Origin of the sequence: Tatumella sp. UBA2305 (assembly GCF_002345795.1) — a bacterium.
Taxonomy (GTDB): domain Bacteria; phylum Pseudomonadota; class Gammaproteobacteria; order Enterobacterales; family Enterobacteriaceae; genus Tatumella; species Tatumella morbirosei.
Genome location: NZ_DDVT01000017.1, coordinates 1 through 57,671, shown reverse-complemented (window position 1 = coordinate 57,671; position 57,671 = coordinate 1). Strand labels below are relative to the sequence as shown.

General features: G+C 51.8%; 53 protein-coding genes and 4 pseudogenes (1 of these 57 running past the window's edge). 29 read left to right on the top strand and 28 right to left on the bottom strand.

Features of this window, described 5'->3' with window-relative positions; genetic code table 11:
• Positions 1-979: the final stretch of a 4-alpha-glucanotransferase gene (gene malQ, locus B3Z23_RS10585; protein WP_294908005.1), read on the top strand. 1,109 nt of this gene lie to the left of the window's left edge; only the last 979 of its 2,088 coding nucleotides appear in the window; its start codon lies beyond the left edge, outside the window; it ends in the stop codon at positions 977-979.
• Positions 980-1,073: 94 nt separating this feature from the next.
• On the opposite strand, the gene B3Z23_RS10580 is transcribed toward malQ, so the two are convergent.
• The 5 genes from B3Z23_RS10580 to malE form a co-directional block, all read right to left on the bottom strand.
• The gene (locus B3Z23_RS10580; RefSeq protein ID WP_294908002.1) at positions 1,074-1,841 is read right to left on the bottom strand and encodes a DUF4037 domain-containing protein; all 768 of its coding nucleotides are present in this window, start codon (positions 1,839-1,841) and stop codon (positions 1,074-1,076) included.
• Positions 1,842-2,694: 853 nt separating this feature from the next.
• Complete coding sequence (locus tag B3Z23_RS10575; RefSeq protein ID WP_294907999.1) at positions 2,695-2,841, bottom strand: hypothetical protein; 147 nt, start codon at positions 2,839-2,841, stop codon at positions 2,695-2,697.
• A 900-nt stretch (positions 2,842-3,741) separates the two neighbouring features.
• Positions 3,742-4,632, bottom strand: a complete 891-nt coding sequence (gene malG / locus B3Z23_RS10570; RefSeq protein WP_294907995.1) for a maltose ABC transporter permease MalG — start codon at positions 4,630-4,632, stop codon at positions 3,742-3,744.
• Between the two features lie 13 nt (positions 4,633-4,645).
• Positions 4,646-6,190, bottom strand: coding sequence for a maltose ABC transporter permease MalF (gene malF / locus B3Z23_RS10565; protein WP_294907992.1), 1,545 nt, complete (start codon positions 6,188-6,190; stop codon positions 4,646-4,648).
• Positions 6,191-6,275: 85 nt separating this feature from the next.
• Entirely contained in the window at positions 6,276-7,472 is a 1,197-nt protein-coding gene (malE, locus tag B3Z23_RS10560) for a maltose/maltodextrin ABC transporter substrate-binding protein MalE (RefSeq protein ID WP_294907989.1), read from the bottom strand.
• A gap of 387 nt (positions 7,473-7,859) precedes the next feature.
• Between malE and malK the strand changes: the two genes are divergently transcribed.
• The 3 genes from malK (at position 7,860) to malM (ending at position 11,315) form a co-directional block, all read left to right on the top strand.
• On the top strand, positions 7,860-8,969 hold the full coding sequence (gene malK / locus B3Z23_RS10555) for a maltose/maltodextrin ABC transporter ATP-binding protein MalK (protein ID WP_294907984.1): 1,110 nt from the start codon (positions 7,860-7,862) through the stop codon (positions 8,967-8,969).
• A 26-nt stretch (positions 8,970-8,995) separates the two neighbouring features.
• Entirely contained in the window at positions 8,996-10,294 is a 1,299-nt protein-coding gene (locus B3Z23_RS10550; protein ID WP_414716480.1) for a maltoporin, read from the top strand.
• A 121-nt stretch (positions 10,295-10,415) separates the two neighbouring features.
• Complete coding sequence (gene malM / locus B3Z23_RS10545) at positions 10,416-11,315, top strand: maltose operon protein MalM (protein WP_294907981.1); 900 nt, start codon at positions 10,416-10,418, stop codon at positions 11,313-11,315.
• Positions 11,316-11,352: 37 nt separating this feature from the next.
• Here the strand turns inward: malM and B3Z23_RS10540 are convergent, their stop codons facing one another.
• The 5 genes from B3Z23_RS10540 to B3Z23_RS10520 form a co-directional block, all read right to left on the bottom strand.
• On the bottom strand, positions 11,353-12,024 hold the full coding sequence (locus B3Z23_RS10540) for a YecA family protein (protein WP_294907978.1): 672 nt from the start codon (positions 12,022-12,024) through the stop codon (positions 11,353-11,355).
• 216 nt (positions 12,025-12,240) lie between these two features.
• Complete coding sequence (locus tag B3Z23_RS10535; RefSeq protein WP_294907975.1) at positions 12,241-13,716, bottom strand: MdtP family multidrug efflux transporter outer membrane subunit; 1,476 nt, start codon at positions 13,714-13,716, stop codon at positions 12,241-12,243.
• Positions 13,713-15,683 (bottom strand): FUSC family protein, encoded by a 1,971-nt coding sequence (locus tag B3Z23_RS10530; RefSeq protein WP_294907971.1) that lies wholly within the window; start codon positions 15,681-15,683, stop codon positions 13,713-13,715. The genes B3Z23_RS10535 and B3Z23_RS10530 overlap by 4 nt, the downstream gene beginning before the upstream one ends.
• Positions 15,684-15,693: 10 nt before the next feature.
• Positions 15,694-16,740: a multidrug transporter subunit MdtN gene (gene mdtN / locus B3Z23_RS10525; protein ID WP_294907968.1), complete on the bottom strand. Its 1,047-nt coding sequence runs from the start codon at positions 16,738-16,740 to the stop codon at positions 15,694-15,696.
• A gap of 4 nt (positions 16,741-16,744) precedes the next feature.
• Positions 16,745-16,987, bottom strand: coding sequence for a YtcA family lipoprotein (locus B3Z23_RS10520; RefSeq protein ID WP_294907965.1), 243 nt, complete (start codon positions 16,985-16,987; stop codon positions 16,745-16,747).
• A 703-nt stretch (positions 16,988-17,690) separates the two neighbouring features.
• Here B3Z23_RS10520 and B3Z23_RS10515 point away from each other — a divergent pair.
• From B3Z23_RS10515 to B3Z23_RS10480, 8 genes are all read left to right on the top strand, one after another.
• Complete coding sequence (locus B3Z23_RS10515; protein WP_294907962.1) at positions 17,691-19,322, top strand: APC family permease; 1,632 nt, start codon at positions 17,691-17,693, stop codon at positions 19,320-19,322.
• A 77-nt stretch (positions 19,323-19,399) separates the two neighbouring features.
• The gene (locus B3Z23_RS10510) at positions 19,400-20,329 is read left to right on the top strand and encodes a 4-hydroxyproline epimerase (protein WP_294907959.1); all 930 of its coding nucleotides are present in this window, start codon (positions 19,400-19,402) and stop codon (positions 20,327-20,329) included.
• Positions 20,329-21,453 (top strand): NAD(P)/FAD-dependent oxidoreductase, encoded by a 1,125-nt coding sequence (locus tag B3Z23_RS10505; RefSeq protein WP_294907956.1) that lies wholly within the window; start codon positions 20,329-20,331, stop codon positions 21,451-21,453. Before B3Z23_RS10510 ends, B3Z23_RS10505 begins: the two co-directional genes overlap by 1 nt.
• Entirely contained in the window at positions 21,434-21,670 is a 237-nt protein-coding gene (locus B3Z23_RS10500) for a (2Fe-2S)-binding protein (protein WP_294907953.1), read from the top strand. The genes B3Z23_RS10505 and B3Z23_RS10500 overlap by 20 nt, the downstream gene beginning before the upstream one ends.
• Positions 21,663-22,931: an NAD(P)/FAD-dependent oxidoreductase gene (locus B3Z23_RS10495; protein WP_294907949.1), complete on the top strand. Its 1,269-nt coding sequence runs from the start codon at positions 21,663-21,665 to the stop codon at positions 22,929-22,931. Before B3Z23_RS10500 ends, B3Z23_RS10495 begins: the two co-directional genes overlap by 8 nt.
• Positions 22,932-22,948: 17 nt before the next feature.
• The gene (locus B3Z23_RS10490) at positions 22,949-24,523 is read left to right on the top strand and encodes an aldehyde dehydrogenase (NADP(+)) (protein WP_294907946.1); all 1,575 of its coding nucleotides are present in this window, start codon (positions 22,949-22,951) and stop codon (positions 24,521-24,523) included.
• Positions 24,524-24,537: 14 nt separating this feature from the next.
• Positions 24,538-25,548: an Ldh family oxidoreductase gene (locus B3Z23_RS10485; protein ID WP_294907943.1), complete on the top strand. Its 1,011-nt coding sequence runs from the start codon at positions 24,538-24,540 to the stop codon at positions 25,546-25,548.
• 143 nt (positions 25,549-25,691) lie between these two features.
• Positions 25,692-26,093: a (R)-mandelonitrile lyase gene (locus tag B3Z23_RS10480; RefSeq protein ID WP_294909422.1), complete on the top strand. Its 402-nt coding sequence runs from the start codon at positions 25,692-25,694 to the stop codon at positions 26,091-26,093.
• Positions 26,094-26,211: 118 nt separating this feature from the next.
• Here B3Z23_RS10480 and B3Z23_RS10475 read toward each other — a convergent pair whose 3' ends face one another.
• Both B3Z23_RS10475 and B3Z23_RS10470 read right to left on the bottom strand, forming a co-directional pair.
• A complete protein-coding gene (locus B3Z23_RS10475) occupies positions 26,212-26,502 on the bottom strand; it encodes a chorismate mutase (protein ID WP_294907940.1) in 291 nt (96 codons plus the stop codon).
• A 54-nt stretch (positions 26,503-26,556) separates the two neighbouring features.
• On the bottom strand, positions 26,557-27,684 hold the full coding sequence (locus B3Z23_RS10470; RefSeq protein ID WP_294907937.1) for a lipase family protein: 1,128 nt from the start codon (positions 27,682-27,684) through the stop codon (positions 26,557-26,559).
• Positions 27,685-28,221: 537 nt separating this feature from the next.
• Here B3Z23_RS10470 and B3Z23_RS10465 point away from each other — a divergent pair.
• Positions 28,222-29,358, top strand: coding sequence for a lactonase family protein (locus tag B3Z23_RS10465; protein WP_294907934.1), 1,137 nt, complete (start codon positions 28,222-28,224; stop codon positions 29,356-29,358).
• A gap of 55 nt (positions 29,359-29,413) precedes the next feature.
• On the opposite strand, the gene B3Z23_RS10460 is transcribed toward B3Z23_RS10465, so the two are convergent.
• The 6 genes from B3Z23_RS10460 to hutU form a co-directional block, all read right to left on the bottom strand.
• Positions 29,414-30,733, bottom strand: a complete 1,320-nt coding sequence (locus tag B3Z23_RS10460; RefSeq protein ID WP_038019239.1) for a gluconate:H+ symporter — start codon at positions 30,731-30,733, stop codon at positions 29,414-29,416.
• 140 nt (positions 30,734-30,873) lie between these two features.
• Positions 30,874-31,905 (bottom strand): L-idonate 5-dehydrogenase, encoded by a 1,032-nt coding sequence (gene idnD / locus B3Z23_RS10455; protein ID WP_294907927.1) that lies wholly within the window; start codon positions 31,903-31,905, stop codon positions 30,874-30,876.
• A 380-nt stretch (positions 31,906-32,285) separates the two neighbouring features.
• Positions 32,286-33,098 (bottom strand): N-formylglutamate deformylase, encoded by an 813-nt coding sequence (gene hutG / locus B3Z23_RS10450; RefSeq protein ID WP_294907924.1) that lies wholly within the window; start codon positions 33,096-33,098, stop codon positions 32,286-32,288.
• Positions 33,091-34,299, bottom strand: a complete 1,209-nt coding sequence (hutI, locus tag B3Z23_RS10445) for an imidazolonepropionase (protein ID WP_294907922.1) — start codon at positions 34,297-34,299, stop codon at positions 33,091-33,093. The genes hutG and hutI overlap by 8 nt, the downstream gene beginning before the upstream one ends.
• An 11-nt stretch (positions 34,300-34,310) precedes the next feature.
• On the bottom strand, positions 34,311-35,678 hold the full coding sequence (locus B3Z23_RS10440; protein WP_294907920.1) for a purine-cytosine permease family protein: 1,368 nt from the start codon (positions 35,676-35,678) through the stop codon (positions 34,311-34,313).
• Between the two features lie 84 nt (positions 35,679-35,762).
• Positions 35,763-37,439 (bottom strand): urocanate hydratase, encoded by a 1,677-nt coding sequence (gene hutU, locus B3Z23_RS10435; protein WP_294907917.1) that lies wholly within the window; start codon positions 37,437-37,439, stop codon positions 35,763-35,765.
• A gap of 496 nt (positions 37,440-37,935) precedes the next feature.
• Between hutU and B3Z23_RS10430 the strand changes: the two genes are divergently transcribed.
• The 5 genes from B3Z23_RS10430 to B3Z23_RS10410 are packed head-to-tail and all read left to right on the top strand — an operon-like array spanning position 37,936 to position 42,803.
• Entirely contained in the window at positions 37,936-39,033 is a 1,098-nt protein-coding gene (locus tag B3Z23_RS10430) for an ABC transporter ATP-binding protein (RefSeq protein WP_294907914.1), read from the top strand.
• Positions 39,030-39,674 carry an ABC transporter permease gene (locus B3Z23_RS10425; RefSeq protein ID WP_038017538.1) on the top strand — a complete coding sequence of 215 codons (645 nt, stop codon included), beginning with the start codon at positions 39,030-39,032 and terminating at the stop codon, positions 39,672-39,674. Before B3Z23_RS10430 ends, B3Z23_RS10425 begins: the two co-directional genes overlap by 4 nt.
• A gap of 2 nt (positions 39,675-39,676) precedes the next feature.
• Positions 39,677-40,357: an ABC transporter permease gene (locus tag B3Z23_RS10420; protein WP_294907910.1), complete on the top strand. Its 681-nt coding sequence runs from the start codon at positions 39,677-39,679 to the stop codon at positions 40,355-40,357.
• 28 nt (positions 40,358-40,385) lie between these two features.
• Positions 40,386-41,261, top strand: a complete 876-nt coding sequence (locus B3Z23_RS10415; RefSeq protein WP_294907909.1) for an ABC transporter substrate-binding protein — start codon at positions 40,386-40,388, stop codon at positions 41,259-41,261.
• A 12-nt stretch (positions 41,262-41,273) separates the two neighbouring features.
• Entirely contained in the window at positions 41,274-42,803 is a 1,530-nt protein-coding gene (locus B3Z23_RS10410; protein WP_294907907.1) for an HAL/PAL/TAL family ammonia-lyase, read from the top strand.
• A 7-nt stretch (positions 42,804-42,810) separates the two neighbouring features.
• On the opposite strand, the gene B3Z23_RS10405 is transcribed toward B3Z23_RS10410, so the two are convergent.
• Together B3Z23_RS10405 and hutC are read right to left on the bottom strand one after the other, a co-directional pair.
• Positions 42,811-43,383: a HutD family protein gene (locus B3Z23_RS10405; RefSeq protein WP_294907905.1), complete on the bottom strand. Its 573-nt coding sequence runs from the start codon at positions 43,381-43,383 to the stop codon at positions 42,811-42,813.
• A complete protein-coding gene (gene hutC / locus B3Z23_RS10400) occupies positions 43,380-44,141 on the bottom strand; it encodes a histidine utilization repressor (RefSeq protein WP_294907903.1) in 762 nt (253 codons plus the stop codon). Before hutC ends, B3Z23_RS10405 begins: the two co-directional genes overlap by 4 nt.
• A gap of 100 nt (positions 44,142-44,241) precedes the next feature.
• On the opposite strand from hutC, the gene B3Z23_RS10395 reads away from it, so the two are divergent.
• Positions 44,242-45,603 (top strand): formimidoylglutamate deiminase, encoded by a 1,362-nt coding sequence (locus B3Z23_RS10395; protein ID WP_294907901.1) that lies wholly within the window; start codon positions 44,242-44,244, stop codon positions 45,601-45,603.
• A 49-nt stretch (positions 45,604-45,652) separates the two neighbouring features.
• On the opposite strand, the gene B3Z23_RS10390 is transcribed toward B3Z23_RS10395, so the two are convergent.
• On the bottom strand, positions 45,653-46,198 hold the full coding sequence (locus B3Z23_RS10390; RefSeq protein ID WP_294907899.1) for a C40 family peptidase: 546 nt from the start codon (positions 46,196-46,198) through the stop codon (positions 45,653-45,655).
• 569 nt (positions 46,199-46,767) lie between these two features.
• Between B3Z23_RS10390 and kefF the strand changes: the two genes are divergently transcribed.
• Positions 46,768-47,298, top strand: a complete 531-nt coding sequence (gene kefF, locus B3Z23_RS10385; RefSeq protein WP_294907897.1) for a glutathione-regulated potassium-efflux system oxidoreductase KefF — start codon at positions 46,768-46,770, stop codon at positions 47,296-47,298.
• Positions 47,291-49,141, top strand: a complete 1,851-nt coding sequence (kefC, locus tag B3Z23_RS10380) for a glutathione-regulated potassium-efflux system protein KefC (RefSeq protein WP_294907895.1) — start codon at positions 47,291-47,293, stop codon at positions 49,139-49,141. Before kefF ends, kefC begins: the two co-directional genes overlap by 8 nt.
• 203 nt (positions 49,142-49,344) lie before the next feature.
• Here kefC and B3Z23_RS10375 read toward each other — a convergent pair whose 3' ends face one another.
• The 3 genes from B3Z23_RS10375 to B3Z23_RS10365 are packed head-to-tail and all read right to left on the bottom strand — an operon-like array spanning position 49,345 to position 52,071.
• Positions 49,345-50,340, bottom strand: a complete 996-nt coding sequence (locus B3Z23_RS10375) for a DUF2891 domain-containing protein (RefSeq protein ID WP_294907892.1) — start codon at positions 50,338-50,340, stop codon at positions 49,345-49,347.
• A 25-nt stretch (positions 50,341-50,365) separates the two neighbouring features.
• The gene (locus tag B3Z23_RS10370) at positions 50,366-51,352 is read right to left on the bottom strand and encodes a DUF979 domain-containing protein (RefSeq protein ID WP_294907889.1); all 987 of its coding nucleotides are present in this window, start codon (positions 51,350-51,352) and stop codon (positions 50,366-50,368) included.
• Positions 51,349-52,071, bottom strand: a complete 723-nt coding sequence (locus B3Z23_RS10365; RefSeq protein ID WP_294907886.1) for a DUF969 domain-containing protein — start codon at positions 52,069-52,071, stop codon at positions 51,349-51,351. Before B3Z23_RS10365 ends, B3Z23_RS10370 begins: the two co-directional genes overlap by 4 nt.
• A gap of 694 nt (positions 52,072-52,765) precedes the next feature.
• Between B3Z23_RS10365 and B3Z23_RS18695 the strand changes: the two are divergent.
• The 3 genes and pseudogenes from B3Z23_RS18695 to B3Z23_RS10355 all read left to right on the top strand — a co-directional run bounded on the left by B3Z23_RS18695 (position 52,766) and on the right by B3Z23_RS10355 (position 53,908).
• Positions 52,766-53,206 (top strand): annotated as a pseudogene (locus tag B3Z23_RS18695) (STM2901 family protein).
• Positions 53,203-53,526 (top strand): DUF1493 family protein, encoded by a 324-nt coding sequence (locus tag B3Z23_RS10360; protein ID WP_294907883.1) that lies wholly within the window; start codon positions 53,203-53,205, stop codon positions 53,524-53,526. Before B3Z23_RS18695 ends, B3Z23_RS10360 begins: the two are co-directional and overlap by 4 nt.
• A 43-nt stretch (positions 53,527-53,569) precedes the next feature.
• On the top strand, positions 53,570-53,908 hold the full coding sequence (locus tag B3Z23_RS10355; protein WP_294907880.1) for a contact-dependent growth inhibition system immunity protein: 339 nt from the start codon (positions 53,570-53,572) through the stop codon (positions 53,906-53,908).
• 56 nt (positions 53,909-53,964) lie between these two features.
• Here B3Z23_RS10355 and B3Z23_RS10350 read toward each other — a convergent pair whose 3' ends face one another.
• From B3Z23_RS10350 to B3Z23_RS10335, 4 genes are all read right to left on the bottom strand, one after another.
• Positions 53,965-54,279, bottom strand: coding sequence for a DUF1493 family protein (locus B3Z23_RS10350; protein WP_294909421.1), 315 nt, complete (start codon positions 54,277-54,279; stop codon positions 53,965-53,967).
• Between the two features lie 361 nt (positions 54,280-54,640).
• Positions 54,641-55,081, bottom strand: coding sequence for a WapI family immunity protein (locus B3Z23_RS10345; RefSeq protein WP_294907877.1), 441 nt, complete (start codon positions 55,079-55,081; stop codon positions 54,641-54,643).
• A gap of 17 nt (positions 55,082-55,098) precedes the next feature.
• Complete coding sequence (locus B3Z23_RS10340) at positions 55,099-55,347, bottom strand: hypothetical protein (protein ID WP_294907874.1); 249 nt, start codon at positions 55,345-55,347, stop codon at positions 55,099-55,101.
• Positions 55,348-55,864: 517 nt separating this feature from the next.
• Positions 55,865-56,146 (bottom strand): winged helix-turn-helix transcriptional regulator, encoded by a 282-nt coding sequence (locus B3Z23_RS10335; protein ID WP_294907872.1) that lies wholly within the window; start codon positions 56,144-56,146, stop codon positions 55,865-55,867.
• A gap of 40 nt (positions 56,147-56,186) precedes the next feature.
• Between B3Z23_RS10335 and B3Z23_RS10330 the strand changes: the two are divergent.
• From B3Z23_RS10330 to B3Z23_RS10310, 5 genes and pseudogenes are all read left to right on the top strand, one after another.
• Positions 56,187-56,353, top strand: a pseudogene (locus tag B3Z23_RS10330) (IS3 family transposase); the annotation flags it as partial.
• Between the two features lie 35 nt (positions 56,354-56,388).
• Positions 56,389-56,505, top strand: a pseudogene (locus B3Z23_RS10325) (tail fiber assembly protein); the annotation flags it as partial.
• 87 nt (positions 56,506-56,592) lie between these two features.
• On the top strand, positions 56,593-57,048 hold the full coding sequence (locus B3Z23_RS10320; RefSeq protein ID WP_294907869.1) for an STM2901 family protein: 456 nt from the start codon (positions 56,593-56,595) through the stop codon (positions 57,046-57,048).
• Positions 57,045-57,368, top strand: coding sequence for a DUF1493 family protein (locus B3Z23_RS10315; protein WP_294907866.1), 324 nt, complete (start codon positions 57,045-57,047; stop codon positions 57,366-57,368). The genes B3Z23_RS10320 and B3Z23_RS10315 overlap by 4 nt, the downstream gene beginning before the upstream one ends.
• A 60-nt stretch (positions 57,369-57,428) precedes the next feature.
• Positions 57,429-57,671, top strand: a pseudogene (locus B3Z23_RS10310) (hypothetical protein); the annotation flags it as partial.

The window sequence follows — 57,671 nt, the reverse complement described above, 5'->3', positions numbered from 1 at the left end:
GATCGGTCTGTACCGCGATCTGGCGGTCGGGATCGTTCGCGGCGGATCGGAAACCTGGGATGATGGTGAACTATTTTGCCTGGATGTATCGGTCGGGGCACCACCAGACATTCTCGGACCGCAGGGTCAGAACTGGGATCTGCGCCCGATGGATCCCTGGGTCATGGCCCGGCGAGGCTATCAGCCGTTTATCGATATGCTGCGGGCGAATATGACCCACTGCGGGGCATTACGTATCGATCATGTGATGAACCTGCTGCGTTTATGGTGGATACCCTCCGGAGAAACCGCCGATAAAGGGGCTTATGTCCGTTATCCGGTGGATGATCTGCTGGCGATCCTCGCTTTAGAGAGCCACCGCCTCCAGTGCATGGTGATTGGTGAAGATCTTGGGACAGTCCCGGTGGAGATTGTCAGCAAGCTACGGGAATCCGGGGTGTACTCCTACAAAGTGCTGTATTTTGAACAGGATGAAGAAAACCATTTTCGTGCACCGCAGTCCTATCCTCAGCAGGCGATGGCGACTCTCACCACACACGATCTGCCAACGCTGCGTGGCTACTGGCAGGCCGATGACCTAACCCAAGGGAAAACCCTGGGCCTGTACCGTGATCAGGAAGTACTGGAGGAACTCTACGCGGACCGCGCTCGCGCCCGACAGGGCCTGCTCGATGCGCTGCATCACTATGACTGTATTCCAAAGAAAACCGGCCACCGTGCAGCATTAATGGAAATGACTCCGATACTGAACCGTGGGTTACAGCGTTATGTCGCCGACAGTGCCTGCGCCTTACTGGGGCTGCAACCGGAAGACTGGCTGGATATGGCGACCCCGGTCAATATTCCAGGCACCAATACCGAGTATCCAAACTGGCGACGTAAACTGAGTCACACGCTTGAAGAAATATTCGCCGATGAGCATATCAATAAGCTGATTAAAGACCTGGATAAACGAAGGAAAAAAGTATCGGTTGGCTAATCACCCCGGAAGAACCTGCTCTCGCGCTGTGCAGATGCGGGTTCTTCCGACGGCTTCCCGCATGCTGTTTTAACCTGCCGGATAATGGCCTGTCTTAATATATCGGAGTTTTGTAAATCACCGACAACGCCTGACAGTAATCCGGCACCGCCAGAATCTGGTTACTGCTAATAAACTGATCTACTGCACCGAAGGTGGGTAACTGCTTTAATTCATGATCCGTGATCGCCGCGGCGATTGACCGTTCGATTTTCAGCGAATCCACAAAGGTAAATTCCCTGCGATGAATGGTGGTAATTTCCGGAGCAATCGCGCCGGGAACCTGATGTTCTACCTGCAGATTAGCGACAAAACTGCAGGCATTATTAATACTCTGTTCCCTGGCATGTTTATCTTTTGCAGCAATGATGAGTTCTAACAGTGGAGTTAACTGAGGTGCGCATTTCAGTGTTGAGAAACAGGTTCCAAACCATTTGGAATAAGGGGCATAGACTTTTTCTGTCAGCATGGCTAAGCGCATAATATTTTCGGCCATCCGAACCGCAATTATGCTGGCACCTATCGGATCGTTCACACTGTCCGCCCTGCCAACATAGGCTCGTTCTTCTGCGATTTTACCCCACTGGGCAGCAATCTTATACAACCACACCTGTTGTGGAAACCAGGCGAATTTCTCCCTGAACGCGGTTAATTCACCCAAATCATCCCGGAAGACTTTTCCGGCGGTAATCAAAAGAAAAAACTGTTCGGAATATCTCAGCCATTGCAGACTATCCATGCTCCGGGTGAGGTCTGCTTGCAGGTACATCCTGCTCCACATTCTGAGGGTATAGAGTTCAACACCATGCCAGGAACCAAGCATTTCCGGATACGAATCAGGTAAATTCAGAGGCCGGCACCCACTGGGGTACTTTACTGAAAACCCCTGAAATAATTCCGGTAAATGAGCATCCATAACCGACATAATTTCAGCGGCGATAGTTTTAAAATTATCCTCCTGTAAAAAAATCTGCACACAGGGACCAAAATCATGATCAGTAGAAACAGAGTCATCATATCCTGATACCTCAGACCCTCGTCCCATCCTGGCACAGGCATATTTTATTTCAGGAAAGAACCTGAGCATTATGAGTTTTACCACCTGATGGTAAAACAGTTCTGACAAATTCAGGCCTCTGATATGATTCATGAGCATCCTTAATAATGTTAATCTCCCCGCAGGCTGTGGCATCACTGGTGACTCATTCAGACAGTTAACACGAGTTCGTCTCAGTATATTCCATCAGCGCTGGCGGCCATAACCCGCCTTATATTCCAGTCAGATGGGTGGCATTTACCTGTTCCGGTTAAGGTGCGTTAAGGTGGCTTAAAACCATTGGAAGCCAGTATGTTCGTGCAGCCTGTGGCAGTTAAAATAGAGAAGCTTTTACCTAAATTTGTTCTGTTAAATGAACACGGAATTGGGAATATATCAGGAGTGGACCTGTTATGCTGATCACCATCCCGGGGAAAGATGGCCGTTCGTCCTGTAAACGTACTCATCTGCTGGCCAGACATCACAACAAAATTCACCTTATGCTTACGATTATATCGGGATGGTGATCGCCGGTAAAAACTGTTGGCCGGTATGATTTTCGGGTTGCGTGAGTATAACTGGCATAAGTGATATAACGACAAAGGGGCCTGTTGGCCCCCTTTTAATCATAATAACCCGATCACTGTGCCTCAGAAGTCACCTTCTCTTTCCTTCTGTTCCTGAAGAATTCGTGAGTTTCACGCATTCTTTCAGCCTTGAGCCGGATAGCTTCTTCAAGTGACAGTGGCTGTTTACGGGTCTTCTTAGGTTTAGAATTCAATAACATAACCTCTTCCCTCTGGTTCCAGATTACTGTGAATCTGTTTAATTTTGTATTTGAATCTTTGCCTGAGTCGCATCATCGCTATCTTGTAAAGTCTGGATAATTCAGGCGAGTATGCAAGAAACATATAACAGTATGGCTTGTGTTTAGTGTAATGCCGCACAATAGCCTGGTCAATTATTGTACTCAGCTTATGAGCATTGTTCGAGTCCGGAGGTGCAAAACTACGACCACTCTCTATGTTGCTCACCAGATCAAACGCAATTTCGTAACATCCACCCATGCGATTGACAAATGTAGGACGAATGCCGGTCAAAATGCCTTCGGGAATGTCTATAAACGAATCGACGTATTCTACAACTTCATTAAAATGAATTTCGTACTCATACGGGTACACTTCCACCAAATATATCATCCTGTGCCGACCATCATGCATACCTGCCTGAACTTTATCGAAAATAGTCATAGAATTAAGATCGTCCCTGTTCGAAACTATCATCCTGATTGTCAGAATTGGTTATCTAAGTAGGCTGGTACCACGCTTTCCATAACGTCACACCATGCTCCGACAAAATCGACGAATACCGGGGTTGATTATATTCTTCACAACCGCCGAAAGGCGAAACAACGGCATTTTTGCGTTTTGGTTCACAACATTATTAGCTCACCGCTGTCGGGTTGCCTGCCGGAACCACTGCCCTGCCACTGCTGCGTCCGAAGACACGATATAGAGTAATCCCCTGGCCGGGGGTAAAGGCAAAGGTTGCCGTCCGGTAGCCTGTGAGCGGTTCTCTGAACCAGGCAAACATTGATAAAAAAAGCGACCGTTGCCGGTCGCCGAAGTGGAGGAAATTCACAAGTCATACACCCATTGCTGAGATTAAGCGCAATTCATTTTACCGGTCAGCCTTTAATACCTCCGGCCGTCAGACCGCCCACCAGCCAACGCTGAGCTATCAGGAACACCGCCGTAATCGGAATGGCCGATAATATAGCCGCTGCGGCAAAATCACCCCACAGATAGTTCTGTGGATTCAGGTATTGCTGCATGCCAACCGCCAGCGTATAGCTGTTGACATCCCGTAGCAGCAACGATGCCACCGGTACCTCGGTAATCGCCCCGATAAACGACAGAATAAATACCACCGCCAGAATCGGCACGGATAAGGGTAACAATACCAGCCGGAATGCCTGCCACGGAGTAGCACCATCCAGTGCCGCCGCTTCTTCCAGCGAACCGTCAATGGTTTCGAAATACCCCTTAATGGTCCAGACATGCAGGGCAATGCCCCCCATATAGGCGAAGATCACGCCACCATGGGTATTCAGCCCGAGGAACGGAATATAATTTCCCAGCCGGTCAAACAACGCGTACAGAGCAACCAGTGACAAGACTGCCGGGAACATCTGAAAAATCAGCATCGCTTTCAGCACCGGGCTTTTGCCACGAAATTTCATCCGGGCAAATGCATAAGCCGCCGTAGTGGAAAGTGCCACGATCCCAACCGCAGTAATCCCCGCGATCCTGACTGAATTCCACAGCCAGAGCAGTACCGGAAACGGTGGTGGCGTCACCGAACCATCACTGTTCGTCACGGCGATCCCCAGAGCCAGCTTCCAGTGATCCCAGGAGATATGCTCCGGGATCAGGCTACCGGTGGCGAAATTACCAGGCCGCAGTGAGATAGCAAACACCATCAGCAACGGAAACAGGATCAGCGCCAGAAAGCACAACAACAGCAGATGAGTCACCAGCAGCCTGACTTTCTGTGATTTGGGTTTAACCATAGGCATAACCGGCCCCTCCTTAATCAAATTTCATACGTGTGGCTTTCAGATTCACCAGTGCCAGCACACCCACCAGCAGGAAAATCAGCGTAGCCACCGCCGCAGCCAGCCCGAAGTCCTGACCACCGCCCCCTTCAAAAGCAATACGGTAGGTGTAGCTGACCAGCAGATCGGTATGCCCTGCCGGGGTGGTGGTACCCAGCATATCCGGTCCCCCATTAGTCAGCAGTTGGATCAGGACAAAGTTATTAAAGTTAAATGCAAAACTGGCGATCATCAGTGGTGTCAAAGGTTTGATCAACAGTGGAAATGTGATCCGCAGGAAATTTTGTAGCGGTGTTGCCCCGTCCATCGCTGAGGCCTCATACAGATCCTCCGGGATCGCCTTCAGCAGCCCCATACACAGGATCATCATATAAGGGTAACCCAGCCAGGTATTGACGATGACTATCATGGTTTTTGCTGTCAGCGGATCGCTGAACCATGAAGGTTTAATGCCGAACAGCGCATTGAGCATCAGGTTAATTTCACCAAAGCTCTGATTAAACAACCCTTTGAAAATCAGTATGGAAATAAACGCCGGTACCGCATAAGGCAGGATCAGCAACATGCGATACAGTGCTTTACCCTTCAGCTCTTCCCATTGCACCACGCAGGCCAGCACCATACCCACGGCCACGGTAAATACCACCGTCAGCAATGAAAACACCACCGTCCAGATAAAAATGGAGACAAAAGGCTGACGAATCCCTTCATCTTCAAACACCCGCAGGAAATTACCCCAACCAATGCCAACGGTATACCCGGGGCTGAGTTTTTCCGCCTGCCATTGCCCCTGACTATCCACGGCCTGATAAAAACCGGTTTTCGGGTTAGGCCGGTAGACTGTGCCGGTCTGGACATTGGTCAGTTGTTGGTTTTCATCATTCAGCCGGTACAACGGCTGAGTGCCGGAGAACTGGCGTAGCGAGCTCATACGCAGGGTTTCACCGTCCGGTAATTGCACGACCAGTTTACCCAGCGCCAGCCGGTTTTGGGTGATCACCCGCAATCCGGCTTTCTCCCCGGCCGGCAATGCCTGCGCCGTCACGGTAACATTCCGGGCTTCAGAGCCCTTCAGACTAAACGGAGCCGACAACAGCACCTGCGGGTTATCGTCAGAAGTCAGTGCGATCTGCCACTGTTCTCCCGCCGGATATAAACCAAAAGTAAATGTCTTCCCACCCTGAAATTCGCGGCTCAGTAATACCGACTGAGCACGTTCAAAGGTTAACTGGTTTGTGCTGCTGTAATTAGTGAAAGCTATAGCGATAGTACAGACCAACGGGAACAGGACAAACAGAGACATCCCTGCCAGCCCCGGATAGAGATAGCGCCATGAATAGGCATGGCGGTTAGCATAAATATACAGCCCGGCACCGGAGATAATCAGTGTCACTATGGCAAACAGATACTCACCCTGCGCATACATCAGCACGATCAGATAGCCGGTGATGCAGGCGAGAATGGCAAGAATCAGCCATTTCAGCACAACACCTGACGGGCTTTTTTTGGCTACTGGCATAAGAGCATCCTTGTGGAAGCACTGCACACCCCTGAGACTGTGCAGCGTATTTCTTTATCTGAAACTCACCGTTCAGTGCGGTGTATTATTTAACGATACGAGCCTGTGCATCTTTCAGCGCCTGATCGACCGTCTGACGACCATTGATCGCATTGAGGATCGCGCTGCGTTCTGCATACCAGAAGTTACTCATCTGCGGAATGTTGGGCATAATTTCACCGTTTTTCGCATTCGCCATGGTGGCAGAAATCCGCGGATCTTTTTCCAGTTGCTGCTGATAAGATTTCAGTGCGACAGCGCCCAGCGGCTTATCTTTATTCATCGTCGCCAGACCGTCATCGGTGATCAGATAGTTTTCAATAAACTCTTTAGCCAGCTCTTTGTTCGGACTTGCAGCATTGATACCCGCCGTCAGGACACCGACGAAAGGTTTTGAAGGTTTCCCCCCAAAAGTGGGCAGCACGGTGACGGCATAGTTAATTTTGCTCTTATCCAGGTTCGACCATGACCACGGACCATCAATGGTCATGGCTGTCTGGCCTTTATTAAAGGCGGCTTCGGCAATCGAATAGTCGGTATCCGCATTGATATGTTTGTTTTTGACCATATCGAGGATAAATTGCAGGCCCGCTTTAGATCCCGCGTTATCAACCCCGGTATCTTTGACATTATATTTGCCGTTCTCGAATTTAAAGGCATAGCCACCATCAGCCGCAATAATTGGCCAGGTGAAGAACGGTTCCTGCAGGTTCCACATAATGGCGCTTTTGCCCTTGGCCCTTAGCTGAGTATCCAGTGCCGGAATTTCTTCCCAGGTTTTAGGGGCCTGTTTAATAATGTCTTTGTTATAAATCAGCGACAGCGCTTCCACAGCGATAGGGTAGCCAATCAGCTTGCCGTTATAGGTCACCGCATCCCAGGTGAACGGAAACAGTTTATCTTTGAACTTCTGATCCGGGGTGATTTCTGCCAGTAAACCGGACTGGGCATAGCCACCGAACCGGTCATGCGCCCAGAAAATAATGTCGGGTCCATTGCCGGTGGCCGCTACCTGCGGATATTTCTCTTCCAGCTGATCCGGGTGCTCTACGGTGACACTGATACCGGTGTCTTTTTCGAATTTTTTCCCGACCTCGGCCAGGCCGTTATACGCTTTATCGCCATTAATCCAGATAACCAGTTTCCCTTCTTCTATTTTGGCGAAAGCAGAAGATGACAGCACCAGTGTAGCCAGCGCTGAAAGAGCCAGAGAGTGTTTAATTGTCCTGATGCTGAGGGCCATAATCCAATCCTTCTGTTACCTGAGTGAAGTCAAAGGTTGCGTCATACCCGGGTATGACAGGTTCTGAATCCAGTGTGAATTTATCCCATCGGCGGTTCATCATCCCCCGACCTACGCCCCCACCACTCAGAATGTGATCCGGGCTGCATTCTCTGAGGTTCTGTGCTGTGACACACAAAAACACACCGTTCTTTTTGCAGGTCTGATCACGAATTTGCTTTGCACAAGGAACTTTCGGACTGCTGCGCGATTCCCTCATCCTCCCTTCTCCTCCCCCCTGAAAAATTTTGTTACGGATGATTACGCCTGGTCTTGAATGCTGCACTGTTCATTACATAACGTTCCAGGCTGTCTGCGAATTGCTGCCAGCGAAATCAGGAGATTAGGATGGCGAGTGTTTCCTTAGACGGCGTGTACAAATCCTACGGAGAAACCGTCATCTCCAGAGATATCACTCTGGAGATTGAAGAGGGGGAATTTGTCGTTCTGGTAGGACCTTCAGGCTGTGGAAAATCGACCATCCTGCGGATGATTGCCGGTCTGGAAGATATCACTGCCGGTGAACTGAAAATTGCCGGCCAGCGGATGAATGAAACCCCTCCAGCCGAGCGGGGGATTGGCATGGTGTTTCAGTCTTATGCACTCTACCCGCACCTGACGGTGGCAGAGAATATGTCATTTGGTCTGAAGCTGGCCGGTACCAAAAAATCAGAAATAGCACAGCGGGTAAATCAGGTGGCAGAAGTGTTGCAACTGGCCCATCTGCTGGACAGACGTCCGAAAGCGCTCTCTGGCGGGCAACGTCAGCGGGTCGCCATAGGCCGTACCCTGGTCGCTGAACCTTCGGTATTTCTGCTGGATGAACCTTTGTCGAACCTGGATGCAGCACTGCGGGTGCAAATGCGTATCGAGATTTCACGTCTGCATAAGCGTCTGAAACGCACCATGATTTACGTCACCCATGATCAGGTAGAAGCCATGACACTGGCCGACAAAATCGTGGTACTGGATGCCGGGCAAATAGCGCAGACGGGTAAACCCCTGGCCCTGTATCACTATCCGGCCAACCGCTTTGTCGCCGGGTTTATTGGCTCACCAAAAATGAATTTCCTGCCCGTGAAAGCGACCGCTGCGGAAGCCCTGCGGGTCGAGGTCGAGCTGCCAAACCGGCAACGAATCTGGCTGATGGTGGAAGGCCATGATATTACCCCCGGCAGTAATCTTTCGCTGGGTATTCGCCCTGAACATCTGCTACCCGGCGATGCGGCGGAAGTCACCCTCTCCGGCGAAGTCCAGGTCGCAGAACGGCTCGGTAACGAAACACAAATCCACATCCAAATTCCGGCAATTCGTCAAAACCTGGTCTATCGCCAGAATGACGTGGTGCTGGCAGAAGAAGGTGCAACATTCACTATCGGTCTACCGCCACACCGCTGCCATTTGTTCCGTGAAGACGGAACAGCCTGTCGGCGGTTACACCCGGAACCCGGTGTATGAAAGCACGCGATCCCTACAGGAGATTAATGATGATAACAATGCGTAGTTCTTCCCTGGCTCTGGCAGTGGCCGCCGGTATCCTTTCTACACAGGCAATGGCCGTAGATTTTAGTGGTTATGCCCGTTCCGGAATTGGTTTTAGCAGCAAAGGAGGTGATCAACAATGTTTCCAGACCACTGGTGCCGGCAGTAAATATCGTCTGGGTAACGAATGTGAAACCTATGCTGAATTAAAGCTGGGCCAGGAGATGTGGAAACAGGGCGATAAAAGCTTCTATTTTGATACCAACGTCGCCTATTCCGTATCACAGGACAATGACTGGGAATCCACTGACCCTGCGTTCCGTGAAGCCAATATTAAAGGTAAAAACCTGATCGACTGGTTACCGGGCTCCACCCTGTGGGCCGGTAAGCGTTTCTACCAACGTCATGATGTTCATATGATCGACTTCTACTACTGGGATATTTCAGGTCCTGGTGCTGGTCTGGAAGATGTCGATCTGGGCTTTGGTAAACTCTCTTTGGCAGTCACCCGTAGCACCGAAAGCGGCGGTTCTTATGGCTATATCGCCAATCAGCGTGACGAGGTCGCCACCACCAATAACACCTTTGACGTACGTCTGGCCGGCCTGGAAACTAACCCGGGGGGCGTTCTGGAGCTGGGGGTCGATTACGGTCGTGCCGATGCCCGTAAAGGCTATCACCTGGCGGATGGTGCCACCAAAGACGGTGTCATGTTCACCGCAGAACATACCCAGAGCATCTACAACGGTTATAACAAATTTGTCGTGCAGTACGCCACTGATGCAATGACCGATTCAGCTACCGGTAACTCCATCGGTAAGTCTCAGGGTTCAAGTATTAATAACGACGGTCATATGATCCGCCTGATCGATCACGGTGCCATCGACTTTAATGATACCTGGAGCATGATGTACGTGGCGATGTATCAGAATACCGATCGTGATAACAATAACGGAACCACCTGGTATACCGTCGGTGTACGCCCGATGTATAAATGGACGCCTATCATGAGTACGTTGCTGGAAGTCGGCTATGACAATGTGAAATCACAGCGTACCGGCGAACGCAATGATCAGTACAAAATCACCCTGGCACAACAGTGGCAGGCAGGCAGCAGTATCTGGTCCCGTCCGGCCATTCGTATCTTCGGTACTTATGCTAACTGGAACGAAAAATGGGGTTACAACACCGATTCAGGGGTTAATAACGGTTTAGCCATGAGCGACACCAGTACTACCACCTATAGCCGCGGTAAAAACAACGAGTTTGCCTTCGGTGCCCAGATGGAAGTTTGGTGGTAACCCGCATTCTGCCGTCAGTTGCGGATGACATCTCAGTATATAGCTAATCAACCAGGAGACGGGCCGGCAGGCTGTCGTTGGGGTCACTGCCGGTCGTATTCGTCTCTCTAAGGAAGCCATCATGAAAAAAAGTTTGCTGTTCCTGTGTCTGTCATTGGTCCTGGGCGGGGCCACACCGTCACTGGTCTCTGCTGCAGAAAATACGGCAAATACTGCGCCGGAAATTTCCGGCCAGACACTGCATAATTTAGCCTGGACGCCGCTGGTCCCGCCGGTCACCCAGGAAATTACCCTCGGAACATCATCACCGGAAATTAATCAGGGTGATATTCGTGGCGCGGTCGCCGCATTTGCTTTGCCGGCCGACAGAGGATCGCTGGAGATTACGCTTTCCAGCATTGCGACCGCTAAATCGGTTTATGCGCCGAATGTATTGATCCTCGACGAGCAGATGCGCCCTGCCGCATTTTATCCGTCTGAATACTTTACCTACCAGAAACCCGGTATTGCTTCAGGGGACCGGCTGGAAGGTGTGCTTAAACTGACCCCGGCGTTGGGGCAAAAACAAATTTACCTGCTGGTGTATACCACCACCCGGGATCTGTCTGCCACCACCACCCTGCTGAATCCGGCAAAAGCCTTTGCCGCTGGTGTCGGCAATGCGGTACCTGATATTCCGGACCCGGTGGCCCGCCATACCGCCACCGGAACACTGAGCCTGAAAGTCAGTGCCGAGCAAAGTACCGGAAATGTCACTATTGGCCAGTTCTTCCCACCTTCTGCTCCGGCATCTGCTGCTGCACCTGTAGTGGTGGGTAACTCACGGCCCACCGCAGCCCCGGCGGCCCCCGTAAAACCGGATGAGCCAATGCTGACTGATTCAGAAAGCTACTATAATACGGCCATTAAAAAGGCAGTGGCGGCAGGTGATGTAGATAAAGCCTTAAAACTGCTGGATGAAGCGGAACGGCTGGGCTCGAAAACAGCACGGAAAACCTTTATCGACAGTGTGAAACACTGATAAGAGGTCGGCCGGGAAACCGGCCGCCCCCCTGGAATCAGTGCAGGCAACACTGCTTAAATTTCTTACCACTGCCACAAGGGCAGGGATCATTACGCCCGGCCTTGATTTCAGCAATAAACGGCTGATTCACCACCGCAACCTCGTCGGTACGTAAATCAAACCAGTAGTGATGCAAGGCTAATGCTGCGTGACGAATCGCATCGATGCTGGTTTCGAATTCATCCGGGCTCAGCTGGTCAAGCTTATCGAAATTCTCTTCACGTCCATGCAAGGCAATCGCGTCGAGCGACAGTTGCAGGTTTTCAGGCAATACTGGCCACTGACCCAGCGCCACACCGCGCAGATAACCAAAGCACCATTCTTCAACAATGGTAAACTCCTGGCCTTCAACTTCACGGGTACCAAACAACGGCTCGAACTGGTCCGGATAATCCGTCAGACGCTGATCGATGTCATCCATATGCTGGAAGGTCAGCGTCATAAAACGCTCCATTTCCCGCTGAGAGCTCCAGCGCGGCACCTTTGACGCTCCGCCCCACACCTCAACCAGCCAGCGTTCCGGCTCGACCATCACCGGTCCTGAAAGAATTGCCGTCAGCAATCCATCCAGCCCCGACACATCCAGCACGGAATCTCCATCACCATATTTCATGAAGATATCATCCAGCCATTCCAGCTCTTTCTCTGTCAGGGGACCTTGTGTCATTACCTGCTACCTCATTTCTGCTGCCGGCACTATACCGACGTCGTAAAGGGGTAAGTATAACAGCAGACACCAGAACTGAGGGGATTAACCCTGCCGTGGGTGACAACTGCCTGCGGACAATAGTCTGGTTTGTGCAGCCTTGCGGGGCAGAGAAGTTTGCGTCTGTTCGCCGCGTCAATCCAGTCCCGATACCGGGAATCTCCGGCCACCCTAACCTTAATGCAGCGGCTGTAGAGGGCTCTGATAGCCGCCACCTAACGCCTGGATCAGACTAATATCGATAGTCATTTGCTGCATGCGCATATCGGTGAAGAGCAACTGTTGGCTCAGGGCCGCACGCTGTGCTTCCCGGCTGGCATACAGGCTGAGCAAACCTCGCCGGTAATGGGCTTGTGCACTATCAGCTCCCACCTGAGCTGCAGCCACTTTTTGTTGCTGCATCGACAATTGTTGATTCAGCGAATCGAGCTGTTGTGAACTGACAGCAACATCACGGACGGCATCTAATACTGCCTGATTATACTGTTTTATCAGGACATTGCTGGCGGTGCGGGCCGACTGCAGATGAGCATTGAGCGCCCCGCCATTGAATAACGGCAGATACAATCCCGGCAAAATATTAATCTGCTGGAAAGAGTATTTAAACAGGTCTCCGACACTCAGGGCGTTGTAACCCCAGAACGCCTTAATATCGAAATGTGGATAGAAAGCCATTTTTGCCGCATCCACTCTGCTGAGTGAGGCCAGGACATATCCTCGTAATGCCTGCAAATCGGGTCGTCTGGACAATAACTGATACGATAATTCCCGGGGCAATCCCTGTTGATGCAGAGGCCAGGGCCGGGGATGAAGAGACGCTATACTTGCCGCCCCCGCACCGGCGCCCATTAATGCCCGCAATGTCTCCCGTGCTGAGGCTAAATCCGTTTCAGCACTCAACAACTGCTGTTGTGCAGACAGCAATTCACTGTGAGCGCTGGCTAATGCCACATCATCCTCAAGCCCGCGCGCGACCCGTTCCTTATGTGCCTCAACCGAAAAACGACTAATCGCTTCCTGCTGTTTTAGCAGGGCAATACGTTGCCAGCTGGTCTGCATCGAAAAATAGAGCTGAGCAATATTGGCCGCGACAGCCTGCTCCGTCGCTGCAGTTTCCGCAAGCCGGGCATTATTTTCGCCAATCGCCGCCGCGACCCGGGCTTTATCTTCCCCCCATAAGTCAACGTTCATCGATGCGCCGATCCCAACCGTATTCAGGGTATACCACGGACCAGACTTGTTTTCCGGTAATGAGAATGAATAAGGCCAGGTAAATGAGCGCTGGCTGGTACGTAGCCGGTTCTGAGCGGCCACCGCCGTGGCCTGCAATCCGGAGACAGAATGTGCCAGATCGATATTCGCCTGTGACTGAGCAACCTGTAACCGGGCCGCCTGCACTGTGGGAGAATTTTGCAACGCTTCGCGGATCAACATATTCAGTTGTGGGTCATGGTATTTTTCCCACCAACTGCTCTGCGGCCAGCCGCTGTCAGCCAGATGGATAACTGACGATAACTCTGCCTGCTGTGGATTAATGATGGCTACTTCCCCCGGATCATGGCGAAAGAATGAACAGCCATTCAGTAACAACAGCCCGGCGCAGCTCAGGGCTGCTGACCGGGCAATGCGTGATAACCGAAGAATCAGTGTCATGGTTTGATTGTCCCGCCCACCGGGACGCACTGGTGATTGTTCGCTCCCCATACCGGCAATGCACAAATGGCCCGGGCTAATGGCTGACTATAGGGGTTACCGTCTGTCGCAGGTAACTGCGGATAACTGTTATCTGTTGCCTGTTCAATCTGCGCAGCATATTTTTTTAATACTGGCGCACACTGGCGTAAAAAATCTTGCGAATGATGGCTGTACAACCGATAGCCTTCACAGAGCCGCATAATTTCCTGCGCCCCGGCAAAACTTTTTTCCACCGGCCACTCCCTGAGTTCGGGGTACGGATAGGCCCGTGCCGAAACCGGCTCAGCAGAGACACGATTCAATAAATTTTCTGTCGCCAGCAGAGACTGATAAACCGGCCCCCACTGACGCTGATGAAATGCTTTATCCTGCGCCATCTCTTCAGCAAGCCGACGAAATAACTGACTGAGTTGTTGTTTTAGTTTCATGGCTTCGCTTTCCGGCCAAAGATATAAATGGATGACTGAAGACACCAGTACCCCTAACAAAATACCAATCACCCGGTCCCGCAATTCAGTCAGGTTATACAATGGCCCAAACCAGTCGAGAAAGGCTAAAGCAAAGGTGAAGGCAATTTGTATGCCGGCATAAGCAATTCTTTCCGACCCACCGGCAATCCATCCGGATAACGCCATCACGGGCAACACCATGACCACCAATCCGGTGACTGAAGCAAGATTCGGCTGAACAATAATCATCAGCCCCAGAGCCAGGAGGGTCGCCAGTAATGCCCCTGCGATTCTTAGCCAGGTTTTTTGCATCGTGGCTCCCAGTCCTGGCTGTGCCACAATCACACAACTCAGCATAATGGTGTGAATTCCCTCCCAGTCGGTGGCCGTATAAAACAGGTAGCACAGCAGGGTCGCCAGCAGGGTTTTCAGTGCGAATTGTGGATACACCGGATTAGTCCAGGCATCCGATGCCATTAACGGTGGTTTTTCGACGGGGAGAGTCGGCAACTCAACCGACTCTCCCGCCGACAGGCGGCTACAGGTAGTCGCCAACTGATGTAAAACCACATCATCTCCACGTATCCCGGGGGCTGTCGGTAGTTTACTGTCGGGATAGTCAGGGCGACGGCACTGCGCGGCGATATGCCGCAGATAGTCACTCAGTTCCGCTGCCAGAGCTTGCCGGTTCTGGTCCGGGTCCCCGGGAGGTAACAACATCGTCAGATAATAACACTGAGCTGCGGCAGCCATTGTCGTATGCCAGCGCCCCTGGTGTCGACGAAAAGCGGCGGAAGAGCGGCAGGCGAGATTAAAAAGTTCCTGTAATCTGGAAAACTGTTTTGCCACATCGGTTGCCCCGACAGGGTTCGCCGCCTGAGTGGTCTGCTGGTAACGATTGAGCTGCCAGGCACAGTCACTGAAATCTTTTGCCAGCTGTTGTCTGAACTGATAGTCGGGATAAGATTGACGAAAGCAGGCATTAACCAGCAGAGTCACTAAAACCGCAGTATTCGCCGCCACCCACAGCCAGAGCACCATACGGATAAGCAGTTCACCGTTACCGGTCATCGAGGGAAAGGTCTGAGCAAAGATCACCGACAGCGCAATAATAAAAAAAGCCAGTCCCGCCTTACCGAAAATACGCATGCAAAACATTGCAGCGAAAAATAATAATGAAGAACAGACCAACCGCACCAGCGGGTATTCATAGGTGAACTTCAGCATCAGAACGATTATGCCAATAACCACACTCAGCAGCAGGAAAAACGCGATACTCAGCATGCTGATAGTCACGACATTTGACTGACTGAGATAAAACGCCACGATAATAGCGACTGCCAGTAACGGGATGTGTAACGTCATAAACAACAGGATCAATACGCCACAGGTCAGGGTAAGTCGTAGCGCATAATTACCGCGACCGGTTGTGGGCTTAAGCTCCCGTTGCAGGAATTTGCCTAATGATTCTCTCATTGCCGGTACCTTACTGGTGCCCGGAATCCGGCAGTAATACCGCCGTCGCTGACGCACCAATACGAAACAGTGCCGGATCAGGATGTTCGACACGGATTTTCACCGGAAAACGTTGTGAAACATGCACCCAGTTAATCGATTTCTGAATAAAAGGTAATCCACCTGGCAGGCTGGCCCCGTCCCCGGACATCACCCCGGCCCCGACTGAATCCACCACCCCGGTAAAGACCCGTTGGTGATTGGTCATTACCCGTAACCGGGCCGCCCTGCCGGGACGAACGGTATCCAAATCTGTTTCCCTGAAATTAGCCACCACATACCAGTTCTGATCGTTAATTAATGTGAACACCGGTTTGAGTGCCGAAACATACTGCCCGGCAGTGGTGGTCAGTGATACGACAATACCGTCAAAAGGTGCCGTGACACGGGTATGTTCCAGCTGAAGTTTTGCGATGGCAATTTGTGCAAGAATATCACCGCGTTGAGCAACCAGAGCATCAACCCCGCTGACTGCAGATGCCGCCTGCAATGCCTGCAACTGTGTCGCCGCCAGTTCCGAACGAGCCGCCTTCTCAGCGGTCACTGCCTCATCTAAATCCTGTTGTGAAGCAAAACCTTTAGGCACCAGGGGGGCCAGTCGCTGACGGGTTGAGGTGGTTTGCCTGACTAATGCCTGTGCCCTGGCGACAGCCGCAGACACCGATCGGGCATTGTATTCCTGAGCCTGCACTGTTCGCCGGGTCAGCATTATCTGAGCATCCAGGGCCGCCAGCCGGCTTTGCGCGCCATTGAGAGAGTCCTGATACATCCGGGGGTCAATCCGGAAGAGTAAATCTCCTTTTTTTACCCGCTGGTTATCATGCACCGGCATATCAATAATGGTGCCATTCACCTGAGGGACAACATCGATGGTATCAGCATAAACAGTGGCATCATTGGTTTCCGGCGAAGTTTGCATCTGCCATATAACAATAATAAGACCGATGATGACTGCCAGAATTATCACCAGTAATGGCCATTTTCTTCGCACTACCACAACCGGGGAATCTGTCGTCATCGTTTTAGTTCGCAAACAAAATAAACCATAGTATGACTGCAAATAAGAACAGCAGCCCCGGATAGCTAATGATCAGTGGCGACAGAGACTCCTGCCACTGCTTGCGGGCCACCAACCAATGAAATAACCCTAACAACAATGCCGCACCGATAAGACAAAACAGCCAGCCAGGAAATGCCGCGCCTAATACAGGAATCGACGACGATAATGCACAGCCAGAAAGCACAGAAGCGATAACCGGTATCATTAGCGGTCTTGTCCATAACTTACATATCATCTTCACTTGACTGAGCATTTCCGCTGTTCCCGGTATATAATAATCCATTATTTATCAATAAGATAAATAATTAAAACTCTGATTCAGTCAGTTTTCCCGTCAAAGCTCACTCCACTCTCAGGAGCCATGACTAAAAACAGCCATACAAAGAGCAGTATAGTGCACTATTTCATAACGTTACGATATATTACCTGATTTTTCTTGCCCGGGCTGTCTGAGGTAGCGGAAGCAGATCTGAATCAGGATTATCTTCGGGAAACTACCTACCTGTATTACAAAGCATCCTGTCCTGCGAACCCCCTGTATCTCAATTGCCTGAAACCCGCTGACAACCTCACCAGGATAATCCGCGACCTCAGGCTTCTGACAACAATCCGACATCAGTCAGCCAGAAATTTTAGGTCCGTCCTGTGAACACATGTACCCGGGCCCGTTTCCCCGATGACCGCAGGAATCGTTCTGATGCTACCTCTCGTTATTTTTGCACCAAATCTGTGCCCTGCATCTCAAATGTGCACCAGAGGTGATCACCCCGTCACCACACACTCATATAAATCAACAACTTAAAAACTGGCATGCAAAATGCTGTGGATTGATCAGATATCGAATATAGTATACTGTTAATGCGTTGTTAAAAATAGACGTACTTGCAGCAACTCATTGTGGGGTGTTTATGTCTGGAAATTTTAAGAAACAGCTATCGCTGACCGACCTGACCTTTATTGGCTTAGGCGCTATTTTTGGATCTGGCTGGCTGTTCGCCGCCAGCCACGTTTCAGCTATCGCCGGTCCGGCAGGCATTTTTTCCTGGCTGATTGGTGGCTTTGCCGTACTGCTGCTGGGGATCGTGTTCTGCGAACTGGGGGCGGCAATCCCGCGGGCCGGCGGAGTCATAAGTTACCCGGTTTATTCGCACGGTCCGCTGCTCGGCTATCTGATGGGATCCATCACCGTCATCGCTTTTACCAGTCTGGTCGCCATCGAAGTGGTGGCTGCACGCCAGTACGCCGGAGCCTGGTTTCCGGGGTTGACCATCAGCAGTTCCGGCGCGCCGACCATTGCAGGCTGGATTTTCCAGTTCGTGGTGCTGTGCGGTTTCTTCTATATTAACTACAACAGCGTCAAAACCTTCGCCCGTACCAATAACATCATCAGTGTATTCAAATTTATTGTGCCGCTGCTGGTGCTGGGCTGCCTGTTTATGTTCTTCAAACCTGCCAACCTGCATATTGCTCAGTTTGCTCCCTTCGGTATGAGTGGTGTGGAAATGGCCGTGTCGGCGGGTGGTGTTATCTTTGCCTACCTGGGTCTGACCCCGATTATCTCAGTAGCCAGTGAGGTACAAAACCCACAACGCACCATCCCGATTGCCATGATTGCTTCCGTGTTAATGTCGGCTGTCATTTATGTGTTACTGCAACTGGCATTTGTCGGCAGTATTCCGACCGAAATGCTGGCGAACGGCTGGGCGGCCATCAGCAAAGAATTCACCCTCCCATACCGTGATATCACCCTGGCTCTGGGGATTGCCTGGCTGGGCTACTTCGTGGTGGCGGATGCTGTCATCTCCCCGACCGGTTGCGGTAATATCTATATGAATGCCACCCCACGCGTCGTCTACGCCTGGGCCAAATCCGGTACCCTGTTTGGTATCTTCTCCCGTGTAGATAAAAAGTCGGGTATTCCACGCCCGGCACTGTGGTTAACTTTTGCCTTGTCAGTGTTCTGGACTCTGCCCTTCCCTTCCTGGGAAGCACTGATAAATGTGGTCTCTGCCGCACTGGTCCTGAGCTACGCACTGGCACCGATTACCGTGGCGGCATTACGCAAAAGCAGCCCCGACCTCGACCGTCCTTTCCGGGTGCGTGGTTTTGCCGTGATGGGTCCTCTGTCATTTATTATCGCCTCCCTGATTGTCTACTGGTCTGGCTGGAGCACTATATCCTGGCTGCTTGGCTTACAGATTGTGATGTTTATCATTTATGTCGCCTGCGCAAAGTTTGCTCCAACCCGCAAAATCTCCATGAAACAGCAGGTCATCTCCTCGTCATGGCTGATCGCTTTTTACGCCCTGATGATGCTGGTTTCCTGGGCTGGTGGCTTTGGCGGTCACGGTTATATCTCTCATCCGCTGGATACTCTGGTGGTCGCCCTGGTGGCACTGGTGATCTACTACTGGGGTGCAGCGGTGGCCTTACCTGCCGCACTGGTCGATTTTAATGACGAAGATACCGCAGAAGATATCCCTGCAGCATCACGCCACTCATCTCGTCCGGTGCAGCCCGCCTATCGTCAGACACATTAATCCACTCCGAAGGGGGCCACTGACAGCGCCGCCTTCGCTAACAAAGTTTGCTCGTTAATCAGAATTTCGGGGAAGATATGCAGAAGATAGCGATTATTGATTCACATACCGGGGGCGAACCCACCCGCTTAGTCACGGCAGGTTTTCCGGACCTGGGACAAGGCACAATGGCCGAGAGACGCGACCGTCTGTCCGGCGAATTTGACCACTACCGCCGGACCTGCATGCTGGAGCCTCGCGGTAACGATGTACTGGTGGGGGCACTACTGTGCGAACCGGTCGATCCGGCTGCCGCTGCCGGCGTCATTTTCTTCAATAACACCGGATATCTCGGGATGTGTGGTCATGGCACTATCGGGCTGGTGCGCTCGCTCGCCTATATGGGACGCATCACCCCGGGAAAACATATCATCGAAACTCCGGTCGGCAATGTCACCGCCACTCTGCACGATGATCTCAGCGTCAGCGTGCGTAATGTCCCCTCATGGCGATATCGTAAAGCGGTCACGCTGCACAGCGAGACTCTGGGCGAGGTTACCGGCGATATCTCCTGGGGAGGAAACTGGTTTTTCCTGATCAACGATCACGGATTAGAAGTGACGCCACAAAATATTCCGGCACTGACCCGCTATGCGTTGCAGGTGCAGCAGGAGTTACAACAGCAGGGCATCTTTGGCGATCAACAAGGCATTATCGACCATATCGAGCTGTTCGCCGCCGACCCTGAAGCCGACAGCCGCAGTTTTGTGTTATGTCCTGGCGGACAATGGGACCGTTCTCCCTGCGGCACAGGCACCAGCGCCAAACTGGCCTGCATGGCGGCCGATGGCAAACTGGCTGCCGGTGAAGAGTGGTGCCAGGCCAGCGTGATTGGCAGCCGTTTTATTGCCAGTTACCAGCCTGAGGGAGATAAAATTATCCCGACACTGCGTGGTACTGCGCATATCTGTGGCGACACCACCCTGCTGATTGATGATAACGACCCGTTTGCCTGGGGGATCGTCTGATGTCAGACACTGCCGATGTGATTGTCATTGGCGGCGGGATTGTCGGCGCATGTTGCGCCTGGCAACTGGCATCACAGGGTTTATCGGTGGTGGTGCTGGATGCCGGGTTCCCGGCTGCCACCGCCTCCGGCATGGGGCATCTGCTGATCCTTGATGATAACCCGGCAGAACTGTCGATTACCGGTTACTCACTACAACGCTGGCGGGAGTTAAGCCATCAGCTTCCGGCGGGTGCGGCCTGGAAACAGAATGGCACACTCTGGATGGCGGCCAGTGATGAAGAGATGGCGGTTGCCGAAAAGAAAGCGGCCATCCTGCAACAGCAGGGAATTCCCTGCCGTCTGCTGAGTGGTCAGCAGATGACTGAGGCCGAACCCCTGATTCGTGAAGGACTGACCGGCGGACTGGAAATAAGCAGTGACGGCATTCTTTATGCGCCGGTCGTGGCTGACTGGATGTTAAATCATCCGGGAATCCGTCGGGTGACTGCCGAAGTCACCGCTATCGAAGAACCCCGGGTCGTTTGCCGTGATGGCCGTCGTTTCAGTGCCACGCATATTTTGCTGGCCAATGGTGTGCAGGCCCCGGACCTGCTGCCGGAAATCCCGGTGGTCCCCAAAAAAGGTCATCTGCTGATTACTGACCGTTATGCCGGTATTGCCCGTCGTACTCTGGTCGAGCTCGGGTATGTCACCAGCGCGCACAATGCCAGCGGCCCTTCCACGGCCTGCAATATTCAGCCGCGCCCTACCGGACAGTTACTGATTGGATCAACACGACAATTTGATACCACCGACCCACAGGTGGAAAGCTGGATGCTGAGCAAAATGCTACGCCGTGCCTGTGAATATGCACCGGCACTCAGACAGCTCAATGCCGTCCGTGCCTGGACGGGTTTTCGTGCGGCTTCCCCGGATGGTCTGCCGCTGATTGGCCGACACCCCCGTCGTCCGGGACTCTGGCTGGCCGTCGGCCATGAAGGTCTGGGAGTCACCACCGCCACAGCCACCGCAGATTTACTCACCGCGGCAATACTGAATACCCCGCCGCCACTGTCAGGAGAAGATTTTCTGCCTGACCGGTTTTTAGTTCACGGAGAAGCTTATGCCACAGCTATTCATTGACGGGCAGCCGGTCACCCTGGCAGAAGGTGCAACGGTCGCTGCCGCACTGAGTATGGCAGGGGACCACTGCAGCCGTACCTCGGTCACTGGTCACCGGCGCGCCCCGGTATGCGGCATGGGTATTTGCCAGGAGTGCCGGGTAATGATTAACGGACAACGACGACTGGCCTGCCAGACCTTATGTCAGGACGCGATGGAAGTGGTGACCTATGAGTGAATTACAGGCTGATGTTCTGGTGGCCGGAGCAGGCCCCGCAGGTATTGCTGCCGCCCTGGCAGCAGCGGACTGTGGCTGTCAGGTAATAGTTATTGATGATAACCCGCGCCCCGGCGGGCAAATCTGGCGCGGTGGCCCCGGCAGTCATTTGCCGGACAATGCCTTACAGGCGCTGGAAAAGCTTCGACAACATCCGCACATCCGGCTGATGCCGTCTACACGGCTGGTGATGCGCATCCGTGAAGGTGTCTATCTGCTGGAAGAAAATCAGCAAGCCAGCCAGCTACGTGCCGAAAAGGTCATTATCTGCACCGGGGCCCGTGAATTGTTGCTGCCGTTTCCCGGCTGGACCCTGCCCGGAGTGACGGGGGCTGGCGGGTTACAGGCACTGGTTAAAGGTGGTGTGCCGGTGGCTTCACAGCGCATCGTTATCGCCGGAAGTGGTCCGTTATTGCTGGCAAGTGCTCATACCGCAAGAAAGCAGGGTGCTCAGATTGTCGGCCTGCTGGAACAACAATCCTGGCCGGCGGTTGCTGCCATGATGGCGCAACTCTGGCACTGGCCATCGAAACTGGGTCAGGCCATCACTTTATTTAACCGCCACTATCGGGCGGATAGTTATGTCACTGAAGCGCTGGGTGACAACTGTCTGGAGGCGGTAAAAATCCGTCAGAGCGGACGGGAAAAAACCATTCCGTGTGACCGGCTGGCCTGTGGCTATGGTCTGGTCCCCAATCTGCAACTGGCAGAACTGCTGGGAGCCGAACATGACAGCGACGGTATCTTTGTTGATGAACACCAACGGACCCAACTGCCCGGAATCTATGCTGCCGGCGAGTGCACCGGCATTGGCGGCAGTGAATTGTCGATAGCGGAAGGCACCATTGCCGGCTACTGCGCCGCCGGCCATCCGCAACACGCTACCCCGTGGGTCGCCCGCCGCGAACACTGGCAGGCATTTGCCCTGCTGCTGAAACAAGGCTTTGGCCTGAAAAACGAGTTAAAAAATCTGGTCAGTGATTCTACCGTGGTCTGCCGTTGTGAGGACGTGCGTTGGTCAGAGGTCAGTTCACTGGAAAATCTTAAACACATCAAAATGCTCACCCGTTGCGGCATGGGTCCCTGTCAGGGAAAAATCTGTCACAGCAGCCTGCGCTTTCTTAAGCCAATAACCGGCAGCCAGACCCGGCCACCCGTGATGAATGCACGGATCGACACGTTGTGTCTGCCGGATGAGCAAGCCCCCCACTCACCTACTTAATTAACAGGAAAACGACTATGCAAATTCAGGGAAAACAATTTATTCAGGGTCAGCGTAGCCAGCAAGGTCAGGATGAACTGTACAGCGTGGATGCCACGACGGGCGAAACCCTGGCCACCTTCTATGCTGCCACCGAACAGGAAGCCAATGCAGCCTGTGTGGCTGCGGCTGAGGCCTTTCAGGTCTTCCGGCAAACCACCATTGAGCAACGGGTTCAGTTACTGAATACCATTGCCGATGAACTGGATGCCCTGGACGACGGATTTATTCACAAAGTGATGCAGGAGACCGCGCTGCCGGAAGGACGTATTCGTGGCGAACGCGCCAGAACCAGCGGCCAGATGCGCCTGTTTGCCAGCGTGTTAGCGCGCGGCGATTTCCTGGGCGCACGTATTGATACCGCATTACCGGATCGCACCCCGCTGCCACGCCCCGATTTACGTCAGGCGAAACTGGGCGTCGGCCCGGTGGCGGTTTTCGGCGCCAGCAACTTTCCCCTGGCCTTCTCCACAGCTGGCGGCGATACCGCATCAGCCCTGGCGGCCGGTTGCAGTATCGTGATGAAAGCCCATACCGGGCATATGATCACCGCAGAATATGTAGCTGGCGCAATCACGGCAGCACTGGAAAAATGTGGTCTGCCGGGTGGCGTATTTAATATGCTGTATGGCAGTAATATTGGTGCTGTAGTAGTTCGTCACCCGGAAATTCAGGCGGTTGGCTTTACCGGATCACTGCGTGGTGGCCGGGCTATCTGCGATATGGCCGCTGCACGTCCTCAGCCAATCCCGGTATTTGCTGAAATGAGCAGTATCAACCCGATGCTGCTGTTACCGGAAGCACTAAAGAACCGTGGCACCGAAATCGCACGTCAGTTGACCGATTCAGTGGTTGCCGGGTGCGGCCAGTTCTGTACTAATCCGGGCATGATTATCGGTATTCGTTCACCTCAGTTCACCGAATTTTTACAGCAAATGAGTGAAAATATCGCTAACAGCCCGGCCCAGACCATGCTGAACTCTGGCGTGCTGTCCAGCTATCAGCACGGATTGCAGGAACTTTCACAACATTCCGGGGTAACTCATCTCGCCGGTCAGCCCCAACAAGGGACTCAGGCATTTCCACAGTTGTTCAGGGCAGAAGCAGAGTTACTGTTAAACGGCGACCCGTTATTACAGGAAGAGGTTTTCGGTCCGGTCAGTGTGGTCATCGAGGTGGAAAGCCACCAGCAGTTAAAAGCAGCGTTACGTGCCGTGCGGGGGCAGCTGACCATCACTCTGCTGGCAGAGGATAACGACCTGGTGAACTTCGCCGATTTGGTACCGATCATTGAACAAAAAGCCGGTCGTCTGCTGGTCAATGGTTATCCGACCGGGGTTGAAGTTTGTGATGCGATGATTCATGGTGGTCCTTATCCTGCCACTTCCGATTCACGTGGCACGTCGGTCGGGACTCTGGCCATCGAACGTTATCTGCGCCCTGTCTGTTACCAGAACTATCCGCAACATCTGCTGCCGGCAGCGTTACAGGACAGTAATCCGCTGAACATCGACAGGCTGGTTAACGGTAAAATGACCCGCGAAGCTCTGTAAGGAGGACGCAAACGATGAAACTGAGCATCGATCAGACCACCACTCTGATCAGCGATATCCTCAGCACGGCCGGATTTAATCCGGCACATACAGAGGCCATTACCGGCACCATTATGGCCGGAGAAATTGATGGCTGCCGTTCGCACGGTGTCTGGCGTACCCTCGGGATTGTCAGGACTCTGACTGAGGGCAAGGTGGTGCCAGACGCCCAACCGGTAATCAGCGATCTGAGCCCGGCTGTACTGAGTGTCGATGCGGCGGGCGGGTTTTCTCCGCTGGCGTATCAGCAGGCTTTGCCGGAATTTATCAGCAAAACCCGCCGTCAGGGGATAGCCGCTCTGGCCGTCCGGCATTGTGTTCATTTCTCGGCCCTGTGGGTCGAAATTGAAAAACTGACCGACGCCGGACTGGTGGGTATGGCCTATACACCTTCACATGCCTGGGTAGCCCCGACCGGCGGACGGGAACCGGTGTTTGGCACTAACCCGATGGCGTTTGGCTGGCCACGCCAGGGCCATCCGCCGTTTATTTTTGACTTTGCCACCAGTGCGGTAGCGCGGGGCGAGATTGAGTTACACCGTCGCAGCGGAACCCCGTTGCCGGAAGGCTGGGGGGTTGACCGGCAGGGGAACAGCAGCAGCGATGCGGCCGAAGTACTGGATCACGGGGCTATGCTGACTTTCGGGGGCCATAAAGGCTCTGCACTGGCCGCGATGATCGAGCTGCTGGCAGGCCCGTTGATTGGCGATCTGACCAGTACCGGTTCGCTGGCCTGGGATAATGGTAGTAAAGCGCTGCCTTATCACGGTGAACTGCTGATTGCGATTAACCCGGCCATCTTCCCGGGCGGGGACGGCCCGGAAAATCAGCAACGGGCAGAACAGATGTTCGATGCCATCGTCGGACAGGGAGCCCGGCTGCCTTCCCAGCGACGCTACCGCAACCGTCAGCACAGCCTGCAGCACGGACTGGAGATTCCGGATAGCCTGTATCAGGAATTATGCCAGTTACTGCCCGCGGGCTGACAGTACCCCCCTGGCTCTTAACTGTTGTGTTTATGAGCCATATTCATAAACGCTTTCACCCCGGCGGCAGTTATCTGCCGCTTTTTTTTTGGCACAATGTTCACCACATTCCGTTTCACAGAGACCACAGGAAAATGACGATACTGAAAATTATCCCCAATGGCTCGGTCCCTTCAGCCAAAGGCCCGGACAGTTATTTTACCGGTAATGTGCGCATTGACGCTCATTTCAGTGGCAGCGGTGATGCCAAAGTCGGTGGCGCGACGGTGACCTTTGAGCCAGGAGCCCGGACAGCCTGGCACACTCACCCGCTCGGTCAGACGCTGATAGTGACCCACGGTCAGGGATGGATTCAGTGTGAAGGCGAAGCTATTCAGGTGATCAACTGCGGTGATATCGTCTGGATCCCTCAGGATATCAAACACTGGCACGGTGCTACCCCAGAAACCGCCATGACTCATATCGCTATTGCTGAATCTCTGAATGGCAGCCCGGTCGACTGGATGGAAAAAGTGACTGATGAGCAGTATCAGTTACAACGGTAATACCGAATAGCCTGCCGTTACCGCCAACCTTCGCGGACGGCGTGAATCCGTAATCACGGAAGGCCTCAGCATCACTCTGATATCAGCGACAGTCCCCGCTGTCGCTGATAATTCCCCGCTAAGACGGGTCAGTCTGCTGGTGAAACTCTGTTTCCAGTGCAATAAAACTACTGATCATCTCCCGCCAGACCCGTTCAGCCACGGTCACTGATAGCCCCTGTTGTTCCGCCAGCACTTTAATCCTGTCAATCACCGCTGCCACCCTCTCCGGTGCGGGGATAAGCCCGGGGTCGGTTTTAAAACCGGCGGCTGCCTGTACGCAAATCTGGCGTTCGGCCAGCAAACGCACCAGCTGGCTGTCGAGGCGATCGATATCCTGTCTGACATCTGCAATTGACTGATATTTCATATGTTACCTGTCAGGTTGTTAAAGAGATGTTTACGTGCTCCCTCACCCGGGTGCTTATTTATCGGCAGCCATAACGCGGTACACAAAAGGCACCGAGTCACGCAGCGAAACATTCACGGTTCCTCCGTGATCCATCCCTGCATACTGTTTCACTTCCACCTGAGTGCCCGCTGCCTGAACATCTTTGGCAAACTGCTGCTGCATGGCGGTCGGGACATTAATGTCCTGCAGACCGATGCCGATAAATACCGGGTGATTAATTTTCAGCGTGTTGTAGCGCAGTGACGGCAACTGAGAATCCAGTAATCCCTGAAAATCGGGCAGGAAACTGTTTTTATCGTTCAGTCGCTGTTCCATCACGTGTCTGGTCAGCGGCGTAATACATAACTGTTCCGCCAGTTTCACATCCGGAATTGCCCGTTTTTGAAAATAGTCAGCCACTTTCAGTTTCTTATTCTCGTCAGCGGCCGAGAGGTAAATGTAGTAAGCGTAAGGCATTTTCGGGTCGCCTCCGGATGTTACGGAGGTGGTTTTAAAAATATCACTGACGGTGGTATGCGCATTGATATAAGGCGTGCCGGTTAATACGGTTCCCAGCACATGCAAACCGGGCGCATAAGAGGACTGATAACCCGAAGCCGCAAAGGCGGCATGTGCCCCCTGAGACTGACCGACAATGATCAGTTTATTGCTTAAGGGAAAACTTTTCAGCGCGGCCTTCACACTGTCCAGTACACTCCAGGCCTCAGCCCGGGCATTAAGATAATGGTGTAACCCGGATGATCCCAGACCGGCATAATCCGGCGCCACCACCGCAAACCCTAAAGATAACCAGCTGTTCAGATACTGCTGATCACGCGCTGAACGTGGATTAAGTGACGGTGCACAGGCATTGGCCACACCCACGGTCCCGTGAGCCCAGACCACTACCGGCCAGCCTCCCTGCGGTGCCGGGCCTTTCGGCAGGAATACCGCGCCGCTGTCCTGACGGGGTGTTTTACCATCCACTCCGTCCAGCGAAGAGTAACGAATCAGATATTGTGCCGAAGCTTCGGACAACCCGTGGTCCGCCGGCAGCGGAGATTTTTCCAGCAGTACACCGTTCGGTGTCGCCGGAGCGGCCTGCACCGCACAACTCACCGCGACGACTGTCGCCAGTAAAACAGCTGCGACTTTACTCATCCGTTTCTCCTGAATTTGAAGTACGTCTGCAAATTTACCAAAGCCTGCCCTCCGGACTGCGGAAAGCTAAGACGGAGGAGATAATCGCTCCGCCAGACCGGAACCCGCCGGGGTGTAACGCTTGTGGTATACATCACCCCGCCCCCGGAAAGGCAACCTTCAGGCAGCCACCCTCGTAACTGATAAGATAAATTTTACACTAAATATGCGGGTTCACTATTTCACAGTCCTGCCAGCCTGAACAGGAATATTCACCCCCGGGTAAAATTAAACTGCTTATTTTTATAGACATAATATTAATGAAACATATTCCCGGAGGTAAAAATAGCCCTCAAAATCCTGGTCTCTGGCTCACCGAAAAACATTAATATCAGAGATAAATAAGTCACTCAGCCTCACTTTATTGAATCCGGGGCAAGGTGAATACCCGCCAGTGCCCCTTCCGTCGTATATTGTCCCGCCGGGCGTCTGGTATTTTTGTCGTGCAATATCACGTATGCTCACAAGAAAGCGCCTCTGGCTCAGGAAACGAACACTATGCAACCTCAAACTCTACTGCTGGGAAGCTGGACCGGCATGTCCGGTCATCCGCGGGCAGAAAAAACAGCCTATCCCAGTGAAGGAATTTACCGCTTACAGCTGTTAGCGGATGGCAGTCTGCAGATCGTGGACCGACTGAAAACCGACAACCCGTCGTGGATTGTGGTAAGCCAGGACCAGCGTTTCCTGTACACCACCAATGAAAGTGAAACCGGTCGCGTCAGTGCGATAGAAATTACCCCGCAAGGCCCGCTGCGGCTGCTCAACAGCCAGCAGACCCGGGGCGCGCACCCGACCCATGCCTGCCTGACTCCGGATGGCCATTACCTGCTGGCGGCCAACTATTCTGATGGCATGAACAATGCCGGATTTATTGTGTTTCCGATAATGGGTTCAGGAGAGATTGGCGAGGCCGTGCAGCATGTCCGGTTCGCAGAAGGATCGGCGGTAGTCGCGGAACGTCAACAGAGCGGGCATGCTCATTCGGTCAATATCAGTCCCGACGGCAGAAGATTATATGTGGCCGATCTCGGCGCAGACATTGTCAGGGTTTACCATTATCAACCGCAAAACGACACGCCTTTCCTGCCTCAGCCTCAGGATGATATCCGTTTGCCTGGCGGCGCAGGTCCACGACATATCGCGTTTTCGGCTGACGGCAGATTTGTCTGTGTGGTCAGCGAAATGTCGGCACAGATTCATCTGTTTCAGATGAATGAAGGCCAACTGAACGCTATTCAGACGCTTGAACTGGCAGACAGTGACTCTGCGGAGGATAAAGCCGGTGCCGGCGTGCTGTACAGCCCTGACGGACGTTTTCTCTACGTCGGTAACCGCCAGCAACGCAATGAAATTGTGGTATTCCGCGTAGACCCACAAACAGGGCGCCTTAGTGACAGGCAGCAGTTTTCTTCCGGAGGTATCGAACCCAGGGCCTTTGCCTTTGATAACACTGGACACTTCCTGCTGGTCGCCAATGTCTGGTCGAATACGGTGACGGTCTTAGCCCGCGATCCGCATAACGGCGGATTACGCCCAACCGGCAACAGCCTGGATATTGGCACCCCGACCGATATTAAATTTCTGCGCGAAGATAACCGGCAGGTTATCCCGTACCGCACTCAGGCCATCTGACGAACTGCCTGCCGGCGCAAACCTCCGGCAGGCAATCACCTGTTGCACTGAGAGATCAGTGCAGGATAGCGTTAAGGATAAGCACCCCGGCCAGACCCATTACCGAAATCAGAGTTTCCATCACAGTCCAGGTTTTCAGTGTTTCCGTGACACTCAGGTTAAAGTAGCCTTTAAATAACCAGAAACCCGGATCATTGACGTGCGAAGCGATTACACTGCCAGACCCTACCGCCAGCACCATTAGTGCAGGATCGGCATGAGTCACCGCAATAATCGGAGTCACGATGCCGGCAGTCGTAATCGCTGCCACCGTCGCTGATCCCAACGCTATCCGCAACATTGCCGCTACGGTCCAGCACATCAGCAACGGCGACAATGATGAACCTTTCATCATCCCTGCGATAAAATCACCCACTCCGCTGTCGACCAGCACCTGTTTAAAGGCTCCGCCACCGGCAATGATAAAGACAATCATAGCAATGGCTGAAATTGATGAGCTACACATCTCCATGACTTCGCCCATTTTCCGGCCATTACGTAATCCGAGGGTAAATACCGCTATCACTACGGCAATAAATAAAGCGATCGCGGGGTTACCAATAAACTCGAAGAACTGACGGAACAGGTTTTCTTTCGGGGTAGTCAGTTCAAAAACGGCGGCAATCGCCATCAGGATCACCGGGATCACTGCCGCAAAGATACTGATGCCGAATCCCGGTAATTCATGTTCAGCAAAAATTTTGGGGTTATACAGTCCTTCCGGAGGCTCTTTTTCAAAATTTTTCAGAAATTTAGAAAATACCGGACCCGCTACTATCACTGTAGGGAGAGTGATAATGATGCCATACAACAATGTGGTTCCCAGGTTCGCCCCAAAGATAGCGGCAATCGCCGTGGGGCCGGGATGCGGAGGCAGGAAGCAATGGGTCACCGACAATGCGGCCACCATCGGCAGTCCCACATACAGTAATGGCATACCGGCGGCGGCCACCACGGTAAACACCAGCGGTAACAGCAGGACGAAGCCAATTTCATAGAACATCGCCAGCCCGACAATCAGCCCTGTCACCATCAGTGCCCACTGCACCCGCTGTTTACCAAAGGCCGCAATCAGCGTCGTCGCCACCCGTTGGGCGGCCCCGGTATCCGACACCAGCTTACCCAGCATGGCACCAAACCCCAGAATCATCGCCAGACTGCCCAGAGTGCCGCCGACCCCCTTCTGGACGGAAGCCAGGGCCTGCAACGGAGTCATCCCTTCAGCAATACCGACGACGATGGAGACAAAGATCAGCGACAAGAAGCCATTGGCCTTGAACACAATCATCAGGACCAGCAACAGTATTACCCCGAGCGCTATTATTGTAATTGGCATAGTACAGCTCCCATAAAAAGGTAAAAACAGAAAACAACCGAGGAATAAAAAGTAAAAACAACCCTGATTCAGCACATCAGAGAGTTAACGCCACGTTCCAAACACCGGATAAACAGCAGCGAAACTCATGACAGGCCCGCCTAAAAAGATAGCTGAACTTTAGCGGCTTTCTGTTTATCGCCGGCAAAATTAAGCGCCGCATCAATTTCATGATAATCAAATTCACCGCTATATAACGGCAATGGATTGATCGTCCCTTTTTCCAGCCATTCAACGGCGGTCGCAAATTCATGGGTAAAACGGAACGATCCGACCAGGTTTATCTCTTTGGCAATCAACATCATGATCGGAAAGCCAGGCACATCCCCGCCCATGCCAACCTGCACCAGCGTACCTTTTGCACGAGTGATCTCCAGACAACGGGTCAGAGAAGAGGGATGGCCCGAGGCTTCGAAGGAGACATCGAAGTAACCTTTATCAGCGAGAAAAGGGGTGAAGTCCCCGTTTGCAGCATCAATGGTCCGTGTGGCCCCCATCGCCTCCGCCATGGTCAGCGAACGCGGGCTGATATCGGCACACACCACTTCTGCGGCACCGCGGGCTTTAGCGGCTGCCGCGATCAGGCAACCGATAGGTCCCACGCCAGAAATAAACACTTTTTTATCCTGCAGATCACCTGCCTGATGTGTCGCATGAATACACACCGCCAGCGGTTCGGCAAACACCATCACCCGGTCATCAGCCTGATGATTGAAGGGAATGCACTGAGCAGTGTCGACAATTTTATACTGACTAAAACCGCCATCTACATGTGGAAAATACATCGCACTGCCAAAAAAACGCATAGTGGTGCACTGATTTTCCTGCCCGGCTTCGCAGTATTTACAGTGGCCACAAGGTTTGGAGGGATTGACCGCAACTTTCTGGTTTTCCTGTAACTCCGGATTATCACTTTTCACCACATAACCAATCACCTCATGCCCGAGGATCATGGGCATTTTCACGGCAAAACTGCCCACCTTGCCGTGCTGGTAATAATGCAAATCAGAGCCGCAGATCCCGCCACGGGTAATCCGAACCAGAGTGCCGGTGCCCTGATAATCGACCTGCTGGCTCGTCACTTCCACCTGTTGTTTACCGGTAATCATGCAGGAATAGGTTGTCGTCTTCATAGTGGTACTCATGGTCGCCCTTTGTAAATACAGTAGTTCAGGCGCGTATCAGAGCGTGATTTATTGGAGAAAACTGTGATGAGCAGCAGATTACTTTATGTTAAAGAACTCTGTTAACGATAGCGTGATAAGCGTAATGGTTAGCTGAAGGGGCGATGGCTGAACATTTCGTCGGGAAAAGCAACAATAACGGGTGACTGATCGCTTTTAAGCCATAGCAAGGAGGGGCGGGACTCCCCGGCAAAGAGCCCCTGATAAGTCACCTTAACGGAGATGAATACCGGGTCACCGCATGGCAGTGAACCCGGGGGTTGAAATTATATCAGGTGGAAATGTTGTCAGATAACCTGTTACCTGCCCCGGAGGAATGTCAAAGGTCATTATTGAGGATATGTTTGTTTCCCCCAGTCCAGCGCGGTCATTATCAAAGCCTGAAGCAGACGCTGAACCCCGGCGGCGATAGCCGGTTGCCAGGCAAAGCTTTCCTCATCCATGTAAATACACTGCGCCATTTCCAGCTGAACAGCATGAATATGTTGCTGTGGATTGCCATAGTGGCGGGTAATGTAACCGCCTTTGAACCGGCCGTTCAGTACGTGGCTGTACCGGGGCGCATCTGCCGGTGGATTTTCACAACAATTAAGTAAAGCCTGGCTGAGTGCCGGGTCACAGCTATGGCCATCAGCAGTACCGAAATTAAGGTCTGGCAAACGGCCCTCAAATAGCCGGGGAACAACAGAGCGTATTGAGTGTGCATCCCAGAGCAACACGTAGCCAAACTTATCCCGTAACCTTGTCAGTTCGGTGGCCAAAGCATCATGATAAGGCTGCCAGACAGAAGAGAGAATCTGCGCCTTTTCTGCCTGGTCCGGCTGGCCTCCCGGGGTAAACAGGGGCTCTCCGTCAAAGAAAATGTCGGTGAACAGTCCGGTGGTCGCACTGCTGTACAGTGGTTTATCATCGGCCGGGCGATTTAAATCCACCACATAACGTGAATAGCCGGCCACCAGAGTGCTGGCACCCAATTCAGCAATCCCCTGATAAAGATCCGGAATGTGCCAGTCGGTATCCTCCAGCCGGCGCCCTCTGGTGGTCAGTCCGGCCGCAACGCCTTTGGTGAGTGCTGTGCCCGGATGAGGCATACTAATCAGCAATGGTAGCGTTCCGCGGGTTAATTCAAATGCCTTAGTCACGATAGACTTCCTCCCCCTGAAAAATAACCTGTTTCGATAATGCCCCACCCAGCCAGTAACTAAGTTCAGCGGGATGTTCTACATCCCAGGCAACAAAGCTGGCCTCTTTACCCGCTTCGAGTGAGCCACAATCATTTTCAATACCCAGCGCCCGGGCCGCATAAACCGTCACGCCCGCCAGCGCCTCTTCCGGTGTCATCCGGAACAAGGTACAGGCCATATTCATCACTAATCTCAGCGATAACATCGGCGAGGTTCCGGGGTTCATATCACTGGAAATCGCCATCGCAACCCCATACTGACGCAGTAAACTGACCGGCGGTTGCCGGGTTTCCCGTAAAAAGTAATAGGCACCCGGCAGTAACACCGCGACGGTGCCCTGCTGTGCCATCTCTGCGATATCCGGCTCACACAGATATTCCAGATGGTCGGCTGACAATGCATGATAGCGTGCGGCCAAAGCCGCACCATGTTGCAGAGAAAGTTGTTCCGCATGCAGTTTTACCGGTAAACCCAGTGAGGTGGCCACCTGAAAGATCCGCTCCACCTGAGCTGACGTAAATGCCAGGTGCTCACAAAACGCATCTACCGCATCGACCAGCTCCTCCTGGTGCAGTTCGGGTAGCAGCTGCCCGCAGATGTAATCGATCCAGTCATCGGCACGCCCCTGATATTCCGGCGGAACCGCATGCGCGGCGAGGCAGGTACTGCGGATAGTCAGAGGCAGCTCCTGACCAAGCTGCCTGATCACACGCAACATTTTTCGTTCACTTTGCAGATCCAGACCGTATCCGGATTTTATCTCCAGCGCGGTGACCCCATCCTGCCTTAAAGCCTGAATCCGTTGGCTAGCCTGCCTGAGCAATAGCTGTTCGCTGGCGGCGCGCGTCTCGCGCACGGTACTGGCTATTCCGCCGCCGGCAGCGGCGATCTCAGCATAACTGACGCCCTGCAGCCGTTGTTCAAATTCTGCTGCACGGTTACCGCCAAATACCGAATGCGTATGACAATCCACCAGCCCGGGAGTGACCAGCCTCCCGTTCAGGTCGACCCGGTTCGTTACCGGAACCTGCGGGAGATCGCCGGACTCTCCGATCCAAAAAATCGTCTTTTCGTGAGTCAGCAGCGCCGCATCAGAGATCAGATTATATTTTCCGCCGGACATGGTCACTGCACGGCAATGATGCCAAAGTGTGTACATATCAAACCTCTTTAGTCGTGTACTGACTCACGTTTGCGCAGCCAGTAGTAAACAATCGCCGGCAACAGCAGTCCAATCATCCAGGAGATATCAATCCCCCCTAACACTTTGACCATTGGTCCACTGTAAAATCCACTGTCGATAAATGGCGTTTGTACTACCACCCCCAGCAGATAGGTCCCCAGCCCCACGGCATTCCATGCGCGGTATTTGCCCGCCGGATTATTCAGCGCAGCGATGTCGATCGACTGGTGGTTAAAAAAGTAATAATCCACCAGGTTAACGGCACTCCAGGGAGTAAAAAAGGCCAGCAAGAACAACAGAAAAGATTTGAACGTACTCAGGAAGGAGTGCTGGCCAATCATGGCAAACCCTGTGGCCACAATGATTACCGCTGCCAGAATGGCCAGTCGCACCAGTTGGCTAATATGCGCCACGCGGCCACGGCAATTGTAGACGGTCGCCAGGCACATCATGCTGCCATAGGCATTCAGAGTGTTGATGGTTAGCTTGCCAAAGGCAATGCTCAGATAGAGCAGGATAGCCACCCCACCGGTACCTCCCAGACTGACGATGTATTCGACTTCATGGCCCATCAGTTTACCCTGTGATAATGCAGCAGCAAACACTCCCATGGTCATCGCTACCTGAGCACCAATCACCGATCCGCCGCCTACGGCAAAAAACACCTTGCGTGACGAGGTACTGACAGGCAGATATCGGGAATAGTCTGCCACGTAAGGCCCAAACGTAATCTGCCAGGAGGCGGACAGCCCGACCGCCGTCAGCAGCGTCGTCCAGTGAAATGGCTGAACGATTAACAGTTCACTTAACGGGTGGAGGGTTCCCATTTTCCAGAACAGCCAGACAAAGGCTATAATCCCAATCAAACTCGCCAGTTTGCCCATCAGGTGAATTAACCGGTATCCGGTATAAGCGATGATTAATGTGGCAACAGCAAAGATCACAATTCCGCTGGTTTCAGAAATGCCAAAAATAGCAGAGATCGCCTGCCCTGAAAGTACCGCGCCGGTGGCAATAAAACCAAGATACATCAGGCATACCAACAGAGTAGGCAGGCTGGCACCATAAACCCCAAACTGCACGCGGCTGCTAATCATCTGAGGGATTCCGAGTTTCGGTCCCTGGGCTGCATGCAGTGCCATGACAATGCCGCCGGCAACCTGGCCGATAGCTAAGCCAATCAAAGACCAGAACACATCACCACCAAACACGATGGCCAGCGCACCGGTAATCACCGCCGTGATTTGCAGATTCGCCCCCATCCACAAGGTAAACTGACTGAAGATACTGCCGTGGCGTTCATTTTCAGGAATCGGTTCAATAGAACGGGTTTCGGTAAAACTATTTTGGCTCATCGTTATCCCCCGCAACCAGTAAATGTGCGGCCTGAGCCGCACGATAAATAACGGAAACAGTGAGTTCCGCGTCTCATAATCCGATCAGCCATTAATCATCGGCAGGTTCAGCCCCTGTTCACGGGCACATTCAATCGCAATGTCGTAACCGGCATCTGCATGACGCATTACACCGGTTGCCGGGTCATTACTCAGAACCCGGGCAATACGTTCTGCGGCTTCATCGGTACCATCACAAACAATGACCATTCCGGAGTGCTGGGAGAAGCCCATACCTACCCCGCCACCATGGTGCAAAGAGACCCAGGTTGCACCGCTGGCAGTGTTAAGCAGGGCATTGAGCAACGGCCAGTCCGACACCGCATCGGAGCCATCTTTCAGCGATTCTGTTTCGCGGTTCGGGCTGGCAACGGATCCTGAGTCCAGATGATCGCGGCCGATCACTATAGGTGCTGAAAGTTCACCACTGCGAACCATTTCATTAAATGCCAGGCCGAGGCGGGCACGCTGACCCAGACCAACCCAACAGATACGGGCAGGTAATCCCTGGAAGCTGATACGTTCACGGGCCATATCCAGCCAGCGGTGCAGATGCTCGTCATCAGCAATCAGCTCTTTCACTTTGGCATCGGTACGGTAAATATCTTCCGGAGACCCTGACAGTGCTGCCCAGCGGAAAGGTCCAATCCCACGACAGAACAACGGACGGATGTACGCGGGAACAAAGCCCGGGAAATCGAAGGCATTTTCCACGCCCATTTCCATCGCCATCTGGCGGATATTATTGCCGTAGTCAAAGACCGGAATACCCTGTTTCTGAAAATCCAGCATCGCACGCACATGCTGAGCCATGGAGTTTTTGGCAGCGAGAATGACGGCGGCCGGTTCTGTTTCTGCTTTCGCGCGATAGGTTTCCCAGTCCCAGCCTACCGGCAGATAGCCGTTTAACGGATCATGGGCACTGGTCTGGTCCGTTACCATATCCGGACGTACTCCACGACGTACCAGTTCCGGGAGTATCTCTGCCGCATTGCCATGTAAAGCAATAGAAATCGCCTCACCTTTGGCGGTGTAATTTTTCAGGCGTTCCAGCGCATCATCCAGCGAGCTGGCCTGCTCATCCACATACCCGGTACGCAGACGAAAATCGATACGGGACTGCTGGCACTCAATATTCAGTGAGCAGGCTCCGGCTAAGGTTGCAGCTAATGGCTGAGCTCCCCCCATACCGCCCAGCCCTGCCGTTAACACCCAGCGACCGCGCAAAGATCCCTCATAATGCTGGCGGCCCGCTTCAACAAAAGTCTCGTAAGTTCCCTGTACGATCCCCTGGCTGCCGATGTAGATCCATGAACCAGCAGTCATCTGTCCGTACATCGCCAATCCTTTGGCATCCAGTTCATTAAAGTGCTCCCAGGTGGCCCAGTGTGGGACCAGGTTAGAGTTAGCAATTAACACACGCGGGGCATTGCTGTGAGTTTTAAACACCCCCACCGGTTTACCTGACTGCACCAACAAGGTTTCATCATCTTCAAGCTGTTTAAGTGTCGAGACGATTTTGTCATAGCACTCCCAGTTTCTGGCTGCTCGTCCTATACCACCGTAAACCACCAGCTCTTTCGGGTTTTCTGCCACTTCAGGATCCAGATTGTTCATTAACATCCGTAGTGGAGCTTCTGTCATCCAGCTTTTAGCATTCAGCGTATTACCACGCGGGGAACGAATTTCAACATCACGAAAACGGGTTGTTTGCTTAGTCATGCGCCTTACCTTTTTAAATAGTACCTGCAGTCACTGGCAGGGAGGGAGTGTATACCGAACCTTACTTGTATATACATGATAAGCATATTTGATGCCAGGTTGATAAAAACAGGAAAAACTTATTGTTTTTCATTAGGATAATGACATCCACTGTAATTAAAACCGGATAATAAACAGAAATTAAATCTTAAAAAGCTCAGTTATGGTGCAATCCCCTCTCAAAACGCACCAGTAAAGTGCATATCCGGGCAAAAATTAGCTTTATTTCAGGTCAAAATTTAAAACAGAACCGGATAAATTTTCCTCATAATTATTAGATCATTTCAAATTAAATAAAATTTAACCTTTAAAAACAACATAATAATACCAAACACCTCAGAGCAAAAACGTCAGATGGCATAAAGATTGCTAGTTGTACATACAATGATATACATCAACAACATCTATCCGCTGTCCTGTTACAGCGAGTTATTCACCAACACCATGGAACATCAAGATGATTACCTTCCGGAATGTAACCAAACACTATGGTAACGGGGCAGTTGTCGTCGACGGGCTAAATCTTGAAGCTCAGGGCGGAAAAATTACGGTACTGGTTGGCCCGAGTGGCTGCGGTAAAACCACCTCATTACGTATGATCAACCGCCTGGTTGAACCCTCAACCGGACAGATTCTGCTGAATGGTGAGGCTACCGAACAAATGGATGTTGTCCAGCTACGCCGCCGTATCGGCTATGTCATTCAGAACGCTGGGCTGTTTCCGCATAAAAACATCCTCGACAATATAGCGACCACCGCCATCCTGTGCGGCGTAGCCAAAACCAAAGCCCGGCAACGAGCCGCAGAATTGCTGGAAGTGGTCGGTCTGGATAATTCAATGTCCAAACGCTATCCCTGGCAGCTATCCGGCGGTCAACAGCAGCGAGTGGGTGTTGCCAGAGCCCTGGCTGCAGACCCGGAATTTATGCTGATGGATGAACCCTTTAGCGCCGTGGACCCTGTGGTCCGTGAGCAATTGCAGGATGAGTTTCTAAGGATTCAGCGGGCAGTCAGTAAAACCATAATTATGGTGACCCACGATATCGACGAGGCGATGAAACTCGGGGATCAGGTGGCGGTATTGCGTCCCGGAGGTCGTCTGGCCCAGATAGCGACCCCGGGAGAGTTGCTGAATACGCCACAAAACCCGTTTGTCGCCGACTTTATTGGTCGGGACCGTGGCTACCGTAAACTCAGTTTCCGTGATGCTGGCAGCAACCTGCCGTTGCGTGATGAACCTTCGGTTGAACTGGGAAGTCTCCTGTCACAGGCTCGTCAGGTTGCTATTGAACCCTGGGTTTTAGTCACTCATGAAGGAAAAGCGCTCGGCTGGTTTGATACCCGTCAGCAGGTCACCGCCGCAGACGCGAAATATATCAATCTGGGGGCAACCTTCTGCCACGTTTCGGGCTCACTCCGGCATCTGTTGGATGCCGCGCTCAGTTCCCCGTGCCACCGTGCCGTGCTGGTGAATGATCAGCACCAGCCCCTCGGCAGTATTACGCTGGATGAAGTCCTGAACAGGTGCAAAAGCATCCCGGCGGAGGTGGTATGAGATTCGACTGGCTGTGGAATCAACACGACACCATCCTGCAACTACTGCTGTGGCATAGTTATTTATCCATTGTCCCGGTGATAGTGGGTCTGATACTGGCGATTCCTGTTGGCTGGGGTATCAACCGGTTATCGACATTAAAATCATTTATTATCAATATATTCGGGTTACTTTACACCATCCCGTCGCTGGCCCTGTTTGTCTTATTACCACCGTTGCTTGGTACCAGGATTCTTGATCCTGTCAACGTACTGGTCGCTCTGACCATTTATAGCTTTGCGTTACTGGTCAGAATTGTCAGTGACGGGCTGGATTCGGTATCGCCGGATACCCGACAGGCCGCCTCGGCGATCGGTTTCACACCGGTACAGCAGTTTTTCCATGTCAACCTGCCACTGGCAGTACCGGTCATCGGTGCCGGTATGCGGGTCGCTATTGTTTCTAACGTCAGCATCGTTTCTGTCGCTGCATTAATCGGTACCCCGCAACTGGGCTCACTGTTTACCCAGGGATTCCAGTTGCAGTTCCTCACCCCCATTATTGCCGGCATTGTGCTGAGCATATTACTGGCATTGATTTTGGATCGACTGGTGGTGCTGACCACCCGCCGGCTCAGCCACTGGCAACCCCTGAGAGGATAATCATGATTGACTGGTTTTTTAATCCTGCCCACTGGATCGGGGACGACGGTATTCTGCCACTGCTGGCTCAGCATATTGGCTACAGTGCCGTCTCGCTGATAATCGCGGTGCTCATCGCCTTTCCGGTGGGATGCTATACCGGCCATACCGGTAAAGGTGAAGCCTTACTGATCGGCTCAACCAATGCACTGCGTTCGCTGCCTTCTTTCGGGCTGATTATTCTGCTGGTGATATTACTGTCAGGATCTTTTGAATCAGACATGGCATTTGTCGTGCCTTGTATTCTGGTTCTTGTGGTACTGGCATTGCCTCCGGTGGCGCTGGGTGTTCATGCCGGAATCCGTGCTGTCGAACCCAGTGTCAGAGATGCAGCCATTGGTATTGGTCTAACTCCACGCCAGATACTGCTGCAGGTTGAACTCCCCTGTGCACTGCCACTGATCCTGTCTGGTATTCGCAGCGCCACTCTGCAAATTATCTCTACTGCCACGATTGCAGCCTATGTCTCGTTAGGAGGATTGGGCCGTCTAATTATTGATGGTCGCGCCGCCAATGATTTTAACCAGATGGTGGCCGGGGCGATATTAATTGCCCTGCTGGCTTTGCTTATCGATGTGTTATTTGCTCTGGGAGAAAAATATGTGGTGTCTCCCGGTATTACCCGCCGTTTGAAAACCCAATAAACGCGCATAGTGCGCCAAGGATATCAAGATGAAGATGAAAAACAGTGCCCTGACGCTCCTTTCTGCTCTGCTGCTATCGGCCACCAGCGGTACATGGGCAGCTTCTAAAGTGATCATTGGTTCTGCTGATTTTCCGGAAAGCCAGTTACTCGGAACCATTTACGCCGGAGCGTTAAAAGCCAAAAATATTCCGGTCGACACTAAACTGAATATCGGCAGTCGCGAAGTCTACATTCCTGCGCTGCGGGATGGCTCGATTAATGTTATTCCGGAATACAGCGGTGCACTGCTGAGCTATCTGGATGCCAAAAATAATGCCCACAGCAGTGAAGAAGTGGCGAACGCCCTGGCCGCAAAACTGCCTTCCGGCTTAAAAATGCTCAATATTTCACCAGCAGAAGACCGTGATGTGCTGGCAGTCACTCAGAAAACCGCTGAGAAATATCATCTGAAATCTATCAGTGACTTAAAACCGATTGCCGGACAACTGATTCTCGGCGGACCGGCAGAATGGAAAACACGTCATGAAGGACTTCCCGGCCTGCAGCAAGTTTATCAGCTTAAATTCAAAGATTTTAAAGTGCTGGATGTCGGTGGTCCTCTGACCCTGACCGCCCTGAAAAATAATCAGATTCAGGCGGCTGATATTCTCTCCACCTCACCGGATATTAAAAAGAACCATTTAGTGGTGCTTGAAGATCCTAATCATCTGTTTGCGGCCCAGAATGTGGTACCAATTGTGGCAACCTCTGCCGTTGACAGTACGACTGAAGCCACTCTGAATGAAGTTTCCGCCAAACTGACCACCGACGACCTGATTGATATGAATGAACAGCTGGCAGAGTTCACCAGTATTGATGATATCGCCCACCAGTGGCTGGTAAAACATGGCATGAGCAAATAAAGGCGAATCCGCATGAGTATCTCTTCTGCCACGACGATCACTCTGGGAACCCGGGAGTCATCGATTGATGAAATCGTACAAATCGCTGACGGGGCATCTGTCAGCCTGGCTGCCGATGCCCTGCAAAACATGGATAGGGTTCATCACTATGTCTGTAACGCTATTGATCAGGGACAAGTGATTTACGGGCTGACGACAGGAGTCGGTTCACTGGTAAGTACCCGCCTCACGGCCGATCAAATCGCCGGGTCGCAGATCAATCTGCTACGCAGCCATGCCTGCGGTACCGGAGCTGACCTTTCGATTCGTGAAACACGGGCCATGATGGCCGTCACGCTGAAATCGTTACTGCAAGGCTACAGCGGGGTCAGCTCTTCACTGGCAATCAGGCTGGCCGAAATGCTTAACCGTCAGGTTATCCCCTGGTCACCTTCAGGGGGATCCGTTGGCTATCTGATTGCCACCGCCCACATTGGGCTGTCGGTTTTTGGTGAAGGAAAATGCTGGTATCAGGGGCAGTTACTGCCCTCTGCGCAAGCATTCCAGCAGGCAGGGATGTCTGTCGTTAAGCCAGGCCCCCGTGAAGGACATGCGCTGATTGGCGGTACCTACGAAATCACCGCACTCGGTTGTCTGGTGATAGCCGATTTCCGGCGATTATTGCCGGTAGCCGATATGGCGGGCGGGATCTGTCTGGAAGCCCTGTGTGGTAACACCCGGGGCTATGATGCCAGGCTTCACCAATTACGCCCGCACCCGGGCCAGCAGGAAACCGCCCGAATTATGCGGTCTTTACTGCGCGACAGTGAGATTCTTGAAACCTGGAAAAATCATCGTGTGCAGGACGCTCTTAGCCTGCGCTGCATACCGCAGATTCACGGTGCTGTTCGCGATCAGCTGGAAAACTGTGCGCAGATACTGACCCGGGAACTGAACAGTGTGACAGATAATCCGTTATTTGTGATTGAAGATCAGCAGTTGATTACCCTGCCTGGCGGTAACGGGCACGGAGCACCGGTCGCTTTGGCTCTCGATGCTCTGGCTATTGCTATCGCCCAGCTTAGCACCGCCTCACAGGCACGTTCAGACAGGATAACCAATACGCAGCTCAGTGGATTACCTGCCTTTCTGGTGCCTCCGGGCAGTGGGATTTCAGGCATGATGATCCCACCCTATGTCGCAGCGGCGCTGGCCGGGGATAATCGCAGTCTGGCAGGTCCCGCCAGCATTCATACCGTTTCTACCTGTGCCGGTCAGGAAGACCATATCAGCATGGGAGTATCTGCCGCGAGGAAAGCATTAAAAGCGGTTGAAAATGCGGAGGATATTATTGGAATCGAGTTACTTTGTGGTTGCCAGGCTCTGGAGTTCCACCGCCCACTTAAAGCATCGGTTGGCAGTGAAGCCACTCTGGCACTGGTCCGGAAACAGGTTCCTTTCCGGCAGCAGGATACGGCAGTTTATCCGGACATGCAGGCTGTCCGTGGTCTAATTCGCGAAGGAACACTGGCCCGGCTACTCACGGATCTGAGCAGCCAGTAACTGATTTTTACTGACTGTGGCTGATTTCAGACAGCGTAACCCTGGCAAAGGATGTGCCGGGGAAATCACTGACCGACAATACCTCTTCACCGTCGGTCAACAGACAGTCATAGCGCTGCAGTAAAAACTGCTCTCCGGCGCAGTGTACCGTCAGGCTGGCGCCGGCATTCAGTAATAATCGGGTTCCACCTTCATAGTGCCATTCGGCCAAATCGCTCCAGTTAACGGTTGCCCGAAAGCTGTCTGCGCGGTAAATCACATTAAAATCCAGCAAAGGCCCGTCAATCACCCGGCAATAAACCTGCGATGCCCCTGAAAAATCTGTGGCACAAAATGGCCGGATAAGCGCCCCGGGTTGACCGTCAATGTCCAGATGCATTCCTCCGCCTTCCAGCACACTGATATTACGCAGATAGCCGTCGAAGCGGGAAAACGGTCCGGACTGGCTGATAGTCGCCACAGAAATTCGCCAGTCATATTCTCCTTGCGTTTCTCCGGACTTGCAGATTTCCCGGGTTTCTCCCTGGCCATTTTTCCATGGCATCACGGTCACATCCTGAAAACGCAGCACGCGGTTCATTTACGCATACTCCCTTCCAGCCGGTAACGTGGCCCCGGATATACCAACCTGACACTGGTCACAATTTTTTTCTCTTTTTGTCCGGTCCAGGTACGACGGTTCACCAGCAGACAAGGAGTAATTTCGTCTATCTCAAGATAAGTGCTCTCGGTACGGCTGACATTAATCGCTTCGATAACATGTTCACCCTCAACAATAGGGGCAATTGAGGAAAGATAGGCATTCGGGGTAATTCGGGTAAAGTCCTGCTGTAAATAGTCAGGAACCACCTGGCTGTTGACCAACCGGTCTTCCAGCATCACCGGAACGCCATTTTCGTAGTGACAGATCAGAGAATGGTATAGGCGGCTTCCTTTTTGCATTTCAAAACTCAGCGCCTGCTGGGCATCAGCCTCAATTTCTGTCAGACGGAAGACTCTGGAATGATGTCGATGTCCCCTGCTGGTAATCTCATCGGCGATATTATTAATTTCCAGCAGAGCCGACTGACCACGGATTTCGGCTACAAAGGTCCCCACCCCCTGCATTCGGACCAGCAGCCCTTCAGAAGTGAGTTCGCGCAATGCCCGGTTGATAGTCATCCGGCTGTAACCAAATAAATTGACCAGTTCACTCTCAGAAGGCACCCGAAAATTGACCGGCCATGTACCGCTATGAATTTTAGTCTTGATCATAGCCTTTACCCGCTCATAGAAAGGAGCAGGAACACCCGGCTGTTCATCCCTCAGGAGAATTTTCCCCTGATCTGACTGTTCCATTTATCAATCCTCAATGTAGTAAGAAACGCAGTTTACTCCATGCCTATTTAGATGTATATATAAGTACATGTATATACAAATTAACCCAGAGGGACAGAAGATGGCTGTCTGGTTTGCAAAAAAAGCATTACTTCCCGAAGGCTGGGCAAAAAACGTCCGGATTACGGTTTCTGATAATGGTGATATCACCTCTGTCACCCCGGATGCTCAGCCGGAAGGAAATCCGCTGGGAGAGGTAGTAGTGCCAGGCATGCCTAACCTGCATTCTCATGCTTTCCAGCGTGCAATGGCGGGACTGACCGAAGTCGCGGCAGACCCTGCCGATAGTTTCTGGAGTTGGCGTGATCTCATGTACCGTCTGGTGGCAAAGATGACTCCTCAACAAACCGAAATTATTGCCCGTTATTTGTATACCGAAATGCTCAAAGCGGGTTATACCTCCGTGGCAGAATTCCATTATCTGCATCACGATCCTCAGGGTAACCGGTATCCACGCCATGAAGAGATGGCTCTGCGTATTTCCGAAGCCGCCCGTCAGGCAGGAATTGGCCTGACACTGCTGCCGGTTCTCTACAGTTACGCCGGATTCGGCGGCCAGACAGCGTCTCCGGGCCAGAAACGTTTTATTCATGATACCGAAAGCTACCTGTCACTCCATGACAAGCTGAGTCAACAGTTAGCCGCGATTCCGATGCAGCGGACCGGCATCTGCTTCCACTCACTTCGGGCAGTCACCCCGCAACAAATCACGGAAGTTCTGGCCGCCACTTCCCACCCTCAGCCGGTTCATATTCATATTGCTGAGCAACAAAAAGAGGTTGATGACTGCCTGAGCTGGAGTGGTCAGCGCCCGGTGGAATGGCTGTATAACCATTTTCAGGTTGATAAGCACTGGTGCCTGATCCACGCAACCCATCTGACGGACCGTGAAACCGATACTATCGCAGATTCACGAGCGGTGGCCGGACTGTGCCTGACAACCGAGGCCAATCTGGGAGACGGCATTTTCCCGGGCCAGAGATACATTGCACGGGGCGGTGTGTGGGGCATTGGTTCGGACAGCCATATCAGTGTCAGTGTCAGCGAAGATTTACGCTGGTTTGAATATGGGCAACGATTACAGCACCAGCGGCGCAACCGGCTGGCCACTCCACAACAGCCCTTCATCGGCAATGTGCTTTACCAGGGGGCGTTGCAGGGCGGATCACAGGCTCTGGGTCAACAAACTGGCCGGATTGAAGTCGGTTATCGTGCTGACTTACTGGTACTGAACCACGAAGATCCTTTTATTGCCACAGCGGAAGACAACATGCTGCTGAACCGTTGGATTTTCGCCTGTGCGACCAATCCGGTCCGGCATGTGATGACCGGAGGACGCTGGGTGATTCAGGATGGTCGTCACCAGGATGACGAATTACTCAGAAATGAATTTATCCGGGTCATGCAACAGCTGGCGGGTTAATTAGCACCTGTCTTTCGCTGCCGGCAGTTATTTTCTGCCGGTGGCAATATCAGCCCATTTTATTCCCGTAATTAAAACTGATTTGAGAGTTGTATTCGCGAGGCAGGCGGCGAGCTTCAAGATAGACTGATTTCCAGTAAGGATTATTCAGTGAGGAACGAACAACGCCCCGGCTGACGGAGGCATGAAGGAAATGTCTGTCGGTATCATAGAAGCCCACATGTAATTCATTTTTAATCCGGAAAAAGACCAGATCCCCGGGTAATAAATTGGCCTGGGCGACAGGTTTACCCATATTGATTAATTCTTTGGTGGTCACTCGTTCCATCGGGATATTAAAACGGTCTTTCAGGGTACGCCAGACAAAGCCGGAACAATCCACGCCGGTCAGTTGTGTTCCGCCCCACTGATATTTGGTGCCCTCCCACGAATGCATCTGGTCATGTAATGCGGCAATGACGGGAATAAGATCCGGCTGCTGACCATTTTGAGTGTCGGCCGCCACAGTCACGGTTTGCCGGGGTTTCGATGAACAACCTGCCAGAGCACAAAACAACAGACAGGCGAAAATTTTAACGGGCGCAGAATTGATCATCGGCAGATTTCTCGGGAATCAACGGGGATAAGAAATTTATAGCGTAAATACCTAAGAAAAATGAATAGCAAATTAACGAATTCTTAATATCTTCGCGTAATTTACATTAATTTACAGTGGAAGTGCCTTTTCCGGCCGGTATGCAGACTAATTCGCCCGCAAATCATTGCCCGGGATGAAATATATACGTTCTGTTATTCGGGTGTATATCACTGCCAGTGAATGTTACAGTGATGGCTGGTGTGACCGTCAGAAATATCCTTTATCTGATTATCCGATCCTGCCCGGAGCTGCCCGGAAATCTCATAAGTTATTATCACCTCTGAAATGAATTATCTGGCTGAGAATAATTAATTATCCTGGCAATTTTTTCCGTCATTGAACACGGTCATCATCTTCTGTGGCTGCCCGTGCCGGTCCGCTTTCCTGTCCTTGCAACGGGTTATGACGCAGTGACGGCAATATTTTCCGTCTCCCGGAATTTTAGTCACCGCTGAAGTTAAATCTGGCTATATTGTAGTAAAAGTTACTGGTTGTCTTTTTGATATCTTTTTTCAATGGGGATTTTTGTGATTCTGATTATCTATGCACATCCTTATCCGGGCTATTCGCACGCGAATCGCTTTATGCTGGAACAGGTCAGAGATCTGCCCTACGTAAAGATTCATTCGCTGTACGATAACTACCCGGATTTCGCGATTGATATTGCCCGCGAACAACAGCTGCTGTCTGAAGCCAGTCTGGTGATTCTGCAACATCCGATGCAGTGGTACAGCATGCCACCACTGCTGAAATTATGGCTGGATAAAGTGCTGACTCATGGCTGGGCTTATGGTCATAACGGCCGGCAGTTAAAGGGAAAATCGCTGATGTGGGCAGTGACTACCGGAGGAAATCTCAACCATTTCAGTCTCGGGGATCACCCGGGGTTCGGGGTACTGACACAACCGATACAAGCCACCGCTCTGTACTGCGGTATGAAATGGCTCCCCCCCTTTACCGTGCACAACGCGTTTATCAGTGATGATAACGATTTGAAACAACAGGCAGTACAGTACCGGAATCGTCTGGAAGCGTGGAAGGAGCAGAATCATGGATAGTCAGAATATGCTGGAGGTCCTGATTTATCTGGGATCCGCGGCATTAATTGTGCCAATAGCCGTACGGCTCGGCCTGGGTTCGGTACTGGGTTATCTGATTGCCGGCTGTATTATCGGCCCCTGGGGGCTGCGGCTGGTCTCTGATGTGGAAAGCATCCTTAACTTCGCTGAAATCGGTGTGGTCCTGATGCTGTTTATTATCGGTCTGGAGATGGACCCGAAACGGCTATGGAGTATCCGCCGCCAGGTGTTCGGCAGTGGCAGCCTGCAGATGGTGATCTGCGGGGGCTTCCTGGCGGTGCTGTGTCATTTGCTGGGGCTGGGCTGGCCGGTGGCTATTCTGGTCGGGCTGACGCTGGCGCTCTCCTCAACCGCTATCGCTATGGCCGCCATGGCAGAACGTAACCTGACTATCTCCCCGGTGGGCCGCTCTGCGTTTTCGGTGTTACTGTTCCAGGACATTGCCGCTATTCCGTTAGTCGCCATGATCCCGTTGCTGGCCGGAGGTGGCGGTTCAATGGATCTGCATTCCGTGCTGATCTCTACTGTCAAAGTGATTGTCACGCTGGTGATCGTCGTGCTGTTGGGCCGTTATGTCACCCGTCCGCTACTGCGCTTTGTCGCCCGTTCGGGGCTGCGGGAAGTGTTCAGTGCCATCGCCCTGTTTTTAGTCTTCGGCTTTGGCATCCTGCTGGAACACGCCGGACTGTCGATGGCGATGGGGGCCTTTCTCGCCGGGGTATTGCTGGCCAGTTCCGAATACCGTCATGCGCTGGAAAGCGATATTCAGCCATTTAAAGGCTTATTACTGGGCCTGTTCTTTATTGGCGTTGGAATGTCGATCGACTTTGGTACCCTGATTCATGATCCTCTGCGTATTATCATCCTGCTGGTCGGTTTTCTGGTATTTAAGATGGTTTCTCTGTGGATTGTGGCAAAAATCACCCGCATTTCACGGTTACAACGGCGCTGGTATGTGGTGTTGCTGGGACAAGGCAGTGAGTTTGCCTTTGTAGTATTCGGTGCCGCTCACAGCGCACAGGTGCTGGACGATAACTGGTCTAAGGCGCTGATCCTGGCAGCCGCCTTATCGATGGCGGTGACTCCATTGCTGCTGGTGCTGGTATCCCGTACAGAGAAAGGGGGTCAGGGTAATGATCTACCGGCTGATACCATAGAAGACGAAAATCCGGCGGTAATTATTGCAGGCTTCGGTCGTTTCGGTCAGATTGCGGGACGTATGCTGCTGGCAGCCAAAATCAATGTCGTGGTTCTGGATCATGACCCGGACCATATCGAAACACTACGCAAACTGGGGATGAGGGTTTACTACGGAGATGCCACCCGTGAGGATCTGCTGGAAGCGGCCGGGGCCGGCAACGCGAAACTACTGATCAATGCGATTGATGATCCGCAGAACAGTCTGGCACTGACCGAAATGGCCAGAGAGAGCTTCCCGAATCTTAAACAACTGGCACGCGCCCGCGATGTGGAACATTTTATCGCACTGCATAAAGCCGGAGTTGAGTTTCCTGAACGTGAAGTTTTCGAAAGCGCCCTGAATATCAGCCGCCGGGCATTAACTGAACTGGGTATAGGACCGTATGAAGCGAAAGAGATGACCGATATTTTCCGGCGTTACAACAGCCAGATGATGCTGCAACTGGCTGAAGGGGAAACCGATTTCGATACCCGCGCCAGTATGCTGAAAGACGGCCACAACCTGGTCAGCTCTCTGATTATCGATGACCAGCAACATCTGAACAATGTACGTTTACATGGCTGGAAAGGCACCGATGAAGGTTTGCATAATGAGAAGAGCAGGCAGAACGAAAACAGTTAACAGCAGACTTTGGTCGGTATTCTCAACCGACTGTTTTTGCGGCGAATAACAACAAGTCCCAGATACAGGAGCCCCTCGGTGGAATCAGCCCGGGGTCGCCCTGCCAGTATAATTGCAGACGGTCAGGAGATTACTCCTTTTATCAGTAGGCCTGAGCATTGCTCAGGCCTGGCATAATCACCAACGCCCCACTGTCCGCCAATTTACTCCAGTGCCAGCAAAGCAAAACTGGCTAACCAATGGCCGCCGCTATAATGACTGTCTACCACATGCCCCACACTGGCCTGAAGATGGCGCTGTATGGCCCCCTTTAACTCAGCCTGTGCGGGATAATTTTCGGGTAAGGCATAAGAGATATGTTTCATACACCAGGCCCGGCTCAGGTTTAACCCGTCAAGATGAGCGATTTTAGGGTCAGTACGATCACTGACCACTGCGGGATTCATCAGTGATGCAACAGCGCCTGGATTCGGTAAGAAATTATCGAACCAGCCAGTAAAGTCAGTCGTCACCTTACTCATTAACAACGCTTCCACCAGCGCCCCTGAAATATATTCATCCCCTGCGGGCTCATAATGTGCCGGGTAGTTAATGTCCGCGAGATAATAACCGTTTGCGGCATTCAGAATCGCCTGCTCAAGCATCTGGTCATGTTGCGAGCGCGCATAATCCAGTCCCAATATCAGAGCGAACGCGGTATTAAAATGAGTCCCCACCCGAATCGGGTAGGTTAATTTACTCAAATAATCCATCAGTCTCTCTCTGATATCCCGGGTCAATGGCTCCAGGCACCGGGACCACCCGGCAGCCTGAGGTAAAGACGAGTTGTTAAGTTCCTGCGCCAGCGCCAGTAACCATCCGTATCCGTAGGGTCGTTCAAACGACGCACGGGAAGGTGCATTAAAATAGGCCAGTTCCCAGGCAATATTATCCGGTGTAAAGTGTTCATCAAACAGTGTGATGATATCCTTCCGGCAGCTAAGCTGCGGGTAGAGACAGAGAACGCGAAGCAATAACCAGTAACCATGAACCGCAGAGTGCCAGTCATAACAGCCATAGAAAACCGGATGCAATTCCCGGGGAGACAAAACATCAGCATCCCCATTAAGTAAATGCATAATGTGGTTTGGATATTGCTGGCGCAGATACTGCAATGGCATCCGTGCAAAGGCTTCCGCCTGTTGTTGAGTTAACTTCATACCCACTCCTTAATCTGTTGCCGCATTATCGAAACACGAGAAAATACATGAGGAAAACGTTAACCACCAGCAGGGTGATTGCCGTTGGGATCTGGATTTTGATCACCTGATATTTATCTTTCAGCTCCAGCAATGCGGCGGGAACGATATTGTAATTCGCCGCCATCGGCGTCATTAATGTTCCGCAATAACCTGCATACATCCCAATGGTCAGCAGCGGCGCCGGATTAGCATGTTGGATAGTAATCAGGAAAGGTAGCGCTATCCCCGCGCCCAATACCGGGAAAGCGGCAAAGGCATTACCCATAATCATGGTGAAGAGGGCCATACCAACACAATAAATCACCACCAGCATAAAGCGGTTATCCGGGTTCACAAACAGGCTCACTATCTTTTGTACCGAATGTCCCGTATTGGCGGCCACAAATACCCCACCCAGCATCGCCAGCATCTGCGGCAGAATTACTGCCCAACCAATGGTATCAATCAGGCGCCGCGATTGTCGGACAGCTTCAAGCGGCGTGCCACGGGTCAGCCACCAGCCGGTTAAAATAGCGACCAGACAAGCCACACATAAGGCAGCCAGTGTGAGTTGTTGCTGGTCAATCAGATATACCCCTCCGATTGATACGCCCTTCAGAAACAAGGTACCGAGCACCGTCACCACAGGAATAAGAACGGCCGGTAAAAAAAGCCAGTTTTTCAGCCGCTCTGAAGAGGCAATACGTTCAGCCTCACCAGAGGTTTTATAATGCCCTTTGCCCACCAGGCCAAAGCCGGCCAGCAAAGCGATGACAATAACCGCCCCACCAATGATGCGATACGCCAGTGAACGGCCTAATTCCTGTATCATCAGATCGCCGAACAGAAAAATACCGCCGAACAGGAACCAAAACAGTGCAGTGGTAAAGCGTTTAGGGTTACCCCGATCGCGTAATGTCATCACCACCAGTAACATCACGATAAAACCAATCAGGTAATACACACGGTTCATGGTAATCAAAGTGGTCATTCGGTGCCCTCCCCATGAGTCTGTGCGGCTTTCCAGGCCATGACTTCCCGGTGAATACTGGCATCAAGTCGCAATAAACGCGCCATGTGGATAACCAAGGCTGCGATAGCTGTCGGAATCGCCCAAAGACCGATATGCAGCGGTTCGACACCGGTTATGCCGTTTTCCCTCAGGAAGGCATCAATCAGTAACACCGCGCCAAAAGCGATAAAGATATCTTCACCAAAAAAGACCGCGATATTGTCACAGGCGGCGGCATGGGCTTTGATTTTGTCACGGATAGTCTGAGGAAGTTCACCGTACTTATTCAGCGCAGCGCCTTCGGCCATAGGGGCCAGCAAAGGCCTGACCGTTTGTGCATGGCCGCCGATTGACATTAAACCGAGCGCCGCCGTACCTTCTCTGGCGACAAAGTAGATCATCAGAATACGCGCCGATGTCGCACTGGCCATCTGGGCAACCCAGGCCTGAACGCGCTCTCTCAGGCCGTAATGTTCCAGAAGCCCAATCACCGGAAGGATCAAAATAAATACCGCCAGCGAGCGACTGCTGACGAATTTTTCGCCGAAGGTTTCCAGCAACGTGCCGAAATCCATCCCGGTAAGCAAACCGGTCGCCAGTCCGGCCACCACCACGACCAACAGCGGATTAAAGCGCAAGGCAAAACCAATAACCACTATCGGTATTCCGACCAGTGGCAACAACTCCGTACCATTCATAAAACTCTCCCTGTAAAAGAGACTGTTGCAGCCGGTGGGTGGTGCAAACACCCCGGCAAGAATTTAGCGATGTTCATTTTTATCTGGTTGTTAACTTGAGGTATTTTTTAAAATGGAAGACTAAATCCGAAGGAAAACACCTTCGGCCATAGTATGAAAAAATATATGTTATTACCATGGTTTATAACCAAATCAGTCTGTCTGGAACGCACAGGCTGATAAAAGCCAGCCAGGCATCAATCTTCTATGCAATCCCCTTGCCAGTAGTGGGAAACGAAATGAATTAGCGCAAATGAGCTCTTCGCTATACGAGGGGGAACTCCCGATACCCTGCCGGCTGACAGAGACCGGTGGCCGCATCAGTGCAAAGCGGCCTTAACCGGTTGGAACAATCTGTTAGCGAGGAGGTACCGGATAATTTAAGGCGTTATTGGACCATCGTGAATGATTCAGGAAAAGAGATAACCACGGTAATATTTCTTAGCCAGCAACCAGATAATGATCAATGATGGCCCGTGTGCTGCCTGATAATCTTCTCTGAGAACATGGGGTAATAGCGTATTCTGAATTGCTACCTTCTGCTACACGGTCAGCCAGCGGGAAACAAGGTCAGGACGGTTAAATTCGTGGTAGCATATTCCGTAGCTCTGCCAAACGGATCTCAGGCAGATGTCATTATTAGCAAGGAGCACGTATCGATACAGTTGAACAGCTTAACGGATATTATTTTAAAGGAATGTGGAACCTTTCACCTGGAGAGCTTGCTTTCTGGATTCTGGTGGATGAAGCCGAAAAGCGCTTTGACGGCATAGATATTTTTGCCTTTGCTATGATAGTCGGAAGTTTCAATATAATTCACGTGCCCGGAAAACCCCATACTGCGACAAAAGGAACAAGTCTCTTATCTTTAGGGTTACGCAGGATGATTTCGTATCGATTAGATAGTCGCTAGCGTTCGCCTACCTGGAAAACATTAATTAATGGTCATTGGGCCAGAACGGCGAGTTTAGGAGGTCTTATTGGAAGATGGTTACCATGGGTCGGGGTTGCAATCACATTATTTGACATAACCATCATTTCACACAGAACAATCTCGCACTATAACCTTATGGTTAAACCTGAGGACCGGATATGACAACTGTCGATGATGCTGTGCTTAACTTTGTCAGAGATGAATTACGCTGCGAAGCGCTTGATATTGATTCATCGCTCAGTACCGGTAAATATCTGACTGTTGCTGAAGATGTCTATGAACTGGTCGATAAATATGTTGAGGCTTTTGGCGTTGATTGTCATTCGATGGACTGGCGTCGTTATTTCCCAAGACTCATATTGCCGTTTCTCCCTAATCCTATACTGCCCGCCGTTTTACGCTCAGACAGACATCAACCACAGCCTTTTACCATCAGAATGCTCGCTGAGTCTGCAAAAGCGGGACGCTGGCTTTATGACTAAGCATTGGATATTGTCACCGCTTACCCAGCCCCATGAGACAGATATGGATACTGATACTTCTAAACCATGTGAACTCGACACCGTCATTATTATTAATTTTGGTCAGGACTGTGATCTGATTGATGAGGATTGTGATTTCTCTACTCTGTTGTATGATTACCTGAAAACTGCAACCCCCTTCAGTCTCCGGCAGCTTCTGGCTAACCTGAATGAAATTGAAAATCAGGATGATGGCTATGAGGTAATTCTCGCTCGTTATAACGGCGAGTTTACACCTTGCCGATGGGATATGACCCCTTCAGAATGGGTGAGTACAGTCAGAGCACTCACTGTTGAATATCTGATTTCAAACGGACATTCTGCTAATCTTTCGGAATTTTAAAACCTTCAGATTTCTGATAGCAGGATATACATGCCTGTTACTAATAACTAAAAGGCTTACCTGTCCAACCAATGACCGGCCTCAGCCGCCTCAATCAACGTTTTTACTGTCAATGGTTCAGCCTGATGATGATCTGTTTTCAGATACTCAGGCAAAATCTTATTTGGCAGAAACCAGATACCTTCATTTGGGAAATATTTACGGAAATTAAATCCGGATGAATCAATATTCAATGATTCAAAGAATTCTTCAAGAAAATCTAAAGCTTCTTCGGGTAATACAGGCTCCTTACCGGTACTCAGAGAAGCATCTTCCTGCATTTCCCAAAAATATTTTTTTATAAGCTGTTTTACTACTTCTGCCTGTTTCATCACGGAGTTCTCCTTTACTCACGATAAGCTGATTGTGGCTTGTCACGTTTCCTGTGACAACTGCGAAATCCCTCGCAGCGATTAATGCCCCAGGCCACGGGCCCGACAGCTGCGATAAGCCCCCGGACAGGTGGTACAGGTCCAAATGGCCCGCAACCTATGTTCCCGCGTCACTGTCCGGTGCTTTGATCCGCATCTTTGACGTTTTAAAGAGCGGATTACCAGTGACAACAACCGGGTTGCCTGAGAGTGGCCACCAGCAAGTTCCCTCTGATCGCCAGCCTGGCTGGGGATTTTCTGGATACAAAAACACCCCATTGTAGCCGGGGGCGCTTATGCTCATGCCAGAAAAATCAGAATGTTATTCCGGCCAGGCAATCATTTCATCCAGCCGCTTAAGGATGTCCGGGAAATAGCTTTCATTAATGCCGAATTCACCTTTTACCAGGACGCTGTCGGCATGAGATTCCGGGCGTAGTACATATTCAATCATCACAATCTCATCACCCTCCACTTTCCTTAGCAACATATTCAACTGATTGAGATCGCTACTAAAATTGAACGATTCAATCTCCCGCTGGACCTTTACCGATTCATAACATGCAGCAAAATGTTCACGCAGAACTTTTAGCTCACCAACAGTAAATTCGGTTTGAAACTGTACCTTCACCCCGCTTACTGAAAACTCCACTAAAGACTTAACCCGGTCCCAAAGATGATTCACCGGATCGGCCTCGTCATCCACGACACGCTTAAAGGGAAAGACCGCGAGAACGAATTCTTCATTTCTGATATCAAACATGCGAACTTTCCTCCCGGTTAATCAAAATATTTAAAATGGGTAATTGTCCAGTCTGACTCCCGTACCACAACCTCAAGAGTGTACTTCTTATACCCGGTAAGGTTTCTCTTACGATTCAGTTTATACATCTCTGTTTCGTAACGGAACATTCCTTCCCCTTTATGGGGATCAGCCATACGTCTGCCGTAGCGGATGGCTTTTTCCTGAAGATGTAATGGGACATAGCGTCCCGGTTCGTACATATGCCGGGCGGCTGTTTCAGTCATTTTGAGGTTACGGGCAGATAACCCGGTTTATTACTGTCTGCTCATCACCGGTTGCGTTTAACCGTAAAAGGAACCGGCTGCCCTTTAGCTACCGGTCATTACAGCCCATAGGTGTCCTCAGGCTTCCTCAGGAACCGTGTTCTGTAAATGATGCAGGTGCGTCAGGGGGCTGCCATTCTGAGCCAAATGGTCACGACTATATGCGCAAGGCTATCATTACCCTTGCTGCCTCTCTGCAATGCTGCCCACAGACTTGCTTACTGACGGAGAAACCAGATTAAGGTTTATCGTTCTTTGCGGAATCCGGCAGACCCGCGGTCAGTTAATTACTGAAAAGTTAATGTCTCTCCGGACTGACTCAGGCAATTATTGAAGTGGGTCGCATCAACAAAACGCTTTACCTGCATAATTATAAGGGTATGAGAGCCAATGGAACAAAAACGTACACTAAGAGCGTAACCTGAGGATTGCAATCGTTATAAAAACAAATAAAGTTTTTTTCCATATTGTCCCTGAATCAATCTTTTCCCCCAACGTCGTCAGATCTTTCTTCAGCTTCATCATAGGCGCGTCGTGATGCTTCGATATCCTGCCAGGTGTTACGAATCCAACGAGTAAAACCCGCCAGCGGCTCCAGCATGGATAGCCCCCGTTCGGTCAGGTCGTATTCAACGCGAGGGGGTAGTTCAGGATAATAGTGTCGTGACACCAGACCATCCCGTTCAAGGTTGCACAAAGTTAACGTCAACATCCGCTGCGATATGTCCGGGATGCCCCGTCGAATCACCCCGAAACGCATTGGTGTATCGGGATAGAGGGATAAGAACGAAATGACCAGAATGGAATCCTCTGGTATCCGAAAAATCAAAGACCCGGGAGATGAGAACCGGCGTCTCAAACAGATTTTCGCTGATCTGAGTCCTGAGAACCGTGCACTGAAAGACGTTATCGGAAAAAATCTTTAAAAACACTGATAAAGCATAATCTCGTCCATTATCTGATTTCGTAGTTTACAATGAGCACAGGTAAGGCTTACAGAACATTATCACCGATGAGGACAAGGCCACGCTTACCGCCTGGATGAAGTACATACAGGCGGTGCAGGCCACCGACGTGTCAAACGCACCGGATATCAGTTGGCCGGTAAAACCTGCCTGAAGGCAGAGCCAGAAACATATTAGCCTGCTGCCTGTACAAATGTTAAGCTAAAATCTGTCAAATATCTGCAGAAAGGAATCCGTTGATATGGATACAACTGAGGAACTCAAAGGGACATATTATTTTAATAGGCTGCCTAATCTGACGCCGCAGGAATTGCTGTTCTGGTTGCTGGTTGACGAGACGCAGAAACAGCCGGGCGTGCAGGATATTGTGGCCGTTGCGGGACTCATCCCGGGCAACAATAATATCGACGTACCGGGCAAGCCCAATACGACACCCCCCGGCACTTCCGTTGCTTCGCTCTTTTTCCGCAATCACCTGTCCTACAAATTCCGGCGCCGCATTCTGCCAACCCTGACCGCCAAATCCTTCAGCCTTCGCAGGCTGAAAATTTTCTGGGTGAATAATCTGGGTGCGTTTGTGGGCAGGGCCGTGCCCGTTGTCGGATGGGTTATTCTGGCAAAAGATGTCGCACAAATCAGTTTTCGCACCGTCCATCGCTATAACCTGATTGTGCGCCCGGAGGATAAAATCTGGTGAATAATATGACAGTAGCCCCTGATGCGGTGCGCGACTTCATTCTGCGTGAGCTGCCGCTGGTGACGACCCTCCAGTTTAAGAAAATTGAAGTCGGCGACGATGACATTCTTCAGGAGCAGTATGAGGCAGATGATATCGCAGAGATGGCGGAGAAGTTTTTCCATGACTTCAACGTAGAGCCAGAAGGCTTCAGTACTGCCGCTTATTTCCCCTGGAAAACTCCTTCGCTGTTCTCACGCGCGCCCGTGAAGCAGGATAAAAAGCCTCTGACCATAAGAATGTTTACAGAGTCAGCCCGTGCGGGACGCTGGCTTTTCTGAATGCTCACAACGGGTAATACAATTTGCCCGTTGTGTCAGCTGCCACACAATGCCAACAGCATGATTTTCCCTTCCCTGAGACCTGACCATAGCGGAACCCCTTCACTGGAGAACCGCCACATGGCACAGGATGATCACCACGGCGTGCGTATTGAGGAAATCAACAAGGGTACCCGAACCATCACTACCGTCAGCACCGGCGACAACGCCGACGCGGCTACATTCACGTTTAACCGCCCGGTGCTGTTAACTGACGGACTCACCGCAAGCGGCAAGTCCGGGGGTAATCCCCCCGAAAAATCG

What these genes read in the sequence shown, in the direction of transcription:
- B3Z23_RS10580 (WP_294908002.1), bottom strand. Translation starts at nt 1,841, where the DNA reads ATGCTTGGTTCCTGGCATGGTGTTGAACTCTATACCCTCAGAATGTGG.
- B3Z23_RS10575 (WP_294907999.1), bottom strand. Translation starts at nt 2,841, where the DNA reads ATGTTATTGAATTCTAAACCTAAGAAGACCCGTAAACAGCCACTGTCA.
- malG (WP_294907995.1), bottom strand. Translation starts at nt 4,632, where the DNA reads ATGCCTATGGTTAAACCCAAATCACAGAAAGTCAGGCTGCTGGTGACT.
- malF (WP_294907992.1), bottom strand. Translation starts at nt 6,190, where the DNA reads ATGCCAGTAGCCAAAAAAAGCCCGTCAGGTGTTGTGCTGAAATGGCTG.
- malE (WP_294907989.1), bottom strand. Translation starts at nt 7,472, where the DNA reads ATGGCCCTCAGCATCAGGACAATTAAACACTCTCTGGCTCTTTCAGCG.
- malK (WP_294907984.1), top strand. Translation starts at nt 7,860, where the DNA reads ATGGCGAGTGTTTCCTTAGACGGCGTGTACAAATCCTACGGAGAAACC.
- B3Z23_RS10550 (WP_414716480.1), top strand. Translation starts at nt 8,996, where the DNA reads ATGATGATAACAATGCGTAGTTCTTCCCTGGCTCTGGCAGTGGCCGCC.
- malM (WP_294907981.1), top strand. Translation starts at nt 10,416, where the DNA reads ATGAAAAAAAGTTTGCTGTTCCTGTGTCTGTCATTGGTCCTGGGCGGG.
- B3Z23_RS10540 (WP_294907978.1), bottom strand. Translation starts at nt 12,024, where the DNA reads ATGACACAAGGTCCCCTGACAGAGAAAGAGCTGGAATGGCTGGATGAT.
- B3Z23_RS10535 (WP_294907975.1), bottom strand. Translation starts at nt 13,716, where the DNA reads ATGACACTGATTCTTCGGTTATCACGCATTGCCCGGTCAGCAGCCCTG.
- B3Z23_RS10530 (WP_294907971.1), bottom strand. Translation starts at nt 15,683, where the DNA reads ATGAGAGAATCATTAGGCAAATTCCTGCAACGGGAGCTTAAGCCCACA.
- mdtN (WP_294907968.1), bottom strand. Translation starts at nt 16,740, where the DNA reads ATGACGACAGATTCCCCGGTTGTGGTAGTGCGAAGAAAATGGCCATTA.
- B3Z23_RS10520 (WP_294907965.1), bottom strand. Translation starts at nt 16,987, where the DNA reads ATGATACCGGTTATCGCTTCTGTGCTTTCTGGCTGTGCATTATCGTCG.
- B3Z23_RS10515 (WP_294907962.1), top strand. Translation starts at nt 17,691, where the DNA reads ATGTCTGGAAATTTTAAGAAACAGCTATCGCTGACCGACCTGACCTTT.
- B3Z23_RS10510 (WP_294907959.1), top strand. Translation starts at nt 19,400, where the DNA reads ATGCAGAAGATAGCGATTATTGATTCACATACCGGGGGCGAACCCACC.
- B3Z23_RS10505 (WP_294907956.1), top strand. Translation starts at nt 20,329, where the DNA reads ATGTCAGACACTGCCGATGTGATTGTCATTGGCGGCGGGATTGTCGGC.
- B3Z23_RS10500 (WP_294907953.1), top strand. Translation starts at nt 21,434, where the DNA reads ATGCCACAGCTATTCATTGACGGGCAGCCGGTCACCCTGGCAGAAGGT.
- B3Z23_RS10495 (WP_294907949.1), top strand. Translation starts at nt 21,663, where the DNA reads ATGAGTGAATTACAGGCTGATGTTCTGGTGGCCGGAGCAGGCCCCGCA.
- B3Z23_RS10490 (WP_294907946.1), top strand. Translation starts at nt 22,949, where the DNA reads ATGCAAATTCAGGGAAAACAATTTATTCAGGGTCAGCGTAGCCAGCAA.
- B3Z23_RS10485 (WP_294907943.1), top strand. Translation starts at nt 24,538, where the DNA reads ATGAAACTGAGCATCGATCAGACCACCACTCTGATCAGCGATATCCTC.
- B3Z23_RS10475 (WP_294907940.1), bottom strand. Translation starts at nt 26,502, where the DNA reads ATGAAATATCAGTCAATTGCAGATGTCAGACAGGATATCGATCGCCTC.
- B3Z23_RS10470 (WP_294907937.1), bottom strand. Translation starts at nt 27,684, where the DNA reads ATGAGTAAAGTCGCAGCTGTTTTACTGGCGACAGTCGTCGCGGTGAGT.
- B3Z23_RS10465 (WP_294907934.1), top strand. Translation starts at nt 28,222, where the DNA reads ATGCAACCTCAAACTCTACTGCTGGGAAGCTGGACCGGCATGTCCGGT.
- B3Z23_RS10460 (WP_038019239.1), bottom strand. Translation starts at nt 30,733, where the DNA reads ATGCCAATTACAATAATAGCGCTCGGGGTAATACTGTTGCTGGTCCTG.
- idnD (WP_294907927.1), bottom strand. Translation starts at nt 31,905, where the DNA reads ATGAAGACGACAACCTATTCCTGCATGATTACCGGTAAACAACAGGTG.
- hutI (WP_294907922.1), bottom strand. Translation starts at nt 34,299, where the DNA reads ATGTACACACTTTGGCATCATTGCCGTGCAGTGACCATGTCCGGCGGA.
- B3Z23_RS10440 (WP_294907920.1), bottom strand. Translation starts at nt 35,678, where the DNA reads ATGAGCCAAAATAGTTTTACCGAAACCCGTTCTATTGAACCGATTCCT.
- hutU (WP_294907917.1), bottom strand. Translation starts at nt 37,439, where the DNA reads ATGACTAAGCAAACAACCCGTTTTCGTGATGTTGAAATTCGTTCCCCG.
- B3Z23_RS10430 (WP_294907914.1), top strand. Translation starts at nt 37,936, where the DNA reads ATGATTACCTTCCGGAATGTAACCAAACACTATGGTAACGGGGCAGTT.
- B3Z23_RS10425 (WP_038017538.1), top strand. Translation starts at nt 39,030, where the DNA reads ATGAGATTCGACTGGCTGTGGAATCAACACGACACCATCCTGCAACTA.
- B3Z23_RS10420 (WP_294907910.1), top strand. Translation starts at nt 39,677, where the DNA reads ATGATTGACTGGTTTTTTAATCCTGCCCACTGGATCGGGGACGACGGT.
- B3Z23_RS10415 (WP_294907909.1), top strand. Translation starts at nt 40,386, where the DNA reads ATGAAGATGAAAAACAGTGCCCTGACGCTCCTTTCTGCTCTGCTGCTA.
- B3Z23_RS10410 (WP_294907907.1), top strand. Translation starts at nt 41,274, where the DNA reads ATGAGTATCTCTTCTGCCACGACGATCACTCTGGGAACCCGGGAGTCA.
- B3Z23_RS10405 (WP_294907905.1), bottom strand. Translation starts at nt 43,383, where the DNA reads ATGAACCGCGTGCTGCGTTTTCAGGATGTGACCGTGATGCCATGGAAA.
- hutC (WP_294907903.1), bottom strand. Translation starts at nt 44,141, where the DNA reads ATGGAACAGTCAGATCAGGGGAAAATTCTCCTGAGGGATGAACAGCCG.
- B3Z23_RS10395 (WP_294907901.1), top strand. Translation starts at nt 44,242, where the DNA reads ATGGCTGTCTGGTTTGCAAAAAAAGCATTACTTCCCGAAGGCTGGGCA.
- B3Z23_RS10390 (WP_294907899.1), bottom strand. Translation starts at nt 46,198, where the DNA reads ATGATCAATTCTGCGCCCGTTAAAATTTTCGCCTGTCTGTTGTTTTGT.
- kefC (WP_294907895.1), top strand. Translation starts at nt 47,291, where the DNA reads ATGGATAGTCAGAATATGCTGGAGGTCCTGATTTATCTGGGATCCGCG.
- B3Z23_RS10375 (WP_294907892.1), bottom strand. Translation starts at nt 50,340, where the DNA reads ATGAAGTTAACTCAACAACAGGCGGAAGCCTTTGCACGGATGCCATTG.
- B3Z23_RS10370 (WP_294907889.1), bottom strand. Translation starts at nt 51,352, where the DNA reads ATGACCACTTTGATTACCATGAACCGTGTGTATTACCTGATTGGTTTT.
- B3Z23_RS10365 (WP_294907886.1), bottom strand. Translation starts at nt 52,071, where the DNA reads ATGAATGGTACGGAGTTGTTGCCACTGGTCGGAATACCGATAGTGGTT.
- B3Z23_RS10360 (WP_294907883.1), top strand. Translation starts at nt 53,203, where the DNA reads ATGACAACTGTCGATGATGCTGTGCTTAACTTTGTCAGAGATGAATTA.
- B3Z23_RS10355 (WP_294907880.1), top strand. Translation starts at nt 53,570, where the DNA reads ATGGATACTGATACTTCTAAACCATGTGAACTCGACACCGTCATTATT.
- B3Z23_RS10350 (WP_294909421.1), bottom strand. Translation starts at nt 54,279, where the DNA reads ATGAAACAGGCAGAAGTAGTAAAACAGCTTATAAAAAAATATTTTTGG.
- B3Z23_RS10345 (WP_294907877.1), bottom strand. Translation starts at nt 55,081, where the DNA reads ATGTTTGATATCAGAAATGAAGAATTCGTTCTCGCGGTCTTTCCCTTT.
- B3Z23_RS10340 (WP_294907874.1), bottom strand. Translation starts at nt 55,347, where the DNA reads ATGACTGAAACAGCCGCCCGGCATATGTACGAACCGGGACGCTATGTC.
- B3Z23_RS10335 (WP_294907872.1), bottom strand. Translation starts at nt 56,146, where the DNA reads ATGCGTTTCGGGGTGATTCGACGGGGCATCCCGGACATATCGCAGCGG.
- B3Z23_RS10320 (WP_294907869.1), top strand. Translation starts at nt 56,593, where the DNA reads ATGGATACAACTGAGGAACTCAAAGGGACATATTATTTTAATAGGCTG.